44 protein-coding genes and 1 tRNA gene (1 of these 45 running past the window's edge) are annotated in these 57,671 nt (G+C 40.0%); 32 read left to right on the forward strand and 13 right to left on the reverse strand.

Annotation, left to right across the window (positions count from 1 at the left end; genetic code table 11):
- The first annotated feature begins 102 nt into the window (after positions 1 to 102).
- The 4 genes from IX83_RS01560 (at position 103) to IX83_RS01575 (ending at position 6,651) form a co-directional block, all read left to right on the forward strand.
- Positions 103 to 837: a hypothetical protein gene (locus IX83_RS01560; RefSeq protein ID WP_038498396.1), complete on the forward strand. Its 735-nt coding sequence runs from the start codon at positions 103 to 105 to the stop codon at positions 835 to 837.
- Positions 838 to 1,243: 406 nt separating this feature from the next.
- Positions 1,244 to 2,311 carry a uroporphyrinogen decarboxylase gene (gene hemE / locus IX83_RS01565; RefSeq protein WP_038498398.1) on the forward strand — a complete coding sequence of 356 codons (1,068 nt, stop codon included), beginning with the start codon at positions 1,244 to 1,246 and terminating at the stop codon, positions 2,309 to 2,311.
- Between the two features lie 65 nt (positions 2,312 to 2,376).
- Entirely contained in the window at positions 2,377 to 4,434 is a 2,058-nt protein-coding gene (locus IX83_RS01570) for a primosomal protein N' (protein WP_038498407.1), read from the forward strand.
- A gap of 177 nt (positions 4,435 to 4,611) precedes the next feature.
- Positions 4,612 to 6,651, forward strand: a complete 2,040-nt coding sequence (locus IX83_RS01575) for an ATP-dependent helicase (protein ID WP_051919038.1) — start codon at positions 4,612 to 4,614, stop codon at positions 6,649 to 6,651.
- 416 nt (positions 6,652 to 7,067) lie between these two features.
- Here the strand turns inward: IX83_RS01575 and IX83_RS01580 are convergent, their stop codons facing one another.
- Positions 7,068 to 7,565 (reverse strand): c-type cytochrome, encoded by a 498-nt coding sequence (locus IX83_RS01580; protein WP_038498408.1) that lies wholly within the window; start codon positions 7,563 to 7,565, stop codon positions 7,068 to 7,070.
- Positions 7,566 to 7,692: 127 nt separating this feature from the next.
- On the opposite strand from IX83_RS01580, the gene IX83_RS01585 reads away from it, so the two are divergent.
- The 7 genes from IX83_RS01585 (at position 7,693) to IX83_RS01615 (ending at position 15,269) form a co-directional block, all read left to right on the forward strand.
- Positions 7,693 to 7,767, forward strand: a tRNA-Arg gene (locus tag IX83_RS01585).
- Between the two features lie 346 nt (positions 7,768 to 8,113).
- Positions 8,114 to 8,605: an outer membrane protein assembly factor BamE gene (locus IX83_RS01590; RefSeq protein WP_158332739.1), complete on the forward strand. Its 492-nt coding sequence runs from the start codon at positions 8,114 to 8,116 to the stop codon at positions 8,603 to 8,605.
- Positions 8,606 to 8,939: 334 nt separating this feature from the next.
- Entirely contained in the window at positions 8,940 to 10,403 is a 1,464-nt protein-coding gene (gene betB, locus IX83_RS01595) for a betaine-aldehyde dehydrogenase (RefSeq protein ID WP_038498411.1), read from the forward strand.
- 411 nt (positions 10,404 to 10,814) lie between these two features.
- A complete protein-coding gene (betA, locus tag IX83_RS01600) occupies positions 10,815 to 12,497 on the forward strand; it encodes a choline dehydrogenase (RefSeq protein ID WP_038498414.1) in 1,683 nt (560 codons plus the stop codon).
- 20 nt (positions 12,498 to 12,517) lie between these two features.
- Positions 12,518 to 13,552, forward strand: coding sequence for a hypothetical protein (locus IX83_RS01605; protein WP_038498419.1), 1,035 nt, complete (start codon positions 12,518 to 12,520; stop codon positions 13,550 to 13,552).
- A 231-nt stretch (positions 13,553 to 13,783) separates the two neighbouring features.
- Positions 13,784 to 14,527: an amino acid ABC transporter substrate-binding protein gene (locus IX83_RS01610; RefSeq protein ID WP_038498422.1), complete on the forward strand. Its 744-nt coding sequence runs from the start codon at positions 13,784 to 13,786 to the stop codon at positions 14,525 to 14,527.
- Positions 14,528 to 14,552: 25 nt separating this feature from the next.
- Positions 14,553 to 15,269, forward strand: coding sequence for an amino acid ABC transporter permease (locus tag IX83_RS01615; RefSeq protein ID WP_038498426.1), 717 nt, complete (start codon positions 14,553 to 14,555; stop codon positions 15,267 to 15,269).
- Positions 15,270 to 15,514: 245 nt separating this feature from the next.
- On the opposite strand, the gene IX83_RS01620 is transcribed toward IX83_RS01615, so the two are convergent.
- From IX83_RS01620 to folB, 3 genes are read right to left on the reverse strand one after another with little or no spacing between them, the layout of a single operon-like run.
- A complete protein-coding gene (locus IX83_RS01620) occupies positions 15,515 to 15,901 on the reverse strand; it encodes a DUF805 domain-containing protein (protein WP_038498429.1) in 387 nt (128 codons plus the stop codon).
- Between the two features lie 14 nt (positions 15,902 to 15,915).
- On the reverse strand, positions 15,916 to 16,806 hold the full coding sequence (ttcA, locus tag IX83_RS01625) for a tRNA 2-thiocytidine(32) synthetase TtcA (protein WP_038498432.1): 891 nt from the start codon (positions 16,804 to 16,806) through the stop codon (positions 15,916 to 15,918).
- A 6-nt stretch (positions 16,807 to 16,812) separates the two neighbouring features.
- Complete coding sequence (gene folB, locus IX83_RS01630) at positions 16,813 to 17,178, reverse strand: dihydroneopterin aldolase (RefSeq protein WP_038498434.1); 366 nt, start codon at positions 17,176 to 17,178, stop codon at positions 16,813 to 16,815.
- A gap of 172 nt (positions 17,179 to 17,350) precedes the next feature.
- On the opposite strand from folB, the gene IX83_RS01635 reads away from it, so the two are divergent.
- The 3 genes from IX83_RS01635 to IX83_RS01645 all read left to right on the forward strand — a co-directional run bounded on the left by IX83_RS01635 (position 17,351) and on the right by IX83_RS01645 (position 21,867).
- Entirely contained in the window at positions 17,351 to 18,688 is a 1,338-nt protein-coding gene (locus IX83_RS01635; RefSeq protein WP_038498437.1) for a factor H binding protein domain-containing protein, read from the forward strand.
- A 148-nt stretch (positions 18,689 to 18,836) separates the two neighbouring features.
- Positions 18,837 to 20,222, forward strand: a complete 1,386-nt coding sequence (locus IX83_RS01640) for a surface lipoprotein assembly modifier (protein WP_038498440.1) — start codon at positions 18,837 to 18,839, stop codon at positions 20,220 to 20,222.
- A 349-nt stretch (positions 20,223 to 20,571) separates the two neighbouring features.
- Positions 20,572 to 21,867, forward strand: a complete 1,296-nt coding sequence (locus tag IX83_RS01645; protein WP_038498443.1) for a CitMHS family transporter — start codon at positions 20,572 to 20,574, stop codon at positions 21,865 to 21,867.
- 335 nt (positions 21,868 to 22,202) lie between these two features.
- Here IX83_RS01645 and recN read toward each other — a convergent pair whose 3' ends face one another.
- The gene (gene recN, locus IX83_RS01650; protein ID WP_038498446.1) at positions 22,203 to 23,837 is read right to left on the reverse strand and encodes a DNA repair protein RecN; all 1,635 of its coding nucleotides are present in this window, start codon (positions 23,835 to 23,837) and stop codon (positions 22,203 to 22,205) included.
- Positions 23,838 to 23,846: 9 nt separating this feature from the next.
- Entirely contained in the window at positions 23,847 to 24,737 is an 891-nt protein-coding gene (locus IX83_RS01655) for an NAD kinase (protein ID WP_038498449.1), read from the reverse strand.
- A gap of 140 nt (positions 24,738 to 24,877) precedes the next feature.
- Between IX83_RS01655 and hemH the strand changes: the two genes are divergently transcribed.
- A complete protein-coding gene (gene hemH, locus IX83_RS01660) occupies positions 24,878 to 25,849 on the forward strand; it encodes a ferrochelatase (protein WP_051919041.1) in 972 nt (323 codons plus the stop codon).
- A 176-nt stretch (positions 25,850 to 26,025) separates the two neighbouring features.
- Here the strand turns inward: hemH and IX83_RS01665 are convergent, their stop codons facing one another.
- Positions 26,026 to 27,009, reverse strand: coding sequence for a malate dehydrogenase (locus IX83_RS01665; RefSeq protein ID WP_038498452.1), 984 nt, complete (start codon positions 27,007 to 27,009; stop codon positions 26,026 to 26,028).
- A gap of 199 nt (positions 27,010 to 27,208) precedes the next feature.
- Between IX83_RS01665 and IX83_RS01670 the strand changes: the two genes are divergently transcribed.
- From IX83_RS01670 to IX83_RS01710, 9 genes are all read left to right on the forward strand, one after another.
- On the forward strand, positions 27,209 to 27,958 hold the full coding sequence (locus IX83_RS01670) for a GntR family transcriptional regulator (protein WP_038498455.1): 750 nt from the start codon (positions 27,209 to 27,211) through the stop codon (positions 27,956 to 27,958).
- A 33-nt stretch (positions 27,959 to 27,991) separates the two neighbouring features.
- Positions 27,992 to 28,417 carry a succinate dehydrogenase, cytochrome b556 subunit gene (sdhC, locus tag IX83_RS01675; protein ID WP_038498458.1) on the forward strand — a complete coding sequence of 142 codons (426 nt, stop codon included), beginning with the start codon at positions 27,992 to 27,994 and terminating at the stop codon, positions 28,415 to 28,417.
- Positions 28,414 to 28,791, forward strand: coding sequence for a succinate dehydrogenase, hydrophobic membrane anchor protein (sdhD, locus tag IX83_RS01680; protein WP_038498461.1), 378 nt, complete (start codon positions 28,414 to 28,416; stop codon positions 28,789 to 28,791). The genes sdhC and sdhD overlap by 4 nt, the downstream gene beginning before the upstream one ends.
- 35 nt (positions 28,792 to 28,826) lie before the next feature.
- Complete coding sequence (sdhA, locus tag IX83_RS01685) at positions 28,827 to 30,608, forward strand: succinate dehydrogenase flavoprotein subunit (protein WP_038498463.1); 1,782 nt, start codon at positions 28,827 to 28,829, stop codon at positions 30,606 to 30,608.
- Positions 30,609 to 30,620: 12 nt separating this feature from the next.
- The gene (locus IX83_RS01690; RefSeq protein ID WP_038498466.1) at positions 30,621 to 31,337 is read left to right on the forward strand and encodes a succinate dehydrogenase iron-sulfur subunit; all 717 of its coding nucleotides are present in this window, start codon (positions 30,621 to 30,623) and stop codon (positions 31,335 to 31,337) included.
- Position 31,338: 1 nt separating this feature from the next.
- Positions 31,339 to 31,605: an FAD assembly factor SdhE gene (locus IX83_RS01695; RefSeq protein WP_038498469.1), complete on the forward strand. Its 267-nt coding sequence runs from the start codon at positions 31,339 to 31,341 to the stop codon at positions 31,603 to 31,605.
- Between the two features lie 33 nt (positions 31,606 to 31,638).
- Positions 31,639 to 32,949: a citrate synthase gene (locus IX83_RS01700; RefSeq protein ID WP_038498471.1), complete on the forward strand. Its 1,311-nt coding sequence runs from the start codon at positions 31,639 to 31,641 to the stop codon at positions 32,947 to 32,949.
- A 535-nt stretch (positions 32,950 to 33,484) separates the two neighbouring features.
- Complete coding sequence (locus IX83_RS01705; protein ID WP_038498474.1) at positions 33,485 to 35,674, forward strand: TonB-dependent receptor; 2,190 nt, start codon at positions 33,485 to 33,487, stop codon at positions 35,672 to 35,674.
- A 306-nt stretch (positions 35,675 to 35,980) separates the two neighbouring features.
- Positions 35,981 to 37,735, forward strand: coding sequence for an ABC transporter ATP-binding protein/permease (locus IX83_RS01710; protein ID WP_038498477.1), 1,755 nt, complete (start codon positions 35,981 to 35,983; stop codon positions 37,733 to 37,735).
- 603 nt (positions 37,736 to 38,338) lie between these two features.
- Here IX83_RS01710 and IX83_RS01715 read toward each other — a convergent pair.
- A complete protein-coding gene (locus IX83_RS01715; RefSeq protein WP_038498479.1) occupies positions 38,339 to 39,673 on the reverse strand; it encodes a hypothetical protein in 1,335 nt (444 codons plus the stop codon).
- A gap of 271 nt (positions 39,674 to 39,944) precedes the next feature.
- Here IX83_RS01715 and IX83_RS01720 point away from each other — a divergent pair, with 271 nt between their 5' ends.
- From IX83_RS01720 to IX83_RS01740, 5 genes are all read left to right on the forward strand, one after another.
- Positions 39,945 to 40,757, forward strand: coding sequence for a transglycosylase SLT domain-containing protein (locus IX83_RS01720; RefSeq protein ID WP_051919043.1), 813 nt, complete (start codon positions 39,945 to 39,947; stop codon positions 40,755 to 40,757).
- Positions 40,757 to 42,283, forward strand: coding sequence for a 4-hydroxy-3-polyprenylbenzoate decarboxylase (gene ubiD / locus IX83_RS01725; protein ID WP_038498482.1), 1,527 nt, complete (start codon positions 40,757 to 40,759; stop codon positions 42,281 to 42,283). Before IX83_RS01720 ends, ubiD begins: the two co-directional genes overlap by 1 nt.
- Before the next feature lie 6 nt (positions 42,284 to 42,289).
- Positions 42,290 to 43,159 carry a hypothetical protein gene (locus IX83_RS08510; protein WP_143244828.1) on the forward strand — a complete coding sequence of 290 codons (870 nt, stop codon included), beginning with the start codon at positions 42,290 to 42,292 and terminating at the stop codon, positions 43,157 to 43,159.
- A gap of 123 nt (positions 43,160 to 43,282) precedes the next feature.
- Positions 43,283 to 45,562 carry an NADP-dependent malic enzyme gene (locus IX83_RS01735; RefSeq protein WP_038498485.1) on the forward strand — a complete coding sequence of 760 codons (2,280 nt, stop codon included), beginning with the start codon at positions 43,283 to 43,285 and terminating at the stop codon, positions 45,560 to 45,562.
- A 33-nt stretch (positions 45,563 to 45,595) separates the two neighbouring features.
- Positions 45,596 to 46,069, forward strand: coding sequence for a barstar family protein (locus IX83_RS01740; RefSeq protein WP_051919050.1), 474 nt, complete (start codon positions 45,596 to 45,598; stop codon positions 46,067 to 46,069).
- Between the two features lie 127 nt (positions 46,070 to 46,196).
- Here IX83_RS01740 and IX83_RS01745 read toward each other — a convergent pair whose 3' ends face one another.
- The 4 genes from IX83_RS01745 to IX83_RS01760 all read right to left on the reverse strand — a co-directional run bounded on the left by IX83_RS01745 (position 46,197) and on the right by IX83_RS01760 (position 52,925).
- Positions 46,197 to 48,407: an FUSC family protein gene (locus IX83_RS01745; protein ID WP_077315926.1), complete on the reverse strand. Its 2,211-nt coding sequence runs from the start codon at positions 48,405 to 48,407 to the stop codon at positions 46,197 to 46,199.
- Between the two features lie 9 nt (positions 48,408 to 48,416).
- Positions 48,417 to 49,178, reverse strand: coding sequence for a peroxide stress protein YaaA (gene yaaA / locus IX83_RS01750; protein ID WP_038498491.1), 762 nt, complete (start codon positions 49,176 to 49,178; stop codon positions 48,417 to 48,419).
- Between the two features lie 10 nt (positions 49,179 to 49,188).
- Positions 49,189 to 50,511, reverse strand: coding sequence for a serine--tRNA ligase (serS, locus tag IX83_RS01755; protein ID WP_038498493.1), 1,323 nt, complete (start codon positions 50,509 to 50,511; stop codon positions 49,189 to 49,191).
- A gap of 101 nt (positions 50,512 to 50,612) precedes the next feature.
- On the reverse strand, positions 50,613 to 52,925 hold the full coding sequence (locus tag IX83_RS01760) for a Tex family protein (protein ID WP_038498496.1): 2,313 nt from the start codon (positions 52,923 to 52,925) through the stop codon (positions 50,613 to 50,615).
- Positions 52,926 to 53,455: 530 nt separating this feature from the next.
- Between IX83_RS01760 and IX83_RS01770 the strand changes: the two genes are divergently transcribed.
- Positions 53,456 to 55,492: an ATP-dependent DNA helicase gene (locus tag IX83_RS01770; RefSeq protein WP_038498502.1), complete on the forward strand. Its 2,037-nt coding sequence runs from the start codon at positions 53,456 to 53,458 to the stop codon at positions 55,490 to 55,492.
- Between the two features lie 305 nt (positions 55,493 to 55,797).
- Here IX83_RS01770 and IX83_RS01775 read toward each other — a convergent pair whose 3' ends face one another.
- The gene (locus tag IX83_RS01775) at positions 55,798 to 56,619 is read right to left on the reverse strand and encodes an outer membrane protein assembly factor BamD (RefSeq protein ID WP_038498505.1); all 822 of its coding nucleotides are present in this window, start codon (positions 56,617 to 56,619) and stop codon (positions 55,798 to 55,800) included.
- Positions 56,620 to 56,693: 74 nt separating this feature from the next.
- On the opposite strand from IX83_RS01775, the gene IX83_RS01780 reads away from it, so the two are divergent.
- Both IX83_RS01780 and pgeF read left to right on the forward strand, forming a co-directional pair.
- Complete coding sequence (locus tag IX83_RS01780) at positions 56,694 to 57,650, forward strand: RluA family pseudouridine synthase (protein ID WP_143244829.1); 957 nt, start codon at positions 56,694 to 56,696, stop codon at positions 57,648 to 57,650.
- Between the two features lie 16 nt (positions 57,651 to 57,666).
- On the forward strand, positions 57,667 to 57,671 hold the 5' end (the start) of the coding sequence (gene pgeF / locus IX83_RS01785; RefSeq protein WP_051919055.1) for a peptidoglycan editing factor PgeF. It continues 775 nt past the right edge of the window; 5 of the gene's 780 nt are visible here — the first part of the coding sequence; it begins with the start codon at positions 57,667 to 57,669; its stop codon lies beyond the right edge, outside the window.

The following is a 57,671-nucleotide window of genomic DNA, read 5'->3' on the forward strand; positions in this document are numbered from 1 at the left end:
AACGTTAACAAAATGAGGATTTTTGATGATGTCAGTCATAAAAGTGATGCGATATGATGAAAAGTCACTTTGATAAAAAGGAGAAAAAAGGGGAGTTTGCTTATGACTCAAGGGATGATTGCAATTGTTCAAACCGTCAATAATAAAGAATCTGTGCGGTTTTTGGAGAAGCATTTAGGAAAAAATAATTGTCGTGTTATTTTTGTCGAAACCACAAAAGATGATGATATGGTGTCTTGCATTTCACAGAGTTTGCATGGAATAACAGCTGTATTAATACCTGTGACGATTGCCGATTTGTCATATATCAGAACACAGTTATGTTATCGTTCGTCGCCCCTGACATCGCCTTTGATTTGTTTGGGTTTTGGTGTGTCAAGTGCTGTTTTTGAAGATTTAATGCGGTATGGTATTGCGGATTTTATTCAAGATGGTACTCAAGTCAATGAGATAAAAGTGCGTTTAAAGGTGTTGAAATATCGCGGTGTATTTCTCGGTCCAGGATATGAAAATACCTCGCAACGCTTGTCTTATCATGTTCAGTCAAAAACGATTGAAACTCAAGTTGAGTCGTCTCAGTCATTACATCTTAAAGACTCTTTATCCTATCACCAATCACAAGATTTTTACGATGTGTTATGCCGTGAACATGACTATAATTCAGCAAAAAGGCAGATGATAGAATGTTTTGATCGAGGTTATTTATCAGCGATGTTGAGCTGGCAAAGAGGAAATATTTCTCAAGCAGCTATCCATGCAGGCAAGAATAGACGAGCGTTTTGGGAATTGATGCGTAAATATCAAATTGATGGGCAAGCCTATCGCGAGTTATCGTAAAAAGGAGAAGAGGTTTAACAAAATTGCAGTGATCGAAATAGGCAGGATAAGCTGTGTGGTAGGTGTGGATGGGCCACTATTGTAGGTGGAGATAAAGGGAGGAGCTTTGTGCGTTTATCCATAATCGCGAGTTATCGTAAAAAGGAGAAGAGGTTTAACAAAATTGCAGTGATTGAAGTAGGTAAGATAAGCTGTGTGGTAGGCGTGAATGGGCCACTATTGTAGGTAGTGATAAAAGGAGGGGTGAGCTTTTAATAATCACGTGGATGCCTTAACGGGACAACTATTGTAGGTGGTAATAAAAGTGTGGTTCAGCTTTGTATGTTTTATCGATAAATTCTGCGTGAATCTTAAATCACGGTTAAAATAGTCTCTTTTGAAGAATAGAACGATAAGGAAAGAGTTTATGACCCAGCTTAAAAATGATGTTTTTTTAAGAGCTTTGTTACGCCAACCTGTACCTTATACGCCAGTATGGCTAATGCGTCAGGCAGGACGTTATCTACCTGAATATCGTGAAACACGTGCTAAAGCTGGTTCATTCTTGGGTTTGGCAAAAAATCCTGAATTGGCTTGTGAAGTGACGGTACAGCCTATTGAACGTTATCCATTAGATGCGGCTATTTTATTTTCTGATATTTTAATGATTCCTGATGCCATGGGCTTGGGCTTATCATTTGTGGCAGGCGAAGGCCCCCAATTTTCTCACCCTGTTAATCATGAAGAAGCTGTTGCGAAACTGGCGGTGCCTGATATGCAAGAAATGCAATATGTTTTTGATGCGGTCAAGCTTATCCGTCACGAATTAAACGGTCGTGTTCCATTGATTGGTTTTGCAGGAAGTCCTTGGACAGTCGCTTGTTATATGGTTGAGGGCGGTTCATCAAAAGAGTACGCAACGATTAAAACGATGATGTATTCAAGGCCAGATTTATTGCATCGAATTTTACAAATTACAGCAAAAACGACGTGTGAATACTTAAATGCACAGATTCATGCGGGTGTTCAAGCGGTCATGATTTTTGATAGTTGGGGAGGTGCATTAGCCGATACCTATTATCAGAAGTTTTCATTGGCGTATATGAAACAAATTGTCGATGGTTTGGATCGTCATTATCAAGGGCAAACTATTCCTGTTATTGTATTTACCAAAGGTGGTGGCCTATGGTTGGAAGACATTGCACAATCAGGTTGTGATGCAATTGGTGTGGACTGGACGGTTAATTTATCTCAAGCACGTCAACGTGTTCAAGATGCAGTCGCCTTACAAGGAAATATTGATCCGATGTGCTTGTTTGCTGATGAACAGGCTATTCGAGCTGAAGCACGCCGTGTGATCGATGATTTTGGTGTGGTAGGCAAAGGTGGACATGTATTTAATTTGGGACATGGCATTTCTCAACATACCGATCCAGAAAAAGTAGCCGCATTGATTGACGAGGTTCATGAGTATAGTCGTGCGATGCACAAGTAAAAACGACAGGTAATACATTGGTTTCAAGATAAACAGGCTGTCATGAATAATATTGAGAATTGCCAATGAAGTGGGTAGAAGTCGTTCTGGATGTGCCATTAAGAAATCGCTTTGTGTATCGTTGCAGTGATGAACGAACGGCGGTGGGATATCGAGTATTGGTGCCGTTTGGACACAGAACACTGGTGGGTATTATTGTGGATATGCCTACGCAGATTGACTTCCCAGAAGATCAGATTAAAGATGTGATTCAAGTGATCACGGATTTGCCACCCTTTGATCATCATTGGATCGCTTTTTCAAAATTTGCCGCGAAGTATTATCAACGTCCTTTGGGCGAGGTGATGGTTTCTAGCTTGCCAGCACCGTTAAGAAAGGCGATAGCTTATCAAGATAAGTTAGCTGAAAAAAGTCCTGTTTACCGTGCGGATAAATCGCAAGAAAAAAAGATTAAACAATTAATCCAGACCTACACAGAAACGGCACCAGCGTTTGTTTTGAATGATGAGCAAGAACGTGCCGTGAATGTCGTGCTACAAGAAAAAAATGCCCATACTTATCTTTTGTTTGGCGTGACAGGAAGCGGTAAAACAGAGGTGTATTTGCGATTAATCCAAAACTGTTTAGAACAAGGTAAGCAGGCCTTGTTTTTAGTGCCTGAAATTAATCTCACCCCTCAATTTGAAAGCCAGTTAAGAAAAAGATTGGGAAATATCGTCAAACAAAATGAAATTGCGGTGTTGCATAGTAATCTTTCTGAGGGACAAAGGGTTAAAACATGGTCGGATGCACAAAGGGGCAATATTAAGTTATTACTAGGCACGAGATTATCTATTTTTTCACCTTTGTTTAATTTAGGTTTAATCGTGGTGGATGAGGAACATGATCTGTCTTACAAACAACAAGAGGGGATACGTTATTCAGCTAGGGATTTAGCGGTTTATCGCGGTAGGCAATTAGACATTCCAGTGGTGTTGGGTTCTGCAACTCCCTCATTGGAATCGTGGCATAATGCGATGACGGGGAAGTATCAATTATTGGAACTAAAACAAAGGGCCGTATCGGCTTGTTTGCCTGAAATTAAGTTGGTGCCTACTCGTAAAGACCAGATGCAAGGCGGTTTTTCTTTAACGTGTTTGCATGAGATAGATGCGTGTTTGTCGCGAAAAGAACAAGTGCTGGTATTTATCAATCGGCGTGGATATGCCCCTGTATTAACGTGTTCAAGCTGTGAGTGGGTGAGCGAATGCCCTAATTGTACGGCTTATATGGTGCTACATCAGTCGTCTTCAGGCAAGTATTTACAGTGCCATCATTGTGGTCATCGTCAACAAGTACCATTTAAATGCCCTGATTGCGGGAATATTGATTTAATCACATTGGGCTACGGTACTCAAAAAGTAACTGAATTTTTACAACAACGTTATCCCCAAGCAAAAGTCGTGAGAATTGATGCAGATAGTACGCGTCAAAAAGGCAGTGCTCAAGCCCTATTTGAACAGGTTCATCATCATGAAGTGGATATTTTGGTCGGCACTCAGATGATTACAAAAGGTCATGATTTTAAAACGGTTGGAGCGGTGATAGTGTTAGGGGCGGATTTTGGTTTGTTCAGTGCAGACTTTCGATCTTCAGAAAGACTTTTTGATCAACTAATCCAAGTATCAGGCCGTGCAGGAAGACATCAACAGGGTTCTAACGTCTGGATTCAAACAGATTATCCTCATCATATGTTATATCAGAACTTAATCAAACATGATTATGTTGGGTTTTCAAAGACGTTGTTGGAAGAACGAGAAGAGGCAATGTTACCTCCTTTTTCTTATCAATGTTTGTTGTTGTCCCAAGATAAACATTTAGACAAAGTCTTGGCATTTTTGACAGATGTAAAACAATCGTTTGAACAAGAGGCGGTGGGTGAGTTTGCAAAGATTGAATGTTATGATCCCGTACCGCTAAAACTGATGCGTGTGGATAATATTGAACGTGCACAATTGTTGATAGAATCTATGTCTCGCCCTTTGTTACAAACATTTTTCTCGTCATTCATTTTAACCATCGAAAAATTGGCAAAAAAACATAAAGTCAAATATGTGTTGGAAGTGGATCCGCAGAGTATTTAGTGCCGTGATACCTTAGAAAATAGGGGGCATGACGTTAACACAGTATAAGTGAACTTAATGCTGAAAACCGCTTATTTTCTTGCGATTAAGTGTGATGAAAGTCAGTTTATAAAGTATGGATTAAAGGTAAAATAAGCATTGAGTATTCTTTTGAATACCGATCTTTAGGGGTTGAATATGATTGAATCGTTAAATGAAAAACAAAAACAAGCGGTGCAGTATATGCAAGGCCCTTGCTTGGTCTTGGCTGGTGCAGGTAGTGGTAAAACCAAGGTCATTACCCAAAAGATCGTATATTTGATCAAAGAATTAGGAATGAATCCGAAAGGTATCTTTGCACTGACTTTTACCAATAAAGCCGCTCAAGAAATGGTGGAACGTATTCAACAGCAACTGCCTGTTCGCGAATCAAAACGTATCACTGTATGCACGTTTCATTCGCTTGGTGTAAGGTTTTTACGTGAAGAAGGCCATTTGATCGGACTCAAGCGAAATTTCACGATTTTAGATAGTCAAGATGTAGAGACGATTTTAAAAGAAGTGTTGACTAATGAAACCGTGGGGTTGATGCCTTATGTGAAGCACAAAATCTCAATTTGGAAAAATGCCATGATAAGCCCCCAAGAGGCTGAAAAACAGATTGTTTCCGATGATGATAAGACTGCAGTGAGTGCTTATATAAGTTATCAGAAAACATTAGAAAGTTTGGGGATGGTGGACTTTGATGATTTGATCGCTCAGCCTGTTAAGATTTTAAAACAACATGAATCCGTGCTTCATCGCTGGCAAGAAAGAGTGCAGTACTTATTGGTGGATGAGTATCAGGACACAAACGTTTGTCAGTATGAATGGATAAAAATGTTAACGAATCCGCGTCGTCAATTTACTTTGGTCGGGGATGATGATCAAGCTATTTACGCGTGGCGAGGGGCGACATTAGATAATTTGAAGAATTTGCAAGTCGATTATCCTGACTTAAATGTGATTGCCTTAGAACAAAATTATCGTTCCGTCTCGACGATTCTTACCGCTGCAAATAATGTTATTCGCGATAATCCAAAATTATTCCAGAAAAAATTATGGTCAAACTTGGGTGAGGGGGAGCCGATAGAGGTGTTTGACTGTTTTGATGATCAAGAAGAAGTGCGAAAAATATGTGAGGAAATTCGTCGTTTAAAAGAAAGCAGAAACTTAACATGGGGTGATTTTGCCATACTTTATCGCAGTAATGCCCAATCGCGAAAATTAGAAGAAGCACTCAGACGCGTTACCTTTCCTTATAGTATTTCGGGCGGACAAAGTTTTTTTGAGAAAAGTGAAATTCGAGATATTTTGGCATGGTTAAGATTAATCTCAAATGGAGATGATGATATGGCGTTTGTGCGAGCTATTACCTCACCCAAAAGAGGCGTGGGAAATCGCACGTTAACGATGTTAAGTGATTATGCTCGAGCTACGGAGCAATCATTCTTAACAGCTGCACAAGATGGTGAACTTCATGATCAGTTAGCACCCGCACAACTGAATGCATTGCAACGTTTTGTGACCTATGTACTTCATATTCAATCGTTGGCAGATAATCAAGAAAATCTAGATACTCGTTATATATTGGAACAAACGATCAAAGAGATTCAATACGAACAATGGCTTTATGGTTTGTATGATGAATCGGTGGCTAAAAAACGATGGCAGAATGTGTTGGATTTAGTTCAAAACCTTGGTGATAAAGCCCAAGAAGAGGACATGAGTTTATCGCAAATTTTGCAATACGTTTCTTTGATCACTATGTTGGAAAGAAAGTCTGACGATGGTTTGGAAAACGATGCCATTAAACTTTCTACGATTCATGCGTCCAAAGGCTTGGAATATCCCTATGTATTTATTATGGGGTGCGAAGAGGGCTATTTACCTTTCTTTCGCAATGAAGAAGATGATGAGTTGGATATTTCAGAGACAGAACAGTTAAATGAAAATGCCAAAAGAGTTCAAGAGGAACGTCGTTTGATGTATGTAGCCGTCACTAGGGCCAAGTATTATCTGGCGTTGACTTGGAGTAAATCGAGAAAAGGCAGACGAGCAAATACGAAGATTAATCGCGAACCCTCACGCTTTATTCGTGAAATGGGCTTGTATCCAAGCAAAAGAGCGTTGTTAGAAGATGAAGAACATCTTCCTGCAAGCGTGCGATTGCAAAAACTATTAGAATCGTTGGCCTAAATAATTATTTCTTGCTGAACCCAAAAAATCTCTGGATTTATGCCTGTCTTGATGAAAAGATGTGATGAGTAAATGGGTGCTCAGATCTTCAAGTTGCCTGAATAGAATATGTGTTGGGTGCTGATGGGAAATGCTTGAGAGTAGCTTGTGGAAACGTTAGGAGGTGCCTACGTCTTTTGTGTTGTGTGGTGATGGAAAATGCTTGAGAGTGTTTTACGAAAATCTGAGGAAGTGCCTAGGTTTTTGTCTTGGTGCTGATGGGAAATGCTTGAGAGTAGCTTGTTGAAACGTTAAGAAGTGCCTACGCCTTTTGTGTCGCGTACGATGGAAAACGTTTTAGGTGGGTCAAATTAAAGATAAAAAAAAGCTATTTTTACGAGAAAAATAGCTTGGGAGGAAGAATAAAAATGAATAAATTATTTAGGTTCAGGCAAGTTGCCACCTGAATGATTAATCATGTACACAACGGCACGTTCAACCTCTAAGTCCTCTAGATCAGGATTACCGCCTTTTGCAGGCATGGCATTAAATCCTTTTAGAGCGTGAGTGAATAATTGCTCAGCACCTTCTGCAATACGAGGTGCCCATGCGGCGTTATCACCTACTTTCGGAGCACCAGCTAAACCAGCACCATGACAGGTATGACAGGTTTCGTTATAAACCTGTTCGCCAGACAAAGGACCCGTTTTAACAGGTGCCGCAGCAACAGGAGACAGAACGTTATAAGACGCAACAGGTGCAATTCTTAATGTAATCGCATCATCCGAAAACTCTTCAGATACAGGTTCCTTATTTAATGCAAATGCAAGTATTGCAATGATTAAAGCAGGTGTCACGACAGCAAGAATCGACACAGCGATAATAAAAGAAGTGCTGGTTTTTTCTTCGTGTTGGGGTTGTTGTTCTATGCTCATGGATAAACCTTATGCAAAAAATAATTCGCTATTATAACGAAAAAGTTAATGGTTACAAAGCTATAATGATAAACTGTTATGGCTTAAAACGCATTAGAAACCTTAACAATCGTTGAGATATATCAAACTCGCTGTAGTTCAATGGATAGAATAAGAGTTTCCGAAGCTCTTGATGTGGGTTCAATTCCCGCCGGCGAGGCCAATATTTATGGGTATCTTATTGTTTTTTAATAAGGATAAAAAAGTTGTTCTTTGATTTATATCCTTGTGTTGAGAATAAGGTACTTTTGTGGGTATAAAAACAACACTTCAAAACCATATGATAGGATGGCTTTGCGATTAAAGATGGGCTTCTGTGCTGTTGATGCAAGGCATCAATCAAATAAAAATTTTAGTTTGGAATAAAACTTTATTTGAAAAAAGATAAAACAAATAGAAGATTAGCTATAAATTTTGTAACATTATCCATTTTTTGGGTAGTGTTTATGCTAAAATGGTGTTAGCTTTTCACTATGTGAATGATAACTTAATGATAAATGAGAGATAAAGTGAATTTAAATCGTTTTTTTCGTTTCTCTGCTACGACGTTGGTTGCTGGTATGTTGGTAGCATGCAGTACTAGTAATGTTAATCCTGATACAGGGTTGACAGACGACCCACAGTGGCCAGAAGTATCCCAAAGTGACATCGACTCAGGTCGAGTGGGTAGAGTAGTACCAAGAGAAAGCTTGGCTACACTAAGAGGTGGTATGACCAAGGATAATTTGTACTACATACTCGGTACGCCAGACTATGTGGGGGCATGGCGTTCTACTGACTGGAACTATGTCTTACGCTTTAAGAAAGATGATAACTTGGAGAACGACACGGTATGTATCTTAAAGGTTACCTATCAGTCGCCACGTTTTGAACCCAAGATTGCAAGAGGTTTTTATTGGAAACCGCTTTCCCCAGCGAATGCAGTATGTCCTCCTGAATTAGATTTTAAGGGATTGGCTTATAAAGCAAATACCCAGACATCTCATCAGAAACATCTGTAAGATTCGAACGATTAAATCCCAGAGCTCATGCTTTCTGGGATTTTTTTATGCCTATTCAATTTTCCTTTTTTTGTAAAATCATCGTTAAAACTGTTAATTAGATAGGTTTGTAAAGTGATACCTAGTTTTGATGATGCGTGACAGCGTTAATTCAGCATGAAACGAGTCATTACCTGTTTGAATCTTTTTTAAAGTGTTTGTATCAAACAGGCTGATCATAAGAATTCGCTATCTTACTGTATCCGCACGTAAATTGATTTTTTAATATGTGCTGTGTTACATTGTCTGCTCATCAAGAATGTGACACCATTTGCTTTAAATCTAAAGGTTCAAAATGACATTATTAACATCCTATATTCAAGGTAATTACGTACCAGTAAAAGAATCTGCCTATGTTTTTGAAACGATCAATCCAGCTAATGGTGAGGTGTTGGCTAAGGTGCAGCAAAGTGATCGTGATGAAGTGGATTTTGCGGTGCGGTCAGCTAAAGAGGGACAAAAAATCTGGGCGGCCAAAACACCTGTCGAAAGAAGTCGTATTTTATTAAAGGCAGTAGCATTATTACGTGAACGAAATGACGAACTGGCTTTATTGGAGACACGTGATACAGGTAAACCATTATCTGAAACCTTGTATGTTGATATTGTGACAGGGGCGGATGTCATTGAGTATTACGCTGGGTTGGTGGCAGCGATTGAAGGTCGTCAAATACCGCTTAGAGACAGTAGTTTTGTTTATACACGTCAAGAACCTTTGGGGGTGGTGGCAGGTATTGGTGCGTGGAATTATCCTATTCAGATTGCGATGTGGAAAGCAGCTCCCGCTTTGGCAGCTGGAAATGCTATGATTTTTAAACCCAGTGAAGTAACACCATGCAGTGCATTGAAGTTGGCTGAGATTTTTACTCAAGCAGGCTTGCCTGATGGCGTATTCAATGTAGTACAAGGAGATTGGCGTGTGGGTGAAATGTTAAGTTTGCATCCAGATATTGCTAAAGTATCGTTTACAGGTGGGGTCAGCACAGGCAAGAAAGTGATGTCACAAGCGGCAGGTTCTACGCTGAAAGAAGTAACCATGGAGTTGGGTGGTAAATCTCCTTTGATTATTTGTCCCGATGCAGACTTGGATCTGGCAGCCGATATTGCGATGATGGCCAACTTTTACAGCTCTGGTCAGGTCTGCACAAATGGAACACGAGTGTTTGTGCCTAAGTCCTTAGTCGCTGAATTTGAACAAAAGATCATAGAACGTGTAGCACGTATTCGTTTGGGTAACCCTGAAAAAGAAGAGACTAATTTTGGTCCTTTGGTCAGTTTTTCTCATATGGAAAAAGTATTGTCTTATATTGAAAAAGGCAAAGTAGAAGGGGCAAAATTGCTAGCAGGAGGCACTCGTGTGACGGATGGAGAATATGCCAAAGGTGCGTATGTTGCTCCAACAGTTTTTACGGATTGTCATGATGAGATGAGTATTGTGCGTGATGAAATTTTTGGTCCCGTGATGAGTATGTTGACCTATGAAACAGAGGGAGAAGTTATTCGTCGAGCTAATGATACGACGTATGGTTTGGCTGCTGGCGTGGTATCTCCTGATCTGAAAACTGCTCATCGTATTATCGCTCAGATTCAAGCGGGTATTTGCTGGTTAAATACATGGGGAGAGTCGCCTGCCCAAATGCCTGTGGGTGGTTATAAGGCCTCAGGTGTAGGACGTGAAAATGGAATCCAAACATTAATGCACTATACGCAAACTAAATCCATTCAAGTAGAACTAGGTGAGTTTCGCTCCGTGTTTTAATCACGCTCGAACAGCCGATGAATGCTTGGTTTTAGGCGGTTTGATGGGTGGTGATAAACACGATGCTTATCTAGGTGAGTTTCGTTCTGTGTTTTAATCACGCTTGAACAGCCGATGAATGCTTGGTTTGAAGCGGTTTGATGAGTGGTGATGGAAACGATGCTTATCAGGTGAGTTTCGCTCCGTGCTTTAATCGCGCTCGAACAGCCGATGAACGCTTGGTTTGGGGCGGTTTGATGAGTGATGATAAACACGATGATTGGCTGGGTAAGTTTTTTGAATCATGAATGGATCGCGTATGGAAAGCTTGATGAATAGGCGTTTTCAATGAAAAGCAGTGCGGATATTGGATTTTAAAGAAGATAGATATTTATCGTTGACCCAAAGAACATACTATGTAAAGGAAATAAGATGAAAACAGAATACGATTACATTATTGTGGGCGCAGGTTCAGCTGGAAGTTGCTTAGCAGCACGTTTAACAGAAGATGCGGGCGTTCGTGTATTATTGTTGGAAGCAGGTCGTCCAGATTATCGTTTGGATTTTCGTACTCAGATGCCCGCTGGTTTAGCTATGCCTTTACAAGGAAGAACGTATAACTGGGGTTATAAAACTGATCCTGAACCTTATATGAATAATCGTCGTATGGATTGTAGTCGTGGTATGGGTTTGGGAGGTTCTTCTTTAATCAATGGTATGTGCTATATCCGTGGTAACGCTTTGGATTTTGACCACTGGGCAAAGATTAAAGGTTTAGAAGATTGGACTTATTTGGATTGTCTGCCTTATTTTAAGAAAGCCGAATGTCGTGATGCGGGAGCAAATGATTATCATGGAGGTGATGGGCCAATTGAGGTGACTACCGCAAAACCTGGTACGAATCCTTTGTTTGAAGCGATGATTCAAGCAGGCGTGGACGCAGGTTATCCGAGAACAGAAGACTTGAACGGTTATCAGCAAGAGGGCTTTGGTCCTATGGATCGTTTTGTGACCAAAGAGGGTCGTCGATCTTCAACTTCGAGAGGCTATTTAGACGTTGCCAAAGAACGAGATACCTTAACTATTTTAACGGGTGCGATGACGGATACCTTAGTATTTGATGGGAAACGTTGTGTAGGCGTGCGTTACAGCCATCAAGGTGAAACGAAGATCTCTTATGCGGCGAAAGAAGTGATTGTTTCCAGCGGTTCGATTGCTTCACCTCAGCTTTTGCAACGTAGTGGTGTAGGGCCTGGACAGTGGTTAAAAGAACTGAGTATTGCTGAAGTATTGGATTTATCTGGAGTGGGGAATAATTTGCAAGACCATTTGGAATTGTATATTCAATATGAATGTAAAGAACCCGTATCGATTACGCCTGCTACTTATTGGTGGAATCAGCCTGCGATTGGGGCTGAATGGTTGTTCAAAGGTACAGGTTTGGGGGCTTCCAATCAGTTTGAGGGAGGTGGCTTTATCCGTACTCATGATAAGTTTGAGTGGCCCAATATCCAGTATCATTTCTTACCGATAGCGGTGCGTTATGATGGACGCAGTGCTAGTAAGACACATAGTTTCCAAGCTCATGTCGGATCGATGCGTTCTTTAAGCCGTGGTCGTGTGAAACTCAAATCACGCGATCCGAAAGAGCATCCAAGTATTCTGTTTAATTACATGAGCCATGAACAAGATTGGGAAGAATTCCGTGCAGCGATTCGTATTACGCGTGAAATCATGAATCAGCCAGCTTTAGATCCTTATCGTGGTAAGCCTATTACCCCTACGTTGGATATTCAGACTGATGAACAATTAGATGCTTATGTACGTGAGCATGGCGAAACGGCATATCATCCCTCTTGCACGTGTGCGATGGGCGAAGGCAATCAAGCAGTAGTAGATGGACAAGGTCGTGTGCATGGTTTAGAAGGTTTGCGTGTAGTGGATGCGTCGATTATGCCGAATATCATCACTGGTAACTTGAATGCTACAACGATTATGATGGCCGAGAAAATTGCAGACAAAATTCGTGGTCGCGATCCATTGCCACGTTCAACAGCCCCTTACTATGTGGCTAATGGTGCACCTGTAAGAGGTACGCCTAAACGTGAAGCGTAAAAATGAAATGAGGTAAAACAATGACAGAACGTATTGATGAAATTAAAGCGGAAATAAAACCTTTGTCTATTGCTGAACAAGAGCAAAGATTGATTGCATACTTTAATGAAGCGATTGAAGCAAAAGAGTTTGCTTTGGCAGAAAAGATTGCTTTACTTATCGTGGGAGAGGAACAAGGACAGCCTTATCGCGTTCATCTTAGATTATTTTGTTTGGAATATTTATTGTCTCGTTTGGTCAATGGTAAAGATGATTCTCCTTTGGCTAAATTCTTGTATCACGATAAATTGATGCATATTCTCTGGCGTTTCAAATGGGTAGTAGCGGTTTTGCCCAGGGATTTTAGTATTTCTAGAGAAGAAATAGAAGCCAATATCGCTAAGATGAAAGATTTTTATGAACAATTAGGTGGCATATCTTCTGTGCCTGTTTATAAAGTGGGTATGTTGCAAGCGATTTTGATGGGAGATGAAGCGAAAGCCAAAGAATATTATCATCTATGGCAAGATAGTCCAAAAGATGAGGAGATGGAGGATTGCCCTGCTTGCGAGCTTAGTGATCACGTATATTATCTGTACTTTATCAAAGATTATGAAAAAGCGGTTGAAATGGCGGTTCCTTTAATGAACGGTGAATTATCATGTGGCGAAGTACCGCATATTACCTACTCGAGCGTGATTTTTAGTTTAATTGAATTGGGTCGTATCCAAGAAGCTAAGAAACTCTTGCCGAAAGCCATTGCTGCGGTAAATGAACAGTCTTTGTGTATATTGAATCAAATCCCCTTGTTAATGGAAGCGGCGGCCCGTTTAAAAGAGTATGAGTATTTGAACGAAATGATCGATCGCTATCAAGAAACGATTATCGATGCCAGTGATGAATATGATATTTTACGTTTATTCTTTGCCTTGTCATTGTTCGATGAAGAGACGGCTGAAAAAACTCGCGAATTTGCCAAAGTGTGTGATGAACGTAATGGCAATTTATATCATCAACAATATTTATCAGCATTGACAAGAAAAGATTTGCAAGGACAGGATATTAAATTATCGTAAATGTCTTTTTGCTTAGACTTGCTGAATTGAGTTTTAATGGGCAAGTTAGCTACTACCGTAAGCATTTATCAAGCCATCTAAACTAAAGTAGGTAAGCGATGAACACGGTGTGCAGGGTACTTATTCGCCATATAGCTGAATCGATTATTAAGCGATACTAAATAAAAACTGATACACTTATCGTTAGAATAAAGATTTTATTAGGGAGTCAAGTATGTTTAAAAAATCGTTATGGCTAGTGGCAACACGGTAGCAGCACAAGCGTCTGATTTGCTCACGCGTATTGAAAATGGTGGAACGGTATCGATTGCGACAGAGGGTACGTATGTGCCATTTACGTATCACGATGAAACGGGTAAACTGACTGGTTATGATGTGGAAGTGGCTAGAGCAGTGGCTGATCGTTTAGGGTTCAAAATTGAATTTCGTGAAACGAGCTGGGATTCTATGTTAGCAGGCTTGAAAGCAGGGCGTTATGATTTGGTCGCCAATCAAGTTAGCCTAACCACGCCAGAACGTCGTGCGACATTTGATAAATCTGAAAACTATAATTATTCTGGTCCGATGGTCTTAACCCATCGTGATGGGCCAGTATTTCAGGATATCAAAGAAATTAAAGGGTTGAAAGCCGCACAGACGTTAAGTAGTAATTATGGTGAATTGGCTCGCGATAATGAGGCCGTTATTGTACCTGTGGATGGCATGGCCCAAGCATTGACCTTATTAAATCAAAAGCGAGTTGATTTGACGATTAATAACTCTTTGGCTTTGCTGGACTATTTGAATACCCATCCTAATGCTTCTTTACAGATTGCATGGCGTTCATCAGAGAAAAATGGAGCGGGGTTTGTCGCCAATAAAGGACAGGAAGATGCTTTAGCAAAAATCAGTGAAGCTGTTCGTTCATTGCGTGAAGATGGCACACTGAAAAAACTTTCAATCCAGTTTTTTGGTGAAGATGTCTCGGTAGAGTAAATGTCTGTTTAAGGAATCATGGTCAATGATAATTGAGTTACTCAGTCACTTGCCTTTTATGGATCAAGCCAGAGCCACTATGGTTGCTCATGCGTTTTGGCCGATGGTCAAAGCGGGTTTTCTGGTTTCTTTACCGTTGGCCATTATTTCTTTTATTTTTGGCTTGCTGATTGCGGTAGGGGTGGCCTTTTTTAAGGTAATGCCTGTCACCCACGTATGGCACAAAATCCTATTGAAATTTTTGAACCTGTATGTGGCGATGATTCGCGGTACGCCTTTGTTGGTGCAGTTGTGTATCGTGTTTTATGGCTTGCCAGCGGTGGGGATTGAACTGGATCCAATTCCTACGGCGATTATTGGGTTTTCTTTGAATGTAGGGGCTTATGCTTCTGAAACAGTAAGAGCGTCGATTCAGTCAATTCACAAAGGCCAGTGGGAAGCTAGTGCTGCATTGGGGATGAGTTATATTCAAACGTTTTTGTATGTGATTTTGTCTCAAGCCACGCGTGTAGCCGTACCACCTTTGTCGAATACATTTATTAGCTTATTTAAAGATACGTCTTTGGCATCGGTGGTGACGGTAACGGAGTTGTTTAGAGTGGCTCAGCAAGAGGGAAATCGTAGCTATGATTTCTTGCCCGTATTTATTGAAGCAGCCTTAGTGTATTGGGGCTTTTGCTGGGTATTGTTCTATATCCAAAAACGTATTGAACGAAGACAAGATCGTTACGTGACGCGGTAAATGAAAGATGCGTTGATGGGGGATTCATACATGTGGTTTGGTGTTTATTAGCGATGTAGTGCTGCTGATTGTGAGTTTATCCATGATGAGATAGATGATACGTTGATCGTGTGCAGACGTATCATCTATGTGTTGTTTTGGAGTGTGTGAAATATTAGACGAGGCTTCACTCACGTTAATCGTGAGGTCATAAAAATAAGTCGATCAGCTAATGACATGAATCACTGATCGACTTGAGATAAATATTAAGAAGACTTTCTATCATTGCCACAGATGACTAGGACAATAATCACTAAAAAACTTAAAAACGAGAAAAAAATCCCAAATGATAATAAAGCCCACCATGGACTGACACCTATATCACGCATTCGACGAACTGAAGCGGTAAACCAAGGGATAAAGAAAATAATAAGAAATAGGTTGCTAGATATGACATATAGCATGCTCCTTGTTTCACTAAGGTCTTCAGCAATAGGTGCTAACCAAATGCCCCATAACAGTATATGAAAGAAATAGCAGAAAAAACTAACGGGAATACAGCCTTTCCAATAGTTTTCTTTGCTTAATGTTCCCTTGACATTAAAATAATTTTTCCAACATTCTTTGTAAAGTTGAAACATATTTTTTTCCATAGCAAACTCCTTAATTAGGTTTGGCGAGACAGATGAGTGATATTGATGATGGTATCTTCTTCTAAATCAGGAAACTTTTCGTCATCAAAAGCTTTGTCCCCATTGTCATCGGCAATATGAGTGGGATACAAATTAATAAAATCATAAAGTGACTTGTCCATAAGGTGTGATGGAGTGATGGCACTAAGGGCTTTAAACGCATTCCAGACCTTTTTAGGGCTTTCTTTTTCCCATGCTTTAATCATTGTGGCAACTTCTTTGCGTTTTAAATTTTCTTGAGACCCGCATAGATTGCAAGGGATAATCGGAAAGTTCTCGATTGCAGCATATTGGATAATCTCGCTTTCAGGAACATAAGCCAAAGGTCTAATGACGATATGTTTTCCATTATCAGACACGAGTTTAGGTGGCATGGATTTTAGTTTGGCCGCATAAAATAAATTTAAGAAAAAAGTGGCCAAAATATCGTCACGGTGGTGTCCCAATGCGATTTTTGTCGCTCCTAACTCTTCTGCTACGCGATATAAGATACCTCGTCTTAGACGAGAACATAGTGAACAAGTCGTTTTCCCTTCTGGAATCAGTCGTTTGACAATGCTATATGTGTCGCGATTTTCAATGTGATAGTCCACACCAATGGATTGGAAGTATTGTGGTAATACTTCTTCAGGAAAGCCAGGTTGTTTTTGATCAAGATTCACCGCTACGATATCAAAGTTAATAGGAGCTCGTTGACGTAGCTTTAACAACACATCTAAAAGCGTAAAAGAATCTTTACCGCCAGAGACACAAACCATGACTTTATCGCCATCTTCAATCATATTGTAATCTGTAATGGCTAGTCCGACCGAGCGAACAATACGCTTTTCTAGCTTGTTATGTTTATATTGTGTTTTATCTTTCATGATGGATTAAGATTCTCGTGTATTTGTTTGTTCAATACCCACCGCAGCACAGTCAGAAAAAGCTAGAGGCTTACTGATACGTAAATGAACACGACTGACTTGAGGAAATTCATTCAAAATTCTCTGATTCACGCGATCAGCCATGACTTCGATTAAATGAATATGTTCTCTAGTGCATTCATCGATAATCGCTTGACGGATATAGCGATAGTCCAACACAGTATCAATGTTTTTGTCATTAATTTCTTGGCTTAGATTGACATCTAGTTCGGCATCAATCACGATAGGTTGGGTGGCACGTAATTCATGTTCTAGCACACCTATTCGTGCATTAATGGAAAGGCGAGAAAAGAAAATGCGTCTTATAGTCATACATTTATCCGATACAAAACAAAGATTTTAACGCTTTTTGCTCAAATAAAGTTAAAGAAATAAAAATGCTTTTAATGAATAAAAGCATTTTTTATTTCATGTGAAAATTCTGATTTTGATGGTTGTTTGTGTTATCATATTATAGATAAATGAAATTTTGTAGAGAAAGGAAATGAGAAGCTTAGGAGTTATTTTATTTGTGGCGTTATTGACCGCTTGCTCAAGCAGTTCTGGGAATAAATCGTCAAATTTAGTTGTTCATCCGAATATTCCTGTAACAGAATCTCCCAGCACAGGTGGTTCAAGTGGTGAAAATTCCGAGGGATCGCAAGTTAACGGTTCAGATCAGGGGGATAGCATCGAGTCACAGCCGGATAACAGTGGAACAGGTGCTTCAGGTTCTGGATCGAGTGATGGCACAAAACAGGATGGTGCAGGGTCATCAACGGGTGATAATGGAAATTCAGAAAATGCTCAAGAAGTAGATAATGGAGCGGCTGTGGCAGATGGCGATGCTTCCAGCGATAGTAAGAATAGTGATTTTCATCCTCCTACAGAGAAAGAAGGCGATGATAATACTTTTGATGCTACCGATATTGAAGCAGGAGGAAATAATGAGACTACAGAAGAGGTTCGTGTTGCTGATAAGGAAGCTGAAAAAAACGCTGCCGCTCCTTTGCACAAATATGCTCCACCCACCAAAGAGGCGATTAAAGAGTGGCTAACAACACCTGTCACTGAGGGTGGGTTAGGCGTAGAGAATGCAGATGATGTAGCGTATTATTTAGATGAGGGAAAAGTAGGACGTGATGCATTCTTTCAAGCTAATAAGGGAAATGCAGAGAAACAAGGCTTTCAAACGGCTCAAAAACGTTGGATACGGTCATCAGATAGTCACCGTATTTATTATGATCAGGAAAATGCTCCACTTTTGTACAATCAAAATTACTCAATGATTGAAGGTGCCTTGGTTACTCATCTTGTTGGGGATGGGTCTGGCCTGATAGATGATTTTATGATTCTAGAAAAAGGTCAGTTTACGAGTCGGGATGAATTGAAGTCTCTTTCAGGTAAGGTGACTTATACAGGTAAAGCTTTTGATAAAGATACGCAAGTTGTAGTTGTAAGAACTGACTCAGGAAGTGACTCCTACTCCGTTTTAGGATCAGGTACATTTACTTACACTATTGATTTTGATAAAAATAAAGGTAGCGGTAAGATTACTGATATGTCATCATATGGTGATATTATCTTAAAGGAAGTGAATTTGGCTCCTGGTCAGAAAAACCTTCTAACTGGTGAAAGCTATTATGGTGCGGGCTATCAGACAGGTAATGATAGTAGAGGTGAGGTTACTTTCGCTAATGGCGTTGACGATAAGACCTATAAGTATAGCATTGCTTTATATGGTTATGATGGAGAAGAAGTGTTAGGCAAAGTTCAAGAAGTAGAAGAAGGTAAGGGCATTGGCAAGGATGTCATTGGTTTTGGTGGTAAGAAGCAGCAGTAATGCTAATCACCGATAATATCGGAATGATAATCGATATAGTAACCTGTAAACAGGCTATTCATCAGAATGGTCTGTTTTTTCTTTATGTTAAAATAAGTGCGGTAGAAAAATGATGAGACCAAGTAAAGTTCGGGTTGTGATAGCTCAGATGGGATTATGCGTTAGTCTCTGTTTGGGAGTAGTCCGCGCAGAAGTATTGACAGTTGAGCCGATTCATTTTCAGTCGATCGACTATCAACGTGAAAAATGGGTAGAGGCGAACATGAGCTTATCCAACGATACCCTACCTCTAGCTGAATATCAGCTTTCGTCTGTCGAGGCACAGATTACAAAATTCATTCGATCCAAACAATGGGACGCATTGATAGCAGTATTGTACCAATATGCACAGCATCCGAATAAAGATATAGCCTTGTACTATTATGCATTAGGTGCTTTGCAACGAGCGGAAGGACTGCAATCACAAGCGATTCATACATATCAGGTTTTGACGAAATATCGTTCTGACTTAATTTATTCTCAATATGATTTAGCCTTAATGTTAATGGAGGATTATCAATATCAAGAAGCCAAAAAGTTGCTGACAGTATTAATAAAACGATCAGATGAAGCCTTGTCAGAAAGGGTTTATGCACGTTTACGGCATATTGAAAAACAACAATCATGGCAACCGTTTTTTGATATTCAATACGTAAAAACGGATAATGTGAATAATGCAGCGACTTCCCCTGTGATTGTGATTAATGGTAAAACGTTTGTCAGAGATGAAGAAAGCAGACCGAAATCAGCTCATGGCGTATCTTATACAATCGGTGCGACACGTCGTTATCAGATAATAGGTCATCACCATTTTTACACTTCTTTGGGGGCGAATGGCACTTATTATTGGGATGCCAAAGACTATCGCGAAGAGAGTTTGCAGACGGTATTGGGCTATGTGTACAAAAATATAAAGCAAGAATGGCGAGTATTGCCTTTTTGGGACCATAATCGCTTAGGTGGGCACGCATACAGCCGTTATTATGGTGTGAGAATGGGGTGGTTTCAAAAATTAGGACCTAAGTGGTGGGTATCAGGTAGCTATCAATATCGAAAAACAGCTTATTTTGATGAAGTGATTGCCGATCGTTATAATGCTCGTCAGCATTGGATCTTGATGAATCAACGCTGGTTGATAAATCCTTACTGGATGCTATCGGCAGGGGTGGACTATACTCGAGAATATGCATTTGATCCGTCGCTATCTTCCCGTAAAAAGGGAGTTTCAGCAGGGGTATATTACGAAAAAGATTGGGGAGCTCATCTCAGCGCTTATTATGGTTGGCGACATTTTGATCGGGAACACGTGATCTTTGATCTCAAACGCAAAGACAAAGAACGTCATGTTAGCGTATCTTTATGGCATAAAAGCGCTAAATGGAAAGGCATACAGCCTACCATTAATTACACCTATCGTCGCATAAAAAGCAATCTCAGCGATTTATATGATCGTTCTGAATCGACCGTATTGATTAGCTTTTCAAAAACGTTTTAAAAGCCTTTTTTATAAGTGGTCTTGTTGAAGCAATGCAACAGATATTAGGGTTTATCCCTAGTACCTTTCACGAAAAGAATGTTGTTGTTTTGAAGAAATAATGATAAGGTATTACCTCGTTTTTGAATGTGCTGAATATTGCGGTATAGCAAGGAATCAGACATTTTAAAAATAGAAAAATACAGGAAAAATGAATGTAACACTGATTCGGTATAGACGGAACACGGGTTCTAGCGGAATGGAGTGGTTTGATTCTTGGAAAGTAATAAAAATATTGAAAAAGTATTGATTAATTTCTTAGTGAACATTCGTTGATATTCGATAAATAGGATTAAACATCGGAGTAGGTATGTTAACGATAGTTGGTTTAGCCATTATTTTTATCATTGTGGCGTTATTGCTTAGTGAGAAAGTATCACCAGTGATTGCTTTGGTATTGGTGCCTTTTGTGGGGGCCTTATGTTTAGGCTTTGATTTAGACACGATTGTCAAAGAGTTTTATCTCAAAGGCACGTCATCGGTGGTCCAAATCGCCATCATGTTTGTATTTGCTATTTTGTTCTTTGGCATCATGAGCGATGCCGGTATTTTCAAGCCTGTCATTGATAAATTAATTTTATTGACACGTGGAAACGTGGTGGCTGTTGCAGTTGGAACGGTCTTTATTTCCGTAGTTGCTCAGTTAGATGGAGCAGGAGCGACAACATTTTTATTGGTGGTGCCTGCTTTATTGCCGTTGTACCAACGTTTGAAAATGAGTCCTTACCTACTGTTTTTGTTATTGGCAGCCAGTGCGGGGATTACTAATATGCTACCTTGGGGTGGTCCTCTTGGACGAGTCGCTACGGTGCTAAATATGGATGTGGAAGTGTTGTATCGTCCCTTAATTCTCGTTCAGGTGATTGGTATCGGATTGACAGCATTATTAGCCGTGGCTTTAGGTATTCGTGAAAAACGTCGCATTATAGCAGAGCATGGAGCCTTGGTAACGGATGGGAATAACTTCGTTCATGCTTTGGAAGCAGGACATCAAAAACCTGCTTTGTTCAAAACAAATGTGGTGTTATTTTTGATTACGATGGTGGTCTTATTTGGTGGGTTTATGCCTCCTGCTTTTGCCTTCATGGTTGCCACTAGCATTGCTTTGTTGGTTAACTATCGAACGCCGAAAGAACAGATGGCTTGTATCAGCAGTCATGCGGGTGGGGCTATTATGATGGCAACGGTGATTTTAGCTGCAGGATTGTTTTTGGGTACCTTAAAAAATGCGGGAATGCTAGATTCTATCTCTAAGGATTTGGTGGCATTCTTACCGGATTTTGTGAAACCTAATTTGCATTTGATTATCGGCTTCTTGGGTCAGCCTCTAGAATTGGTGTTTAGTACCGATGCGTATTATTTTGGTTTATTCCCTATTGTTAATGAAATTACTATGGCTTCAGGTGTGCCTCCTGCTCAATCGGGCTATGCTGTTATGATTGGTAGTATTGTGGGTACTTTTGTAACGCCATTTTCACCCGCCTTATGGATGGGGTTAGGGTTAGCTAATTTGTCAATGGGTAAGCATATCCGCTATTCGTTTATGTGGGTATGGTTATTATCGCTTGCTTTGTTGCTGGCCACATGGGCGATTGGCGTGATTTAAATCATGTGTAAGTATCAATAACGGTGGTGAGTAATCTCAGCACCGTTTTTTATGTTCAAAGGGTCTGATGATCGTCGCAGAACCGAGCATACGGGCGATTTTATGGGTGTTTTAAGCTATCGACCAGACACCTGTAAATATCATGATTATCAGTGCGTCAATATCTCGCGAGCCTGTTGTAACGTCGTGTCCGTAATCGTTGCAGAACGTGGCATATTGGCTTGTACGTGGTAATTTATAAGTTGGTTAGGTATCACGAGGAATGTGGTGTATAAGGCTCTATACAGGTAGCCATATTTTTATCATGACGACAGCTAACCAAATATACCCATCGTCTAATGCCCCAACATCTCACGAGCATGTTTTAACGTCGTGTCCGTAATCGTTGCAGAACCCAGCATGCGGGCGATTTCACGAATACGTTCGTCTTGATTCATCAAGGTGATGCGAGAGATGGTTTTATCTTTTTCCGACTGTTTCTCAACCAAGAAATGATGATCGCCATAACTAGCGACTTGAGGTAAATGTGTGACGCAAAGGACCTGATGTTTTTGTCCTAAATCATGTAAGAGTTTTCCTACAATATCGGCAACCGCACCGCCAATACCGCTGTCCACTTCATCAAAAATCAAAGTGGGTACGCGTTCGGCTTGGCTAGCCATGACGGATAAAGCTAAAGAAATGCGTGCTAATTCACCACCTGACGCGATCTTGTGCAATGCTCGAGGCGTGGTGCCAGCATGTCCCGCTACTAAAAATTCCACGCTTTCTACACCGTGTTGACTAGGTTCAGTTGGGGATAACTGTACATCAAAACGTCCACCTTTCATGGCGAGATCTTGCATAGCGGTGGTGACTGCTTTTGAAAGTTTTTGGGCCACTTTCTTTCTGGCTTGCGTTAAGGTAGCAGCTTGTTTTAGGTAGTGTTGCTCGGCTTCTTTAGCCTCTTTCTCAAGTGCTTCGAGATCGGCCATCTTTTCAAGTGTTTCAAGAGATTGTTCGATTTCGATAACTTTTAAATAAAGCGTTTCGGGAGAACAATGAAATCGTTTTGAAGCACTAAAAATCGCTGAAATTTTAGATTCCATCTCAGCCAATGTATCAGGATCGATGTCGATATTATTCAGATAATGATTGAGATCTGAAGATGCCTCTTGACATTCAATGCGAGCGGATTCAATCGTGTTAAAAATCGGTTCAATACTACTGTCAATTTTTGATAGGGATTGAAGATGGCGACATGCTTGGGTCAGTAGATGTAATACACTGTTCTGTTCGCCATCGATAAGGTTCAATGTGGATGAACTTAAATCAATGAGCTGTGCTGCATTAGATAGACGGCTGTGTGATTCGTTCAGTGCTTCCCATTGGCCTTTTTGTAGTTTCAACTTTTTAAGTTCGGATAATTGCCATTCGAGACGATCGCGTTCTTCCGATCTAAGTGCCTGTTCGGCAGTGGCTTTTTCAAGGGTTTTTAGGGCGGTTTGCCAAATCTGGTAGGCTTGTGAAACAGATTTAGAAAGATCTTTATGGGCGACATCGATCATGACACGCTGTTCAGTAGGCTTTAATAAGTTCTGATGGGCATGCTGACCATGAATATCGACCAGATGTTCTCCAATCTCTTTTAGCTGTGATAAAGTGCTGGGAATACCATTTATCCAAGCTCGACTTTTTCCTTTTAAATCAAACGTGCGTCGGATAACCAATTCCTCATCGTTGATGTCCTGTTCTTCACACCATGTCTTGAGTGATGCAGGTCTATCAAATACAGCTGTAATCTCGGTTTTATCAGCTCCTTCGCGGATAGAAAAACTTTCTGCACGACCGCCTAAACAAAGCGATAAAGCATCGATAAGAATGGACTTGCCGGCACCAGTTTCTCCAGAAAAAACGGTAAATCCTGATTCAAAGGAGATGTCAAGTTTATTCACAATGACAAAGTCGCGGATGTGTAAAGACTGTAACATAAAGCTATTCTAGTTAAATTGTTCATACAGTGTATTCCACTGTAATTTTTTTCGCAATACCGAGAAATACTCAAATTTATGGGGATGGATGAAAAAAGCTTTGTAAGGTGCTTTGCGAATGGAAATATGATCACCTACCTGTAAATCAGACCAAGTTTGCATATCAAACTGAACACTCGCTGCATTAGGACGACGACTGATTTCAGAAAGACGAAGTTCTAGTTCGTCCTTGTCGGACACTGCAATCGGGCGACTAGAGAGTGTTTGGGGAGCGACGGGAACCACTAAAAATGCGGATGCACGTGGATGTAAGATGGGGCCATTAGCGCTCACAGAATAAGCTGTTGAACCAGTGGGAGTGGCCACAATGACGCCGTCAGCCTTTTGGGTGTACATTAGTTCACCGTTTAAAAGTACGCTGATTTCAATCATCCCACTACGTCCGGATCGATTTAGTACGACATCATTAAGGGCATAATCACGAATGAGCTCTTTTCCGTTTCTGATAATCCTGGCTTCTAGCATGGTACGACCTTCAATTTCATATGAACCAGACAAAATTGCTTCTAACGCCACTAGGGTGTCTTTGTTTGGAACGCCTGTGATAAAGCCAAGATTTCCGTGATTAATCCCTAATAAAGGAATGCCATATTTGGCCAGTTTGCGGCCCGCTCCTAGCATAGTACCATCTCCTCCCATCACGATAACGAGTTGGGCTTTTTTGCCTATTTCATCGTAAGAGATGCTAGGAAAATAAGTGATGCCTGTATGCAAAGCAGTTTCTTGCTCGATAAGCACGTTTCTGCCTTTATTTAAAAGATATTTGGCTAGATGATTAATAGCCTGTGTAATGCCAGAGTCTTGATAACGACCAACAATGGCAATCGTTGGAAAATTCATAATATTCTCATAAAATTAATGATATGCAGTTTATCATGGTGTGATCGTCCGTGGTGTAGCGGGTTAGGGGTTGCCTAATATGATAAACTGCAAAATAGATTTTGTTTATTATAAATTATTCTAAAAGTGAGAGCTATTGCATGACTAAAAAAGCGGTTTTAATGGTTAATTTAGGAACGCCTAGTGAACCTACTGCATCAGCTATACGTCAGTATTTGAAGCAGTTTTTATCTGATAAACGAGTAGTGGAGTTACCAGCGTTTTTATGGAAGCCGATCTTATATGGTCCTGTATTGACCTTTAGACCCTCTAAATTAGTCCCAAAATATCGTTCTATATGGATGGATGAGGGTTCTCCTTTGATGGTGTATAGCGAACGTTTAAAAGATTTACTCGAAAAGGAATTCCAAGCTCGTCAAAAAGATATAGGGGTGTTTGTGGGCATGCGGTATGGCCAGCCTGATTGTAAGGAACGAGTAAAAGAAATCTTTAAATTGGGGTATGAGCGAATTCTGGTATTGCCCATGTATCCTCAGTTTTCAGCGGGAACGACTGGAACGGTGATCGATCGTATTGGTGAAGCATTGAAAGAAATGCGTAATCAACCGGAGATCCGCTATGTTAAACGTTTTTATGACCATCCTGCATTTATTCAAGCGACAGCAAATAAGATTCTCAGTTTTTGGCAAGAGAACGGAAAGCCAGAAGCTTTGTTACTTAGCTACCACGGGCTTCCGCAACGTTATATCGATCAAGGTGATCCTTATTACGATGATTGCTTACAAACAAGTGAATTGATGAAACAGGCTTTGGGAGAGGATGTAAAGATTTATAGCAGTTTTCAAAGTCAGTTTGGGAGAGACAAATGGATTGAACCGAGCACGGTTGAGATGATGAAACAATTAAGAGAAGCGGGAGTTAAGTGTTTGGATGTTCATAGTCCTTGCCTTGTCGCAGATTGTCTCGAAACTTTGGAAGAAATCGGTCAAGAATATGCACATGAATTTACCCAAGTGTTAGGGGGTGAAGCGTTTCGTTTTATCCCTTGTTTAAATGATGATGGTTTATGGGCAAAAGGCCTGTGTGACTTGATTTTACAAGAAATAGGATGATTCCAGAATTCATTGGACAGATAAGATGCACGTTATTTGTTCGGTGAAAGGGCACGCATGAATAAGTCATTAGAATGCTCGTGTACGGAGTCAGTTGCGTCTGTGAAGTCAGTGAAACTGAAATGTATAAAAAAGCACTAGCCGTGATGACTAGTGCTGTATTGGGCGTATCAGGATTATAAAAGACCGCTGACCCCTGCTTTTTCTTCTTCTAGTTCAGCCAAAGTGTGGTCGAGGCGTTCACGGCTGAATGCATCGATGTCTAGACCTTGTACAATCTCGTATTCACCGTCTTTACAAACCACTGGGAATCCATACACAATACCTTCAGGAATGCCATATGAACCATCAGATGGTACACCCATGGTTACCCATTTTCCGTTAGTGCCTAAGGCCCAATCACGCATATGGTCAATCGCTGCATTAGCGGCTGACGCTGCTGATGATAAACCACGTGCTTCGATGATGGCAGCACCACGTTTGCCTACAGTTGGAATAAAGTAATCTTTGATCCAAGCATCATCGTTTACTAAGCCTTTTAGCGGTTTTCCATTTGCTGTCGCATGAGAGATATCTGGATACATGGTAGGAGAGTGGTTACCCCAAACACAAAGTTTTTCAATATCAGCCACTTTAACGCCAGCTTTATTGGCAACTTGAGTTAAAGCACGGTTGTGGTCTAAACGTACCATGGCTGTGAAATTCTTACGAGGAAGATCAGGAGCCGATACGCCTGCGATATAAGCGTTTGTATTGGCTGGGTTACCGACTGCCAATACTTTGACATTGCGGCTAGCTACTTTGTTCAATGCACGACCTTGTTCAATAAAAATCTTAGCATTTACTTCCAACAAATCTTTACGTTCCATGCCAGGACCACGTGGTCTAGAACCCACTAATAAAGCATAATCCGCATCTTTGAACGCCAATTCAGGATCGCTAAATCCCTCAAGACCCGCTAATAGAGGGAATGCACAATCATCCAATTCCATCATCACGCCTTTAAGAGCTTTTTGGGCACGCTCATCAGGGATTTCTAGTAATTGAAGAATAACGGGTTGATCTTTTCCAAGCATTTCGCCAGAAGCGATACGGAACAATAAAGCATAGCCAATTTGACCAGCAGCACCAGTAACGGCGACACGTACAGGAGATTTCATACTCTGACTCCACAAAATTAATAAGGTTATTTAATCAAATAAGTGTTGTAAAAATACACATTTCTTATTTTGCTTATTTAGGTTAGAACAAATTTTATTCTAGGTCAATATTCTTATATCTTATATCTTATATAAGATTGATAGACAATCAACTGTTGGTGTGTGATAATTCGTTTATTATTTTCTTTTTGATGAAAACATGGCATTATTGAAAAACAGTGCATTGCGGGAAGCGTCTTTTACTCCTTTATACAAGCAAATTAAATCTCTGATTTTGCAAAGCTTAAATAATGGGGAGTGGAAGCCTGGTGAGAGTATTCCCAGTGAATTTGAATTGGCAAAGACTTTTCAGGTCTCTCAAGGCACCGTGCGTAAAGCCATTGATGAATTAGCGGCAGAAAATGTATTAATCCGACGACAGGGAAAAGGTACATTTGTGGCCACACATCATGAAGCAAAAGTACGTTATCGTTTTTTGAGTTTGGTCTCTGACCACAAGGTGCCAAAACAAAGAGCGAGAAGTCAGGTTTTGAAATGTGAACGTGTTGTTGCAAACTTAGAACAATCCAAAGCATTCAAGATCAAGGTGAATTCGGAACTTGTCTATATCCAACGTTTGTTGTTTTTAGATGAATGTCCAACGATTTTAGACAATATTTGGTTACGAGCTGATCTGTTTGAGGGGCTAGACCTGAATATGTTGAATAAACATAAAATTCCCCTGTACGGTTTATTTGAAACTGAGTTTGGGGTGAGTATGGTTAGAGCGGATGATGCCCTAAAAGCGGTCGTCGCTGATGAAGAAAAAGCAAATTTGCTCCAAGTAAAGGTGGGTACGCCATTGTTGCAAGTTTACCGCACTTCGTACAGTTATGGCGATAAACCCGTTGAATTGCGTCAGGGTTTCTACTTAACGGATCATTATCATTACCAAAATCGGCTAAAATAGGTTATCGTTTTGTTTGTAACTAAAGAGGGGTGTATGCAGGAGTATATATCGAAGCCTCGTGATTATAAGTACCGTAATATTGGTATTCAGAATATCACGAAAGATTATCGCTTGCCATTGGCGGGGCAAGTTTCTATTTTGCACCGTATTAGTGGAGTACTATTGTTTTTAAGTCTTCCTGTTTTGGTATGGTTGTTTTCAGCAAGCTTAAATCAAGAAAGCTTTGTTCATGTCTCATCAGGTATGCTTGGATTCTTGTTGGCGCTGATTTGTTCAGTTGCCGTATGGGGATTTTTCCATCATTTCTGTGCAGGCATTCGTTTTTTACTACTAGACTTGCATATTGGTTTGGGTAAGAAACAGGCTGCAAAATCAGCTTTGCTGGTATTTATCATCAGCTTATCTTTGACAGTCGTCTATGCTTTTAAATTTTTCTTGTACTGGGGAGGTTACGCATGATTAACGAACAGTACGGGCGTAAACGCAATGTAGTGGGTGCTCATTATGGTGTGTGGGGCTTTTTGATTCAAAGAATTACGGCAGTTATCTTAGCAGTGTACTCTACCTGTTTTTTAATTGCACTACTAGTTCTTCCTGCATCCTATGACTCATGGGTAAGTATTTTCCGTTGGTCTTTATTCGATATTCCTTTGGGTAAGATTTTTACGATGTTAGCTTTCTTATCCATGTCATGGCACGCTTTTATCGGTGCTAGAGATATTTTTATGGATTATGTAAAACCTGCTGGCCTACGCTTGGCTTTGCATGTTTTCTGTATTCTTTGGCTGATTTTTGCCATTGTTTACTTTGCTAATGTTCTTTGGAGTTTGTAATCGTGACAATACAATATACGAATTCACTTCCTTATATGAAGGGATTGACTAGTGCTACGATTCCTCGTCGTCATTTTGATGCGGTTGTGGTAGGAGCAGGTGGTGCTGGTATGCGTTGTTCTTTGCAACTTGCCCAAGCAGGTCTAAAAGTTGCTGTACTCTCAAAAGTATTCCCCACTCGTTCGCACACGGTTGCAGCCCAAGGCGGTATTGGTGCGTCTTTAGGGAATATGAGCGAGGATAATTGGTATTGGCACATGTATGATACCGTGAAAGGTTCGGATTGGTTAGGTGACCAAGATGCCATCGAATTTATGTGTCGTGAAGCAACCAGTGCGGTATATGAGTTAGAACATTTTGGTATGCCATTTGACCGTAATGCTGATGGTACGATTTATCAGCGTCCTTTCGGTGGTCATACCGCGAATTTTGGTGAAAAACCTGTACAACGTGCCTGTGCGGCAGCTGACCGTACGGGGCATGCTTTGTTACACACGCTATACCAACGTAACGTTGCTGCTCGCACACAGTTCTTTGTAGAATGGATGGCATTAGATTTAGTGCGTGATGCAGACGGTGCTGTGGTGGGTGTCACGGCACTTGAGATGGAAACAGGCGACATCTATTTATTTGAAGCGAAACAAACAGTACTTGCAACAGGTGGTGCAGGTCGTATTTGGGCTGCGTCAACGAATGCCTTTATTAACACGGGTGACGGTCTAGGTATGGTGGCTCGTGCAGGTATTCCTCTACAAGATATGGAGTTTTGGCAATTCCACCCAACAGGCGTGTCAGGTGCAGGCGTGTTGATTACAGAGGGTGTTCGCGGTGAGGGCGGTTATCTGTTGAACAAAGATGGCGAACGCTTTATGGAACGTTATGCTCCTACACTGAAAGATTTGGCTCCTCGTGACTTTGTTTCTCGTTCGATGGACCAAGAAATTAAAGAGGGTCGTGGTTGTGGACCAAATAAAGATCACGTATTGTTAAAACTTGATCACCTTGGCGAAGAAGTGATCAAAAAACGTTTACCGTCTATTCGTGAGATCGCGATTCGTTTTGGTAACGTGGATCCATGTAAAGATCCGATTCCAGTGGTACCGACTATCCACTATATGATGGGTGGTATTCCAGCAAATTATCATGGTCAAGTGGTGACTTGGAAAGATGGTAAAGAAGAAGTGGTACCCGGTTTATATGCAGTAGGCGAATGTGCGGCAGTATCTGTACATGGTGCTAACCGTTTAGGTACGAACTCATTGTTAGACTTGGTGGTATTTGGTCGTGCGGCGGGTAACCATATTGTAAATAGTCACCCAGAACGCCAAAAAGCGAATTCAGAAGCGACAAATGAGTCTATTGACCGTTCATTACATCGTGTGCTTGAGTTGGAAAATCGTACTTCAGGTGCATCGGTAGCTGAGACAGGACAGGCGATTCGTTTAACGATGCAACAGCATTGCGGGGTATTCCGTACGCTTGACTTGCTCAACAAAGGCGTTGAGAAGATTGATGAATTGGTTCCACAGGCCCATAATATCTATTTCAAAGATAAATCAAAAGTATTCAATACCGCTCGTATCGAGGCGTTGGAATTGTTGAATATGATTGAAGTGGCACGTGCGACCGTGAAATCTGCTGCAAATCGCACAGAAAGTCGTGGTGCTCATGCTTTAAATGATCACCCAGAGCGTGATGATGAAAACTGGTTGCGTCATACTTTATGGCATTCAGAAGATGGACGTCTTGAGTATAAACCTGTTCATATGAAACCGTTAACAGTGGATACATTCCCTCCTAAACCACGTACATTCTAAGTTGGCAAGATTATGAGTACAAAACGTAAAATGAAATTTGAAATTTATCGTTATGATCCAGACAAAGACGATAAACCTTATATGCAGAAACTTGAGGTGGAATTAGAGCCTACGGACAAGATGCTTTTGGACGCGTTAGTTCGTATTAAGTCATCAATTGATGATAGCTTGTCACTTCGTCGTTCCTGTCGTGAGGGAGTTTGCGGTTCAGATGCGATGAATATTAATGGTAAAAATGGCTTGGCTTGTATTACTAACTTAAACGACTTGAAAGAGCCCGTTGTGTTACGTCCATTGCCAGGATTGCCAGTTGTGAGAGATTTGATCGTTGATATGACGTTCTTCTTTAACCAATATCATTCGATTAAACCTTATTTGATTAATAATACGCCTGCACCAGAAAAAGAACGTTTGCAGTCACCAGAAGCCCGTGAGGAACTAAATGGTGTTTACGAATGTATTCTTTGTGCTTGTTGTTCTACTTCTTGCCCATCATTCTGGTGGAACCCAGATAAGTTTGTGGGACCAGCAGGTTTATTGCAGGCTTATCGCTTTATTGCCGACAGTAGAGATGAAGCGACGGCTGAGCGTTTAGATAATCTAAATGATCCGTATCGTTTGTTCCGTTGTCATACGATTATGAACTGTGTGGACGTATGTCCTAAAGGTTTAAGTCCGACGACGGCAATTGGTAAGATCAAAGAAATGTTAGTTCGCAGAAGTATCTAAGATGTCAGAGAAACTGAGCGAACTCGATCGTACACGTCTTCGTTGGAGGGCGCGTCGAGGACTTCTAGAAAACGACCTCATCATTACTGCGTTTCTAGATAAATATGAACACGAGCTTACGGATGAGGATGTTGCATCATTGAGTGAGTTTTTCTTACTAGATGATAACAGTATGCTCGACCTGTTGTTAGGACGTACCGAGCTAAAAGACGGGGCAGATAAAAATATGCAACGTCTTTTAGAGATGATGCGTTCGATACAACCTTAATTATTAGATAGTTTTTTGATTGGAGGAAGCATTATGAAACTATCAGATCATAAAGCAACTTTAAGTTTTTCTAACGGTGAACCATCAGTTGAGCTACCTATGTATGAGGGTAGTATTGGCCCAGAGGTTCTTGATATTAGAAAACTGTATAATGAGACAGGAAAATTTACTTACGATCCCGGTTTCTTATCAACAGCATCGTGCAAATCAAGTATTACTTTTATTGATGGTGCAAAAGGTGAGTTACTTTATAGAGGCTACCCGATTGAACAGCTAGCTAGGAAATGTAACTATCTAGAGGTTTCATATTTGCTATTAAACGGTGAATTACCGAATGCTGCCCAAAAAGCTGAGTTTGAGAAAGTAGTCATGGAACACACCATGTTACATGAACAGATTCATTTCTTCTTGAGAGGGTTTAGACGTGATGCTCACCCAATGGCGGTTTTGACAGGCTTAGTCGGTGCATTATCTTCTTTCTATCAAGATTCAATTGACATTACGAATCCAGAACATCGTCATATTTCAGCGATGCGTTTGATTTCCAAAATGCCAACATTAGTGGCAATGACATACAAGTTCTCAAAAGGTCAACCTTTTGTTTACCCTCGTAATGATTTGTCTTATGCAGGTAATTTCCTTCACATGATGTTTGCAACACCATGTTCTGAATACAAAGTAAATCCTGTGATTGAACGTGCATTAGATCGTATCTTTACGCTTCATGCCGATCACGAACAAAACGCGTCAACATCAACGGTACGTTTATGTGGCTCATCAGGTACTAACCCATTTGCAGCGATTGCAGCGGGTGTGGCTTGCTTGTGGGGTCCTGCACACGGTGGTGCTAACGAAGCTTGCTTGACGATGTTGGAAGAGCTAAAAGCTAACGGTGGCGTTGCGAAAGCTGGCGAGTTCATGGAAAAAGTGAAAGATAAAACATCAGGCGTTCGTTTGATGGGCTTTGGACACCGTGTTTACAAGAACTATGACCCACGTGCGAAATTGATGCAAGAAGCTTGCCATGAAGTATTGGCTGAATTGGGCTTAGAAAACGATCCTTTGTTTAAGTTGGCTAAAGAGTTAGAGCGTATTGCATTAGAAGACGATTATTTCGTACAGCGTAAACTTTATCCAAACGTTGACTTCTACTCTGGTATCGTACAACGTGCGATTGGTATTCCAACACCATTGTTTACAGCGATTTTTGCATTAGCTCGTACAGTAGGTTGGATTGCTCAATGGAACGAGATGTTAGGCGATCCTGAGCATAAGATTGGTCGTCCACGTCAGTTATATACAGGTGCTCCAAAACGTGATGTACCTGATTTATCTGCACGTTAAGATTTAAGATTATCTTAGTGCAAGTAACCCTCTGGTTTGTATTGACTGGAGGGTTATTTTTTTGGCGGGCGTGTGGATTAGATGGTTGACGTGAGCCAGTGATAGAGAAAGCGGCTGAATAAAAGGGTTGTGGTGCAGTGTTTTATTTAAAGATCAGACTGTATGCGTCGTGTGAGGTTGGTTTTGTTATGCAACAGTGTTTAAGGAAGAAAACTCGATGATGGAAAAAGAATACTTGATGAGATGGTGTTAAGCGTAGTAGCGATTATATGACTTGGCGGTAAAAAGATGTTCTTAACTCAAGATGGATGTGCAGTGATGAGATGAACACTTACGCATGATAAGAGAAATAAGTGATGTTTTTGAATGGTGTAGTTGTTGCTTTACAACAAAATAGTAGTTCATTGCTGTAATGCAAATAAAAATCCTTTTCATTTGGCATTTAAATTGGGTAAGATAGTAACAAATAAAACATTAGGTAGGGAAATGAGAGACGCAGTCTCTCGTTTCCTTTTTTTTATTGGCGAATGAATCTATGAAATTGAAAAAATTATCCTTTATTTTGTTATCGATATCATCTCTTCCTGTTGCGGTGTCACAAGCCGCTGATACATCCAGTCAACTAGAAACGGTAGTAGTAAAAGGAACATCCTTTAAGACGGCCTCTACCGCTACCGATGGTGACCAAAGAGATTTTGCGAATCTAGGTGTATTGGGAAAACAAAATGTGTTTACGAGTCCCATTACAGTCGTAAATTATGATGAACAAATTCTTGATAAAACAAAAGCACGTAACTTGGTGGATACGATTGCTCAAACGGATGCGTCCACATGGTCGTTTGGCGGTGAAACCAATACCTTGCAGGGCTTGTATATTCGCGGTTATCAGCTAGATGCAAAACAATTTAGTTTAAATGGCTTGTCAGGGATGTATTCCTATCAAAGTTCGCCTACAGCGGCGGTTTCATCCGCTCAGTTGATCAAAGGTGCCAGTACGGCAATTGGTGGAATGGATCCTGAAGGTGCCGTATCTGGGGCAGTGACGATTGAAACGAAAAAAGCAACTGATAAACCCATTAATAAAATTGGATTGGGTTATTTTACGAATAACCGTTTGCAAGGATCCTTTGATATAGGTCGTCGTTTTGGTGCCAATCAAGTGATGGGGATAAGAGTAAATGGTTTACTGCGTCATGGTGATACACCGCGTCATGGATACAGTGAAGATAACAAAGAATTTGCATTGAATACGGATTATCGAGGCGAAAATCTAACGGTTGCTTTGGACTTGCTTTACGCAAAACGTAAAACACAGGGCGGTCGTGCTAGATTCCAAGATCTTCAAAATTTAACGTTTGCGATGCCTAAAGCACCTGATGGCTCAACAAACCTAGTTCCTAGTTGGCAAGGGCAAACCACTGAAGATAAAACAGCCATGTTAACGTTTGGTTATGAAACAGATGTGAATGTGAAGTTTACAGGCGGTATTGGCTATAGTGAGTCGAGTTATACGGGGAATTTTGCTGCATTAACGATGTTAGATGCCAGTGGGAATTATTGTGTAGGAGGTGATCAAAGTAAGGTAGTATGTAATAATAAAGGTTCTCGCTTATCTGACCAATCTAATAAAACATTAAGTATGAATTTAGCCGCTCACGGGAACTTCCAAACGGGTGCAGTTGATCATAATTGGAATGCAGCCTTTGATCGTGTGCGTAGAGTACGTTTGAATTACTGGGGTAGCAAATATACATCAGCAATTAATACTAATATTTATAATCCAAACTTTGGTAGTAGTGCAGAAACATTATCAGGATTGAATACAAAACCAGCTATTGATGCAACACAGCTGGCTTATAGTCTTGCTTTGACAGATACTTTGGGCTTTGTAGATAACCAATATCGTTTAACATTAGGCGGTCGTCTTCAATGGGTTTTTCAAGACGATAGAAAAAATTCACAGCGAGGATCGGCGAACCGTTTTAGCCCTGTAGTATTACTAGCATGGGTGCCGAATCCTGATTTAGTCGTCTATGGTAATTATATGGAAGATCTAGAGCCAGGTAGTTTTGATAGTACTACAGGTGAAATGTCTTCACCGCGTGTGAGTAAACAGATTGAATTAGGAGTACGTAAAAATTGGGGTGATGTGGTCACGTCTTTGAATGTGTTCCAAATTAGTCGTCCAGGTTATTGGCGTGAAGAGGGTGTTTACAATGGTACTTCACATAATGCAGATGATGCTCAAGGTAAAGAACGTAATCGTGGAGTTGAGTTCAGTGTTTATGCCAACTTACTCGATAAGACCTTACGTCCAAGCTTGGGTGTGATGTATTTAGATTCTGATTTGATTGATTATCCTACTTATAAGGGTGAGTTAGTCAATGGCGTGCAAGTCGCGAATCCAAAATATGTGGTCAAAGCAGGCATTGAGTGGGATACGTCTTTCCTTAAAGGTTTAACCTTAAATGCAGGTCTCCAATACTACGGTAAGTCTTATCAAGATGCGAAGAAAGCTTATGCTTTCCCCTCTTATACCATTGTGAATATGGGGGCAGCATACACAACTTCTTTATCGCAAGACAGAACGTTAACGGTACGTGCGGGAATAGAGAATTTGTTTAATAAAGCATATTGGCAAGTTCAGCGTGGTAAATACGATCGAAGCTTTGCGGTATTGGGTATGCCACGAACCTTTTGGTTAACGGCAGATCTTAACTTTTAATTAAATGTGAGAATCAGTTGCTACCTGTTCTTTCAGGTAGCCTGATTTTTTATATGAGCCTTATATTGATCTTCTAATTAGACCGAAAATCAATGAAGTACTAGTATCCTTGGAAAGTGGCTTGAATGCTAAATATGAGATGAATCATTTTTATAAAAGTGAAATGTTGTAATAGCATTTTAGTTTATAGAGATGAAGAAAGTCATTGAGTTAATGAAGTATTAGTATCCTTGGAAAATGGCTTGAATACGGCTGTTTGAATGAACTGCTTGTTAAATAGTATCAAAAAAATCAGGTTGTAAAAAGATGGAAAAATGGCAAATAACACTGTTTGAAACTCCTTGGTGGTTGCTTGAGACATTTTTATCTATTGTGATGGTGTGCGTCGTAATTATTTTCTGTCTTTCTAAAACCCGCTTTGGACAACAGTTTGCACAGATTGTTCAACCAAGTTTAACTAAAAAATCTTTGTTGAAACTTATCTTGGCATTGAGCATCATGTTACTTTTGTTATTGACAGAAGTGCGTTTAAATGTACTGAATACATTTTTGTATAACGGTATGTATGCTTCATTACAGAAGATGGTGTGGGTGGCGTTTTGGTCTTTTGCTTTGGCAAATGTGGTGGTCGTTTGTTTGCGTTCATTGAATGATAGCTTTAATAGTTTTTTAGATAAAGCATTAGCGATTAAATGGTCAGAAAGTCTGAATCAAATTTTATTAGAACGTTGGTTAAAAGATAAGAATTATTACCGTCTCCAAAAACAGCATGAAAAGCCTGATAACATTGATCAGCGTATTCAGCAAGATGTTCAGGATTTTATCAGTACTACGATAGAATTTATTCGTGGTATGGTAGATGCAATTGTGTCTGCGATTGAATTTACGATTGTACTTTGGGGATTATCAGGTGTATTGAGTTTGTTTGGTGTGGATATTCCTGGTTGGATTGTCTTTTTTGTTTATATTTTTGTGATTTTAACGACTTCACTGGCCATGTGGATTGGTAAGCCTCTGGTGCGTTATAACTACGATAATGAAAAATTGAATGGTAACTATCGTTATTCTTTGATACGCGTACGAGATTATGCAGAAAGTATTGCTTTTTACCAAGGTGAAGAGCCTGAGAAAAAGCATTTATTAGCTCGTTACGCAAGTATTATTCACAATCGTTGGAAAATTGCTAAACAAAGTGTCCTATTAACAGGGTTTAATACCTTACTCACACAAGGTGTTCAACTGTTGCCACTCATGTTGCAAGCACCGCGATTTTTTGCAGGTCAAATTACTATTGGTGATATGCATCAAACGGTACAATCGTTTAATCGCCTACAAAGAGCATTATCATTTTTTAGAAATTTTTATGAATCGTTTACAGCGTATCGTGCTAGGTTAGAGCGTTTAAGCGGTTTTATGTCACAGTTAGATAATATGCCAGAAATCACACAAGCGACTTTGGATAAGACGGATGAATGCTTGCTTTTAAAAGATGTAACTTTGTATCGCCGAGATGGTTCAGTGCTGGTCGATCATATTCATTTTTCAGCCAAGGCGGGTGACGCTTTGTTAATCAAAGGTCCAAGTGGTTGTGGTAAAACCTCTTTATTACGTATGTTAGCGGGGATATGGACACATGGTAGTAGTGGTTATGTTCAGCATCCAAGTCAAAATGATACGATGTTTGTGCCACAACATGCATACATGCCAGAGGGTGGCTTGAGAGAAGGGATTTGTTATCCGAATATTCAGGTCAAAGAAGGTGAACTAGAAGAAGCCATGCGTTTGTGTTGCTTAGAAAAATGGATCTATCACTTGGATCGTGGCGATGGTTGGCAACAACGATTGTCACCTGGGGAATTACAACGAATTGCCTTTATCCGTGTGTTGCTGACTAAACCAAAATTTATTTTATTAGATGAATCGACTTCTGCGTTAGATGAAGAGACCGAACGACGTGTGTATCAAGTAATAAAAGAACAGCTGCCTGATAGTATCATTGTGAGTATTGGTCATCGCAGCAGTTTAGAACAATATCATAATAAGATTTATCACTTGGCTTAACATCGGTATTTCAAGTATAGAGAGGGGGATCTGAAATCTCCCTTTTTTTATGAGAGGATTGGTGTAAGTGGATGATGAGAAGTGAGTGATCTGATAGCTGTGATGATGAATACCAGTGATGTGTTAATAAGTGGTGCTGTGGATGTTGAGAGGATTGGCGTAAGTGGATAGTGAGAGTTGAGTGATAATGATCTGACAGCTAGTGATGATGAATGCAAGTGATATGTTGATAAGTGGTGCTGTGGGTGTTGAGAAGATTGGCGTGAGTGGATGATGAGAAGTGAGTGATGGTGATCTGAAAGCTAGTGATGATGAATACCAGTGATGTGTTAATAAGTGGTGCTGTGGGTGTTGAGAAGATTGGTGTAAGTGGATGATGAGAAGTGAGTGATCTGACAACTGATGATGAATGCAAGCGATGTGAGAAAAAGACGATAATAATCGGCTATTCATCTATATGAAAAATAGGGTGGCTGAGAATCTATATGAATAGAATAATAAGCAGTAGCTTAGAAATAGCGTGGATTCTGTCGTCAATGAGGTATAGGATAAAAAAAGAGGTCAGTAACCACTGGCCTCTTTTCATTCATACACGATGAAGTATTAGAAACGATGATTTAACGCCACACCGTAGCTCGCACCGTGAAGTTTGCTACGTAAGAAAGCGTTGTAACCCACAGAAGCTTTCACAAATGTTTGTTTCGCTAACTGATGTTCAAGGGTGACATGCAAAGATACTTTGCTATCAAATTCGTTTTTCTTTTTGCCGCCAGCAGTGGTGACTGTCGTGAATTCATACGGTGTTGCAAAACCAGTATTTCCTGGCTCCTCAGCGTATTGATTTAAATCACCAGCGTAGGTGCGAATATCTACTGTTGTCAGCTTATACAATGAACTAGGATTGGTTCCGTAAACTCCCGCTAATCCTAAAGAAGCTTTAATTCTCGTAGTTGGACGAATGATAAATTGTCCTGAAACATTTAATCCCAACTGATGTACATTAAAGTTTGTGACACCACCTGTGGTGCGGTTGTATTGGTACTGTACTGAGGGGGTTAAATCATAAGTGTCGGCAAAGCCCTTGTAAGCCACGTCAAATAACGCACCGTAGGAGTTTTGACTGTATGATTGACATAGACAATCTTCAGAACGATTGATATGTTTATAATCAATAATGGTAGCGGCTGTATAGTTACCAAAGTCTACCAAACCATAAAGACCCACACCGTAGCCGTTTTTGTAGCTTGTACTCATACCTGAGCTTTTATTACTTAAATGAGGGTAGTATTTAGTGATATATCCACCTGCAGTGACATTAGGATTAAACTCATGACCGTAACCTAAGGCAATTACCGCGTTACGTGAGCTAGTATATGAATTAGATAAATGTGTTTGGAATGTATTCACCCACAAGCCTTTAGATTGTAGTTTTAAATGATCAAGAATTTCTTCACGTTCTAACAGTGAATGATGGGTTTGAACTTTATCATTTTGGGCTACCAATGCTTGTTGTAATGGTGTTTGTACCAATAAAGTAGTAGCAATGATGGAGGCTTGTCTATCTGTGATTTGTTGATATTTATCTAGTTCAGCTTGAACATCTGCAGCTTCAGTCGCTAAAGTAGTTATTAATGTTTGCTGAGCTGTTGCTATTGCTTGCAAAGCAGCTAGATCTCCCGCTGCAGTTGATCCTTGTAATGCAGCCATCGCATCCCCTAAAGATTCAGAATCTCTAACAGCTTGTTGATAAGCCACCATCGCATTGAATGTTGTATCAGTCATCGCGCTTCGAATGGCTTCAGCTTCGCTATTCCAAGTGGCAATCTGAGCATTTGCTGTTGCTAACGCATTTGAAATAGCATCTGAAGTAGAAGCATAAGCACTTACAGACAAAGAGGAACAAATACCTGCTAATGCAAGTAATTTAAATTTTGACATTATTAATTCTCCAAATATTGATGTGATGGTTGTCACGAGGTTTTTGTGTTGCAATATGAAGTGCAATCTAAAGGCCTAAATTTTACTTCTTTCGGGGGGGGGGTAAGTCAATGTTTTTGTTGTAAAAATGTTTCTATTCGTTGTTTTTATATTACAGTTGAAATTATAAATTCACGCTAGAAGTCTATTTTTACAGTAAAAAATGTAATTAAAAATGAGTTTTTGATAAAAGCACCCGTTTAAAGATGCCTTAACGTATATAATGCACACTATGAATAAAATCGATGAATCTCCTAAGTTATTGACTAAAGTAATTTCTAATATCCGTCTCTATTTGCACTTGTCTTCGGTGTATATAGGTCTTTGTGTCTTGGTCATTATGTTAGCGGTTTGGGTATTACCTACAGCAAGAATGCAGGTAAAGCAGATGTATTCTGCGGTGGTGTATTCTTTTAATCATTCGCCGTTTTTATCTGCTGATGTGGATGTGTTAACAGAGGACGGTGAGTTGGTACAACATCAAGAAGTAACCGAAAAGACTACAGCAGTAAAACCCGGTTTCTTTACACGATTATTGAGCCATGATCACCAAAAAGATGTGGATGTACCCGAAGCCCAGTTCTATGCTTTGCGTGACAGTTTAGTTCGAAAGTATAAGATTGCACCTGCTATTTCTGAAGCAATTATTTCTAAAGCATTTGAACAGGGTAAATTACATAATTTGGATCCATTGTTGATTTTGGCAGTGATTGCGATTGAGTCGCGATATAACCCCTTTGTACAAAGCTCGGTTGGTGCCCAAGGATTAATGCAAGTGATGCCAGACGTACATAGTGATAAATTTAAAAATTATTCAGGTAGCATGAAGAGTGCTTTAAATCCAGAAAGTAATATTGAGGTGGGTAGTATTATTTTAAGAAACTGTATTCGTAAACGAAGTACGGTAGATGGGGGATTAGCTTGTTACGTGGGAGCGAGTGTGCCGAGTCGTGATGGTGGATATGCTCGAAAAGTTCAGGCTGAACGTAGAAGACTGGCATTAGACTCTGGTATGGCATTACGTAAGAATTTAGGAAAAGACTGATGAAGTACAATGATTTACGTGATTTTTTAGAACAATTAAAAAAGAAGGAAAATCTTAAAACGATTGATGTTCCTGTTTCAACTCATTTGGAAATGACGGAAATCAGTGATCGTGTATTAAAAAAAGAGGGACCTGCATTATTGTTTTCTCATGCACAACATCAAGGAAAACCTGCAGAAATGCCCGTGTTGACGAATTTATTTGGCACCACTCAGCGTGTTGCGTGGGCAATGGGGGCAGAAGATATATCCGCATTGCGTGATATTGGAGAACTATTAGCGAATTTACGTGAACCAGAACCACCTAGAGGCTTTAAAGATGCGATTGGCAAAATTGGTATGTTAAAGTCTGCATTATGGGATATGGCACCTAAAGTTCGTAGTCATGCACCTTGCCAAGAAATTATATGGGAAGGTGATGAGGTAGATTTGAATCGCTTACCTATTCAATATTGTTGGCCAGGCGATATGGCACCGTTATTGACTTGGGGCTTAGTGATTACCAAAGGTCCTCATGCTAAACGTCAGAATTTAGGCATCTATCGTCAACAGCAGATCGGTAAAAATAAACTGATTATGCGTTGGTTGTCACATCGTGGTGGTGCCTTGGACTTTAGAGATTTTGCACTCAAATATCCTGGACAACCCTTTCCTATTTCGGTAGCGATAGGTGCCGATCCCGCGACCATTCTTGCTGCCGTAACACCGATACCTGACAAGTTGTCTGAATACCAGTTTGCAGGCTTATTAAGAGGCAGTCGAACAGAGTTAGTGAAGTCGATTGGATCAGATTTGGACGTGCCAGCCAGTGCAGAAATTGTGTTAGAAGGACATATCCTACCTGTGACGGATCCGCGTGCCGTAGTCGATGCAAAAGCTCCTAAGTCTGATTATGAAATGGCTTTGGAAGGACCTTATGGCGATCATACAGGTTATTACAATGAGCAAGATTGGTTCCCAGTGTTTACGGTTGATCGTATTACCCTACGTAAAAATCCAATCTATCACAGCACTTACACGGGTAAACCACCTGATGAGCCTGCAGTCTTAGGTGTGGCATTAAATGAAGTGTTTGTGCCATTATTACGTCGTCAATTACCTGAGATTGTTGATTTTTATCTACCGCCAGAGGGGTGTAGTTATCGCTTAGCGGTGGTGTCTATTCGTAAACAATATGCAGGTCATGCTAAACGTGTGATGTTTGGTATTTGGAGTATTTTACGTCAGTTTATGTACACGAAATTTATTATCGTGGTAGATGAAGATGTGAATATTCGAGACTGGAAAGAAGTTGTCTGGGCGATCACCACGCGAATGGATCCTGTAAGAGACACCACTTTAGTAGATCATACCCCTATCGATTATTTGGATTTTGCTTCCCCTATCTCTGGTTTAGGTGGCAAAATGGGTTTAGATGCTACGAATAAATGGGCAGGAGAAACGCAGCGAGAATGGGGCAGACCTATTGTGATGGATGTATCAACTAAAACAAAAATTGATGATATTTGGAACACACTAGGATTATAAGCATTTATGGTTAGTAGGCGTTCATTTTTTGCTCGGATGCTTCCTGCTACACAGGGTTGGCCAGCTTTTTGTCAACGAGTCGAGCGTATTTGTTTAACCACCTTGCATCATGAGTGTGTCTTATATCTTCAAAATATTAGAAAATTACCTCAAATTGTTTCATTAGCACGTCAGTATCAGGTGACCTTGTCTTTGGGGTATCAAAACCAAGTGATTAGCCCTGATCATTGCCCTAGTTATTCGGGTTTGCCTGTATTGTATATTGCCTTGGTAGAGGAACCACCTGTTCCACAGAAAGTAGGCAATGGATATTTTTTATGTCATATCAATGTAAAAGCAAGCACGATGCGGGATTTAGGGTGTCAACAGTTTCAATATGTACCAGATGATATCCCTTTATGGCAATGGGTGGCAGAATCTAAGTGGCATGATAAGCATACGGGAGGCCTGATAAATAGTGGCGTAGAACGTATGCAAGTGTTATTAGCTTCGGGACAAGAAGTGGTATTGGGAGGCTTTAGTGTAAATGATAAGCTTAGTTTAGATGACCCTATTTTGCATGGAGCTATCCCCCGTCTATTTCAGTGTTATTCAAGGTCTGTTATTCAACAGATTCATTTAGGAGAAATATGGCCATTTACTTATCGTTTAGATGCGTTAATCTCTGGGCAAATAAATCTTGCAAGACTTTTGTTGGGTTCATCTAATACGTTAGCAATTCCTATGGCGATTATATTAAAATCAACGGAAAATACCCATGAATCCCAGAATCAAGTTATCATAAAGCATGAGATGGATGAATGTCTCAGTCAAGAAGTTAAATCGTACTTTGATGAAGAAGGTATTTTTGTAGATTTACAAATGGATAGTGCTTGATGAGATACTAATAATGAATGGCTGATCGTGGATAGTTCAGGATGAGCTGACAACAAGCGGTATCGATGAGATTATCAATTAAATTTTTTCGTTTAGAAGTTTAAATTTACGGATGGAAATATTATGAATGAGAGTTTACGAATGGCAGCTTTGGAGTACCATCGCAAAGGGCGCCCAGGTAAGTTGAGTGTGACTCCCACGAAACAGTTATCAAACCAAAGGGATTTGGCTTTAGCGTATTCACCGGGGGTAGCTGCCGCTTGTGAAGAGATTGTTGCTGATCCGGCAAATGCGTTTCAGTACACTTCAAGAGGAAACCTAGTAGCGGTTATTTCTAATGGAACAGCGGTATTGGGTTTAGGTAATATTGGACCGTTAGCATCCAAACCTGTGATGGAAGGTAAAGCGGTATTGTTTAAAAGATTCTCTGGTATTGATGTATTTGATTTAGAAATTGATGAGTCGGATCCAGATAAATTAGTTGATATTATTGCAAGTTTGGCTCCGACATTTGGTGGTATTAATCTGGAAGATATTAAAGCCCCTGAGTGTTTTTATGTGGAACGTAAACTACGTGAACGATTGAATATACCTGTGTTCCACGATGATCAACATGGTACCGCTATTACGGTAGCAGCCGCTTTTTTAGGTGGTTTAAAGGTTGTTAAAAAAGATATTAAGAAAATTAAATTAGTGGTGTCTGGTGCAGGAGCCGCCGCATTAGCGTGTTTAGATTTATTAGTGAGAATTGGTCTGCCCATTGAGAATATTTGGGTGACTGATATTGAGGGTGTTGTCTATAAAGGCAGAACGGTGCTAATGGATGAGATTAAAGCCCAATACGCCCAAGACACTGATAAACGCACACTGGCAGAAGTTATTGAGGGTGCGGATGCATTTTTAGGTTTATCAGCAGGTAATGTGTTGAAGCCAGAAATGCTGGAGAAGATGACGGAACGACCATTAATTTTAGCTTTGGCAAATCCTATACCTGAAATTTTACCTGAGGTAGCAAAGGCTGCTCGCCCTGATGCCGTGATTGCAACGGGTCGTTCTGATTATCCTAACCAAGTTAATAACGTACTTTGCTTCCCTTATATTTTTCGTGGTGCTTTGGATGTGGGAGCGACTACAATTACGGTGGGAATGGAAATGGCTGCCGTTCGTGCGATTTGTCAATTAGCTGAAGAAGAACAAAGTGAAGTAGTAGCCGCCGCCTATGGGACAGTCAGTTCATTTGGCCCTGATTACTTCTTACCTAAGCCATTTGATCCTCGCCTTATTGTGCGTATCGCAACAGCGGTTGCTCAAGCGGCGATGGATGATGGTGTAGCAACTCGACCTATTGAAGATATGAACGCTTATGCGGATCAATTACGTCAGTTTGTTTACCATTCAGGTACGTTTATGAAACCTGTTTATGCGACAGCTAAACGTTACGTAAGAGATGGGGGTAAATCACGTATTGTGTATTGTGAAGGGGAAGATGAACGCGTCTTACGTGCAGTACAGACTGTGGTTGATGAGAAGTTAGCTCGTCCTATTTTGATTGGTCGCCCAGCTGTAATTCAACAACGTATTGAACGTTTAGGGTTACGTTTAAATATTGCAAAAGATGTTGAAATATGTGATCCCAATGATGATCCAAGATATGCTACTTATTGGAGAGAGTATTGGGAGTTGATGAAGCGAAAGGGAGTCAGTAAAGATTATGCACGTGTTGAAATGAGACGTCGTCTTACTTTAATCGGTGCGATGATGGTTAGAATGGGAGATGCAGACGGTATGTTATGCGGTACAGTCGGTAAGTTTATTTCTCATTTACAATTCATTGATGAAGTGTTGGGCAAAACCCCTGATTCTAATATTTATGCAGCGATGAATATTGTCTTACTCCAAGAACGCATAATTTGCTTGGCAGATACACATATTAATCCAGATCCTAATGCAAGTGAAATCGCCGAGATCGTGATTAAATCAGCTCAAGCTTTACGTCGCTTGGATATTGAGCCTAAAGTTGCTTTGGTTTCTAGTTCTAATTATGGCACGGATACGCCTGTATCAGGTAGGGTGATGAGAGAGGCTTTGGCGATCGTACAAGAAAAAGATCCAAGTTTAGAGATTGATGGTGAAATGCATGGAGATTTAGCATTAAGCGAAGAGTTACGTGAGAAATTTATGCCAGATAGTCCTTTGAAAGGGTCTGCTAATTTATTAATTTGTCCTAACAGTCAGGCAGGAAACATTGCTTATAACCTGTTGAAAACTAGTTCGAGTGGTAACGTAGCGGTTGGGCCATTCTTACTAGGGGTGAATGCACCAGTTCATATTTTGACCAATAGTAGTACTGTTCGCCGAATCATTAATATGACTGCTGTCACCGTTGTAGATGCAAATGCATAGTGAATTTAAAGGCTTTCTTTTAGGAGAGAGGAAATGAAAAAGCTAAATACTATATTTACAAAGGGTGGTCATATTTCAAGCATTACAAAAGATGATGCAAAAGTAGAAGCTGAAAAACATGGATTAACGTTCTTTTACATTGATTGCGATAAAGGACGAAGCTTATCGGCGGTACTACGTGCTTTTGTAAAAGGTGTTGATTATCCTGTATTCTTTGGATCTGATATGGATAGTTTTTTTGATTGTTTATCTGAGACTGTTTTAGATCAAGCCAAAGGGGCATGTTTATTTATCGATAATCTTCATACTGAAGACCCTGCTTTGATTGAGGGTAGCAAAGAGATTGTGAATGTGCTGGAAGCTGTTGTAGAGGCAATGTCAGAAGAGAAAAAGGTGTTGGTGTATCATGTGGTTAATGTAGGCAAACATGGTGATCCAGAGCCTATCCCTCAAACGATAAAATATACTGATACTGTTTATCCAGATGTACGACTGGTAGAAGAATAGTATTTGTGCGGATAAATAAATTTATTACTCCCTCACATACCATATGGCGGGGGAGTGTTTTATTTTGAGCAAGGGTTTCTTGATTAGTTTTGAAATTTAGAAAAGAAAACGCTCTTACATTTGGACATTAATGTTCTGTAGGTATAGTCTGGTTGTTAGGAGAATCGATATAATGAAGTTCTTCTGATCGCTGACGAATTGCTATGGCAGCAAGCTGTAGCTGTTTGAGCGGGTAAATCAATCCTTGATATTGATCGGCAGTATCAAACAGCGTAGGACGTTCACCTACTTGTTCGCATTCTAGATTTAAACAGTTTTTTATAAATTCAATATGAGCTTGAGTGCGACTGGGAATTTCTGATAATGATTCCAGTTCACTGATGAGAAAAGGGATAAGATTATAAATACTATCGCCATGTGTGACTAAGGAGTTGTACTGTTCGATATGTTTTTGATGTGATTTTGGCTCATTTAACATACGAGTTAATGAGTTGGAAAAGGCTACTTGAGCATTCAATGCTTTGGCACAAGTATCTAAACTACCTGTTTTGGTGCTGACTTGTTTACCTAAATTTTCTTTGGCAAAATCCAGACATTTGCAGAAATGTAGATAGTTCTCTTGAATGGCCTTTTTGGCGAGTTTATCGATACCATCGCATTCCCAATAGGGGAATAACATACTGCAAATATAGCCAATGACACAGGCTAAAAATGTATCAAAGGCACGTTCACCTACAAAAAGTATTTTTGATTCGGGTAATAAAAAGTGAAAACCTAATAATACATAGATGGTAATGAACGTTACAGAAATACGATAATCGCCACTACCCGCCAATGCTTTACCGATAATCATACATAAGACTAAGGTGACAAGATAAATGATGTTGTTTTGGGCAAAAACAAAAAGTCCGATAACAATGAGACAACCGATCATCGTACCAATTAATCGATAGCCAATGCGTTGGCGAGTCAGTGAATAACCAGGTCTTAACACAAGAATAAGGGTGATATTGACCCAATAAATATGACTACCAAAAGTATGTACCCAAGTTTCGTGTCCTAGATATAGATTCAATAACGTGGCACCAGCCCAAACGACAGCAAAGGCAATGGTGACGCGAAGAGCATAACGGAAGAAAACAGAATGAATATTTAAGTTGGTGAAAAAATCTTTCAACACAATAGGACTACTGGTCATTTTTTTGGCAAGATGTTTTTCACGTTTTGATGCTTCGGTTAATTCGCTGGAAATATGCTGGTTTCGGAGATGATCAGACATTCGGTTAATAATGCTGGTGGCATTACGTAAACGTCTCACAATACGAATAAGCAAAAGATAAAGATCAGGATTGCTGATATTTAGATTAGCTTCTTTTTGTTGAAGAATTTCGTATTCTAAAGCTCTTAACTCAGCTTTGGCCGTGTTTCGGTAGGTGTAGGCTTGTCCAGATGTTAAGGCTTGAGCGATTTCATCAAGTGTCAGACTTAATTTGCTTAATGTATCGCGCATAAACAATAAAATATCGTTGTCTTTGAACACCTCTCTTAAAGAACGATAGTCTGTTTGTGAACTCACCATGGTATTTAATAATTCCATGACATCGCTGTAAATATTCCAAAGTAGAATATTTTCTTTAGAGTTGATGGTTCGGGTTCTAGATAACACGTAACGAGCCGTTGTTTGACTTTCTACCATATCAGAAGCAGCAGGTCTAAGCTGTCGGTAACAGTCTTCCAAGTCATTATTAATATCGTAGAATTTTGAACGAAGATTAATGTATTTGGCTGTGGCAAAAATCGCTCTAGCTAAAATTTTTCGGTCTTCTTGTCGTCTTAAAAAATAGCTAACGATCATGCTGTACGTACAGTAAACAATACATCCTAATAAGGTATATAAGGCAATGCTGATGGCCATATTAGGCGGGTATTCATTACGCATGGTTAGGATCATGAGTAAACTGCAACCGTAAGCAATGGCAGTAGTTCTTTGTCCAAACACATTAAACATGCTGTAAACAAAGATAAATCCAATGGCTAATAGCCCACATAGAATCGGGTAGGTACTGGTGAGACTGATAACAAAACTTGTCCACGCACCCAGTAAACTGGCCACAATCATATCAATGGCACGAGAACGTTTATTACTGGTTTGGTTATCGGTCGCCGACACGCACCACGCCCCAGCTGTCATGGGTAAGGTAATGTAATCGGATAAATTTAGCAAATAACAGAACAAACCAATAGACAAAATGCCTATTGACTGTTTGGCAGCAAAGTAAAGGTCTGGACTATACAAAAATTTATTGAGTCTTTGTCCAAGATAACTGCTCAATATCATATGCGTTATTTACGTTTTGCGAAAAACAAGAGTTTGGGGTGATGATGCTTCTTTGCAGTATTCATAACCAGCGACATTAAATTCCTTGAGGTCATCAATTTGTTCAATTCGGTGATCAATGATAAATCTCGCCATTAAACCTCTGGCTCGTTTGGCATTAAAGCTAATAATTTTGTACTGCCCGTTTTTAAAATCTTGAAAAACACACTGAATGATGGGGGCCTTGATTTTTTCTGTATTAACGGATTTAAAGTATTCCTGAGAAGCAAGATTGACTAACAAAGGCTGTTTCTCAAGTAGTGTATTCAGATAGTTTGTAATTTTATCGCCCCAAAAATCATACAGCGTTTTGCCTTTTGAAGTTTGCAAAGACGTTCCCATTTCAAGGCGATAGGGTTGCATTAAATCTAAAGGCTTTAATACCCCATATAGACCACTGAGAATAGCAAGATGTTCATTAGCCCAAGATAAAGAGGCGTTATCTAAAGTTTTTGCTTGTAATCCATCGTAAACATCGCCATCGAATGCAAAAATAGCTTGACGAGCATTGGTTAAATTAAATTCGGGTGTCCAAGCTTGATAACGAGCTAAGTTTAATTCGGCTAAGGCATCGCTTATTTTCATCAATGCTTTAATGTCTTGAACAGATTGCTTTTTTAAAATATCAATCAGTTCCTGAGATTCTTTAATAAAGGGATAGAGACTATGCTCTTGTGTGGTTAACAAAGAGTCATAGTCTAGTTTTTTAGCGGGAGATAAAATAACTAACATAGTAGAATCGTTATTTAACAGGTTGAAGAACTGTTAAGCCACCCATATAAGGATGTAACACTTGAGGTACGATAATGGAACCATCAGCTTGTTGATAATTTTCCATCACCGCTACCATCGCACGTCCGACCGCCAAGCCTGAACCATTTAGCGTGTGTACGTATTCGTTCTTGCCTTGTTCGTTTTTAAAACGAGCCTGCATACGGCGGGCTTGGAATGCTTCTGTATTTGAAACGGAAGAGATTTCTCTCCAAGTGTGTTGAGAGGGAATCCATACTTCTAAGTCAAAAGTTTTTGCTGCACCAAATCCCATATCACCCGTACAGAGCGTAATCACACGATAAGGCAATCCAAGTAGTTGTAGGATATGTTCAGCGTGACCGACCATTTCATTTAATGCTTCATAAGAGTGTTCTGGATGGGTAATTTGAACCATCTCGACTTTGTCAAATTGGTGCTGACGAATCATCCCTCTGACATCTTTGCCACCAGAGCCTGCTTCAGAGCGGAAACAAGGCGTGTGAGCGGTTAATTTAATGGGCAAATCACTGGCATTTAACAACATGCCATTTACAGAGTTAGTAAGAGAAATCTCAGATGTAGAGATGAGGTAAAGTTCGCGTTTATCTTCCTCATCGCCTCCCATTGTTACCCAAAACATATCATCCTTAAATTTTGGTAACTGACCCGTACCAAAAAGTGTGGGAGCATTGACAATGTAAGGTGTGTAACACTCGGTATAACCGTGCTGTAGCGTTTGGGTGTCTAACATAAACTGGGCCAAAGCACGATGTAAACGAGCGATCTGTCCTCTCATAAATACAAAACGCGATCCTGACATCTTGGCGGCAGTATCAAATTCAAGCCCCATTTTTTCGCCCAAAGTCACATGATCGGCTGGCTCAAAACCTAAGCTATCAGGCATCTGATCGGCGGTGACGTATTGTCCGTTTATCCAGCGTTTTACTTCAACATTATCATGTTCATCTTGACCAGATGGCACGCTTTCATGAGGTAGGTTGGGAATAGACATCAACCATGTATCTAACTCATGACGAATCGCGTTTAACTGTTCTTCAAGTGCTTTAAGTTCGTTGGGAATACGAGCTGATTCTTGCATCACATCAGTGGCATCTAAACCTTGTGATTTTAAACGTCCGATCTCTTTGGCAAGCGTATTGCGTTTGGACTGTAAGTTTTCAGTCTCTACTTGGATACGTTTGCGTTGTTCTTCTAAATTTTGGTAACGATTGACATCAAAATCATAACCACGGCGTTTAAGTGCCGTTACGACAGAATCAATATCTTTGCGAAGTAATACAGGATCTAACATAATGAATAATACACTGAAAAATCGATGAAAATAATAGTTTAAACCAAAGCAGCAAAGTTTCACAGAAAACCAAAGCTTTCACGTAAAACTTTGCCAGCTGTTTATTTACGTAGTTTAGCAAAAGCCGCCGCCATCGCTCCTTGAGGTGCCATCTCTTTCTTAGAAGATGAAAAAGATTGACGAGCGGAGGATGGGCCACGTGTAGAACGTGAACTAGGTAAAGTATCATCATCCAAACGCATACTTAATGCAATGCGTTTACGCTGAGGTTCGACTTCCAACACTTTCACTTTGACCAGTTGACCTGTGCGAACGACTTCACGAGGATCTTGAACAAAGTGATTGGATAAAGCTGAAATATGGACCAGACCATCTTGATGAACGCCAATATCCACAAAAGCACCGAAATTCGCGACATTGCTGACAACACCCTCTAAAATCATGCCTGGTTTCAGATCGTCAATCGTGTGAACATCCTCTCTAAAACTAGCTGTTTTAAATTCAGGTCTAGGATCTCTGCCTGGTTTTTCAAGCTCATTGAAAATATCTTTTACCGTAGGTAATCCAAATTTTTCATCTGTGAAATCTTGGGGGGATAAGCCTTTCAACGCTTCTTTGTTCCCAATGACAGAGGTGATGTCTTGATGAATTTTGTCTAGAATTTTTGAGACAACGGGGTAAGCTTCTGGGTGTACAGCCGATTGGTCCAAAGGATTCGTTCCACCAGAAATTCTTAAAAAGCCTGCTGCTTGTTCAAAAGCTTTGGCACCAAAACGAGGAACGGCCATTAACGCTTTTCTATCTTTAAATGCACCGTTTTCATCACGCCAAGAAACAATGTTTTTCGCTAATCCTGCATTTAAGCCTGATACACGTGATAATAAAGCAGCTGAAGCGGTGTTGACATCAACCCCCACCGCATTCACGCAATCTTCAATGACGGCATCTAAAGAACGAGCTAGTTCTCTTTGGTTTAAATCGTGTTGGTATTGGCCGACACCAATGGATTTAGGCTCAATTTTTACTAATTCAGCCAAAGGATCTTGCAAACGTCGTGCGATCGATACGGCTCCTCTTAAACTTACGTCTAGATCAGGAAATTCTTGTGAGGCCAGTTCTGATGCTGAATACACAGAGGCGCCTGCTTCAGATACTACGACTTTTTTAGTCTCACAATTGGGTAAAGCAGCCAATAATTCTGATACTAATTTTTCTGTTTCACGAGACGCTGTACCATTGCCGATAGCAATAAGCTCAATATGATGTTTTTGAATCAGGTGTGCTAGAGTTTGCATCGATCCTATTTTGTCTAATCTGGGTTCAAAAGGATAGATGGTCGTGGTTTCCAGCAACTTACCTGTTTTATCAATCGCAGCGACTTTGACCCCCGTACGGATGCCCGGATCAAGCCCTAAAACTGCTTTATGGCCAGCAGGAGCAGCTAATAACAAATCTTTTAAGTTTTCTGCAAATACCTTAATCGCTTCTGTTTCTGCTTTGTCACGTAATTGACCGATAATTTCTGTTTCAAAAAGTGTCAATAACTTAACTCGCCAAGTCCATCTTGATAAGTCTGACAGCCACTTTTGGCGAGGACTAGCTTCAAGCGTAAAATCCGTATCCAGATCTAGAAAGTCGGCAATTTTTTCAATACAAGGATGAGGATGTTGTTCTTCTAGACTACTTTCTAAACCGATTCTCAAATCCAAAACACCTTGTTGTCTGCCTCGTAACATCGCCAAAATGCGGTGCGAGGGTAAGGTGCTAACCGCTTCTTTAAAGTCAAACCAGTCTTTGAAATTATCGCCCTCTGTTTCTTTGCCCTCAATAAGAGTGGAATAAAGAAAGGCGTGTTTGCTCAAGTATTCACGTATTGTGGCCACTAAATCAGCATTTTCTGAAAAACGTTCCGCTAGAATATCTCTTGCTCCATCCAAAGCCATTTTTACATCCGTAATATCGTTGTTTAAGTAGGCTTGAGCCAATGTTTGGGGATCTGTGTTTTCTAATAAAATCGCGTCTGCTAATGGCTCTAGACCTGCTTCTTTGGCGATCTGGGCTTTTGTGCGACGTTTTGGTTTGTAAGGAGCGTATAAATCTTCTAATCGCTGTTTATTATCTGCCTGCATGATGGCAGCTTCAAGTTCTGGCGTTAGTTTTTCTTGGCTACGAATAGATTCTAGGATACTGATACGTCTTTCTTCGAGTTCACGAACATAAAGCAAAGAAACTTCTAATTCACGCAAAACCGCATCATCTAGACCGCCTGTGACTTCTTTACGATAACGAGCAATAAACGGAACGGTAGCTCCCTCATCTAAAAGATTGACGGCTGCCTGAATTTGGTGGGCAGGTTTGTTTAGTTTTTGTGAAAGAGTCTGAATGATACGATGTTCATCAATATTTTTTGTCATGGTTATCGGTTTATTTAATAGAAAGCCCAATATTTTAACCGATTTATATTATCGATAAATAAAAAGTGACTATTGAAATTGGTGCAAAAAAACAGTGGATCGAATCACGGCAAAATCTTGTTTTAACCATGTGATGCGATGCGGATAAAAAGGTAGGTGGAGTAAGTTGTGATGGATGTGATGAGGCGATGATGAATGCGTGTGGAGATGGGGGGAGGATGAGGCGATGATGAATGCGTGTGGATGTATTTATGTTGACAAGCGTGTGTTTGAGGTAGGGATGGTAAATGAGGGATGTAAAGATGGATGGGATGAGGCGGTGATAAATGCGTGTGGATGTATTTTTGTTGATAAGAGTGTGGTAGGGAGGATAAATGAGGGAGACGCAGCGATGGGGTGATGAGAATGTAAAAAGAGAAACAGAGGCGTTATATTTTAAACGAAGTAGGAGGGCATTTAGCCTTTTATTCTTGAAAATAATACAGGTATAATTTTGAGGTTGAGACTATTTGTTTGGATGGGTATAGATTATGTCAGATGTGAAAAAAGTGTTCTTAGAGACAAGCTCCTTTGCTCAGTCTATCCCCAATTATCAAGTCCGCACGAGTCAAGTCAATATGGCTTGTAATGTTGATAAAGCGATTGCCAATAATGAAATATTATTGGTGGAAGCAGGGACGGGAACAGGGAAAACATTAGCGTATTTGGTACCTCCTTTGTTACAAAACAAACAAGTGATGGTGGTTACCGCCACTAAAGCTTTGCAAGATCAGTTATTCGGAAAAGATGTTCCAGCATTAAGAAAAATTTTAAAAAGACCCTTTACAGCAAGTGTTTTTAAGGGACGATCCAATTATTTATGTAAATACTTATTTGAGTTATACGAATCAGAGGGAATCCTTAAAGAGGAAATGCCTCAATACAAGAAAATTAAGGCATTTGCTAATTTGGGAAAATATCATTGCGACATTACCTATTGCGAGGGGGTTTCGGAAACGTCGCCAATATGGAAAAAAATCACCGCTACGACAGAAACTTGTTTGTACCAAAAATGTCCTCAGTATGAAGAATGTCATGTGACGAACGCTAGAAGAGAGGCGGAAAGTAGCGATGTGTTGATTGTGAATCATGCGATGTTTGTTATTTCGCTCGCGTTGAAATATAAAGGATTAACGGTAGATTATTTGCCTCCTAAAGAGGTGGTGGTATTTGATGAGGGGCATAAATTACCAGGTAATATTAGAACCTTATTTGGCGATCATACGTCGTTACAAGACATTCGATCATGGTTTTTAAAATTTGATGAATCCTATAAAAAAATTAAACGAGAAAAGTTGCTTGATGCTCGAGAATATAGTGACATTGTTAATGCTGTTTACGAGATAACTAGTCGTTTTAATTTACGCATCCGAACAGAACAAGTGGGGCTGGAGAATGCTTTATTGGATGATGAATCCTTTATGAAAGATGTGGTGAATTTTTCTACGAATGTCGAAAGCTTCTATAAAATGCTGTGTAAGGCTCATCTTAGTGTATTAGAAGATATATCGGAAAACCATCGTCCTACCGCTGATGAAAAGGCAGAAATCGATCCTGATTTGGAAATACTACAACGATTTTGTCAGATAGGAAAAGGCATTGTATTGGCACTGAATACGTTTGTCTCACAAAATGAAGAGTTGATAAAATGGATAAAAATTACGAAACCAAAAAATAAAGAATCTAAAGAATATGATCTTGAGTTTCACTCTGTACCATCGGATATCCGCTTTTTCTCAAATTTCAGAGCGGAACATCAAAGCTGGATCTTTGCTTCAGCCACGTTGTCAGTATTGGGGAATGCCAATTACTTTATCAATGAAATTGGCTTAGATAAAAACACTCAATTTGCGATCTACCCCTCTAATTTTGATTATCAGCGACAGGCAGGCATTTATATCCCCACGGATCTGCCTAGCCCTAAAGAAGAAAATTATTCGCTTGAGTTTTTAAGAATGTGTTGGAGATTTATCGTGAACAATCCATCGGGAACGATGATTCTTTGCACCTCTTTAAAACAAATGAAATTTTATGCTGATAAATTACGTGAAGGATTTCGTCTTAAAAATATTCGTCGAGAAGTATTGGTTCAAGGAGAAGAAAGTAAGGCGGTATTATTACAATTATTCCGTGAAAAGAAAGATGCGGTGCTGATAGGCAGTGCTAGTTTTTGGGAGGGAGTGGATTTCCCTGGCGATATATTGACCCTATTATTGATTGATAGAATTCCTTTCGCTTCTCCAGAAGATCCCGTTTTACGAGCCAGAATCGATAAGATGAAAAAAGAGGATAAAGATCCTTTTAATTTGATACAACTACCTCACGCGACGATTACTTTAAAACAAGGTGTGGGTCGGTTGATTCGTACGGAATTGGATTATGGTTTGGTAGTGATTGGTGATAAACGTTTAGTCAAAATGGGCTATGGCTTGAGAATCATGGATGATTTGCCTCCATTTAAACGACTTGATACGGCTTCAAGTGCCTTAGAATTTTTTATCAATTCTCAAAAGAAATCTGAACAATAAATCCCTGTCGAGCCAGCTACACACACGTGTTTAGAGGATGTGGGTTGTAAGAACAGTTAGCTTTGTCATAAAACGAAAAGATGAAGTTCGATATGGCTAGCTGTGTGAAGTAGGTAAATACGTGGGTTTAGAGGATGCGGGTTGTAAGAATAGTTAGCTTTGTCATAAAACGAAAAGATGAAGTTCGATATGGCTAGCTGTGTGAAGCTGGTAAATACGTGGGTTTAGAGGGCATGACTGGATAAGTAGTTTGAAATGGGTAAAAAAAACTGGTTCAACTAAGAACCAGTTTTCATGTTTTATATTTAGTTATTAAACCAAGAAGATGGTTTGAAATAGTCCCAGAAACTTCTTTGCTTATCTAATCCCTGTTGAGGGAATACAGAGTTAGGGAAATTCTGGTTAAATACAGCTTGAGCATTTTCTTCCATCTCTTTTAGTCCTAACTTGCGATAAGACAAGATAAGGATGTATAGGGCTTTTTCAGAAGCACGAACACCAGAATAATTTTTCAATACGTCTTGAGCACGATTGATCGCAGCGACATAGTCATTTTTCTTGTAGTAATATTCGGCAACACCTGCATCATGATCAGCAAGTGTCTGAACTAACCATTTCATGCGGGTGTGAGAGTCAGGTGCGTATTTACTATTTGGAAATTGGGTAACCAAAGTGTTGAACGCAATATAAGACTCACGTAAACCTTTAGGATCTCGTTCAGAGGGATCTTGTCCTACCCAGCTTGTTAAAAAGTTACCTGCAGAGGTAAACGTGATTAACCCTTTTAAATACAGCATATAGTCAGCATTAGGATTAGATGGATATAAGGTTAAAAAGTTATCAATATCCACCAATGCTTGTTTTACTTCATCATCTTTCCAGTTAATGTAGGCTTGATCGATGAGTGCTTGTTGTGCATAGTTAGAATAAGGGTAAAAGTTTTGGATAGCTTTAAGATTTGTGCGAGCCGTTCCCCATTCTTTGTTACGAAGTGCTTCTTGAGCATCCTGATATAGTTGTTCAGCAGGGACATTCAGTAATGCTTGAGTTTTGTCAGTCGTGCTACAAGCAGCCAAAACCAAACCACAACCCATGATCAATAGTAGTTTTGAAAAATTTTTTGTCATAGTTAGGAAAAATTTTAACGATAATATAAAATTGCTATTGTCCCTATTATAAGCAAAAAAAGGAATGGATTACATTGAAAACAATATCTCAAGAATTAATAAATATAGACGATAATGAGCATGAGTTCCGCTTGTCTATTGATGAGGTGCCTGATCGATTAGATAAGGTGCTTGCACGTTTATTACCTCAATTTTCGCGTGCAAGATTGCAGAAATGGATTGAAATGCAAGCGGTTCTGGTCAATGGAAAAGAAGCAAAAGTAAAACAAATCGTTGGTCCAGATGATGTGATTTGGGTTCAAGAGCAAATGAGTGAAGAAGAAATGGCATTTGAACCTGATGAAAACGTGGTGTTTGAGGTGATTGAGGCTAATGATGATTTTATTGTGGTGAATAAGCCAGTAGGGTTGGTGACGCATCCAGGTGCAGGTAATTGGCGTGGAACATTGTTAAATGGATTGTTATATCAGTTTCCTGAGTTAAGCGGTATTCCTAGGGCAGGCATTGTTCACCGTTTGGACAAGGATACATCGGGTTTGCTGGTGGTGGCACGCACATTAACGGCCCAAACAGATTTGGTAAGACAATTGCAAGCTCGAACAGTGGGGCGTACATATTTGGCGTTGGTGCATGGTGTGACCAATTCAGAGGGAGAGGTCAGTTTGCCGATTGGACGCGATCCTAGAAACCCCGTAAAAATGAGTAGTCAACATCCTATCGCTCCTAAAGAAGCATGGACATACTATAAGACGGTGGGGCATGGTATTTGCGAAGATATGGCTGTATCAAAAATAGAATGTCAACTTAAAACAGGTAGAACGCATCAAATCCGCGTACATATGTCTAGTCTAGGACATAGTTTGTTAGGCGATACGTTATATGCAGGACGTTGTATCGCTCAAGCTAATAGACAAATGTTACACGCTTATCAATTACGTTTTTTACATCCAGTAAATGGACAAATATGTTCGTTTGAGGCGGATATTCCCAACGATATGCAAACTGTGATAGATAATATTAAGTGGCAGTAAATAAGCGGGGGATAAGATGAG

Source organism: Basilea psittacipulmonis DSM 24701, assembly GCF_000743945.1.
GTDB lineage: Bacteria > Pseudomonadota > Gammaproteobacteria > Burkholderiales > Burkholderiaceae_B > Basilea > Basilea psittacipulmonis.

Excerpts from the sequence above, each read along its gene's own strand:
- IX83_RS01560 (WP_038498396.1), top strand. The coding sequence starts at position 103 with ATGACTCAAGGGATGATTGCAATTGTTCAAACCGTCAATAATAAAGAA.
- hemE (WP_038498398.1), top strand. The coding sequence starts at position 1,244 with ATGACCCAGCTTAAAAATGATGTTTTTTTAAGAGCTTTGTTACGCCAA.
- IX83_RS01570 (WP_038498407.1), top strand. The coding sequence starts at position 2,377 with ATGAAGTGGGTAGAAGTCGTTCTGGATGTGCCATTAAGAAATCGCTTT.
- IX83_RS01575 (WP_051919038.1), top strand. The coding sequence starts at position 4,612 with ATGATTGAATCGTTAAATGAAAAACAAAAACAAGCGGTGCAGTATATG.
- IX83_RS01580 (WP_038498408.1), bottom strand. The coding sequence starts at position 7,565 with ATGAGCATAGAACAACAACCCCAACACGAAGAAAAAACCAGCACTTCT.
- betB (WP_038498411.1), top strand. The coding sequence starts at position 8,940 with ATGACATTATTAACATCCTATATTCAAGGTAATTACGTACCAGTAAAA.
- betA (WP_038498414.1), top strand. The coding sequence starts at position 10,815 with ATGAAAACAGAATACGATTACATTATTGTGGGCGCAGGTTCAGCTGGA.
- IX83_RS01605 (WP_038498419.1), top strand. The coding sequence starts at position 12,518 with ATGACAGAACGTATTGATGAAATTAAAGCGGAAATAAAACCTTTGTCT.
- IX83_RS01610 (WP_038498422.1), top strand. The coding sequence starts at position 13,784 with ATGGCTAGTGGCAACACGGTAGCAGCACAAGCGTCTGATTTGCTCACG.
- IX83_RS01615 (WP_038498426.1), top strand. The coding sequence starts at position 14,553 with ATGATAATTGAGTTACTCAGTCACTTGCCTTTTATGGATCAAGCCAGA.
- IX83_RS01620 (WP_038498429.1), bottom strand. The coding sequence starts at position 15,901 with ATGGAAAAAAATATGTTTCAACTTTACAAAGAATGTTGGAAAAATTAT.
- ttcA (WP_038498432.1), bottom strand. The coding sequence starts at position 16,806 with ATGAAAGATAAAACACAATATAAACATAACAAGCTAGAAAAGCGTATT.
- folB (WP_038498434.1), bottom strand. The coding sequence starts at position 17,178 with ATGACTATAAGACGCATTTTCTTTTCTCGCCTTTCCATTAATGCACGA.
- IX83_RS01635 (WP_038498437.1), top strand. The coding sequence starts at position 17,351 with ATGAGAAGCTTAGGAGTTATTTTATTTGTGGCGTTATTGACCGCTTGC.
- IX83_RS01640 (WP_038498440.1), top strand. The coding sequence starts at position 18,837 with ATGGGATTATGCGTTAGTCTCTGTTTGGGAGTAGTCCGCGCAGAAGTA.
- IX83_RS01645 (WP_038498443.1), top strand. The coding sequence starts at position 20,572 with ATGTTAACGATAGTTGGTTTAGCCATTATTTTTATCATTGTGGCGTTA.
- recN (WP_038498446.1), bottom strand. The coding sequence starts at position 23,837 with ATGTTACAGTCTTTACACATCCGCGACTTTGTCATTGTGAATAAACTT.
- IX83_RS01655 (WP_038498449.1), bottom strand. The coding sequence starts at position 24,737 with ATGAATTTTCCAACGATTGCCATTGTTGGTCGTTATCAAGACTCTGGC.
- hemH (WP_051919041.1), top strand. The coding sequence starts at position 24,878 with ATGACTAAAAAAGCGGTTTTAATGGTTAATTTAGGAACGCCTAGTGAA.
- IX83_RS01665 (WP_038498452.1), bottom strand. The coding sequence starts at position 27,009 with ATGAAATCTCCTGTACGTGTCGCCGTTACTGGTGCTGCTGGTCAAATT.
- IX83_RS01670 (WP_038498455.1), top strand. The coding sequence starts at position 27,209 with ATGGCATTATTGAAAAACAGTGCATTGCGGGAAGCGTCTTTTACTCCT.
- sdhC (WP_038498458.1), top strand. The coding sequence starts at position 27,992 with ATGCAGGAGTATATATCGAAGCCTCGTGATTATAAGTACCGTAATATT.
- sdhD (WP_038498461.1), top strand. The coding sequence starts at position 28,414 with ATGATTAACGAACAGTACGGGCGTAAACGCAATGTAGTGGGTGCTCAT.
- sdhA (WP_038498463.1), top strand. The coding sequence starts at position 28,827 with ATGAAGGGATTGACTAGTGCTACGATTCCTCGTCGTCATTTTGATGCG.
- IX83_RS01690 (WP_038498466.1), top strand. The coding sequence starts at position 30,621 with ATGAGTACAAAACGTAAAATGAAATTTGAAATTTATCGTTATGATCCA.
- IX83_RS01695 (WP_038498469.1), top strand. The coding sequence starts at position 31,339 with ATGTCAGAGAAACTGAGCGAACTCGATCGTACACGTCTTCGTTGGAGG.
- IX83_RS01700 (WP_038498471.1), top strand. The coding sequence starts at position 31,639 with ATGAAACTATCAGATCATAAAGCAACTTTAAGTTTTTCTAACGGTGAA.
- IX83_RS01705 (WP_038498474.1), top strand. The coding sequence starts at position 33,485 with ATGAAATTGAAAAAATTATCCTTTATTTTGTTATCGATATCATCTCTT.
- IX83_RS01710 (WP_038498477.1), top strand. The coding sequence starts at position 35,981 with ATGGAAAAATGGCAAATAACACTGTTTGAAACTCCTTGGTGGTTGCTT.
- IX83_RS01715 (WP_038498479.1), bottom strand. The coding sequence starts at position 39,673 with ATGTCAAAATTTAAATTACTTGCATTAGCAGGTATTTGTTCCTCTTTG.
- IX83_RS01720 (WP_051919043.1), top strand. The coding sequence starts at position 39,945 with ATGAATAAAATCGATGAATCTCCTAAGTTATTGACTAAAGTAATTTCT.
- ubiD (WP_038498482.1), top strand. The coding sequence starts at position 40,757 with ATGAAGTACAATGATTTACGTGATTTTTTAGAACAATTAAAAAAGAAG.
- IX83_RS08510 (WP_143244828.1), top strand. The coding sequence starts at position 42,290 with ATGGTTAGTAGGCGTTCATTTTTTGCTCGGATGCTTCCTGCTACACAG.
- IX83_RS01735 (WP_038498485.1), top strand. The coding sequence starts at position 43,283 with ATGAATGAGAGTTTACGAATGGCAGCTTTGGAGTACCATCGCAAAGGG.
- IX83_RS01740 (WP_051919050.1), top strand. The coding sequence starts at position 45,596 with ATGAAAAAGCTAAATACTATATTTACAAAGGGTGGTCATATTTCAAGC.
- IX83_RS01745 (WP_077315926.1), bottom strand. The coding sequence starts at position 48,407 with ATGATATTGAGCAGTTATCTTGGACAAAGACTCAATAAATTTTTGTAT.
- yaaA (WP_038498491.1), bottom strand. The coding sequence starts at position 49,178 with ATGTTAGTTATTTTATCTCCCGCTAAAAAACTAGACTATGACTCTTTG.
- serS (WP_038498493.1), bottom strand. The coding sequence starts at position 50,511 with ATGTTAGATCCTGTATTACTTCGCAAAGATATTGATTCTGTCGTAACG.
- IX83_RS01760 (WP_038498496.1), bottom strand. The coding sequence starts at position 52,925 with ATGACAAAAAATATTGATGAACATCGTATCATTCAGACTCTTTCACAA.
- IX83_RS01770 (WP_038498502.1), top strand. The coding sequence starts at position 53,456 with ATGTCAGATGTGAAAAAAGTGTTCTTAGAGACAAGCTCCTTTGCTCAG.
- IX83_RS01775 (WP_038498505.1), bottom strand. The coding sequence starts at position 56,619 with ATGACAAAAAATTTTTCAAAACTACTATTGATCATGGGTTGTGGTTTG.